Source organism: Nesterenkonia halobia (assembly GCF_039536005.1).
Taxonomy (GTDB): domain Bacteria; phylum Actinomycetota; class Actinomycetes; order Actinomycetales; family Micrococcaceae; genus Nesterenkonia; species Nesterenkonia halobia.
Map to the genome: position 1 here is coordinate 462,923 of NZ_BAAAYG010000005.1, position 54,789 is coordinate 517,711.

At 70.9% G+C, this 54,789-nt stretch carries 57 protein-coding genes and 4 pseudogenes (2 of these 61 only partly in view); 35 read left to right on the forward strand and 26 right to left on the reverse strand.

What is annotated here, in order from left to right; all coding sequences use genetic code 11:
- From ABD652_RS08655 to ABD652_RS08670, 4 genes are all read right to left on the reverse strand, one after another.
- Positions 1-543: the 5' portion of a response regulator transcription factor gene (locus ABD652_RS08655; RefSeq protein WP_344720287.1), read on the reverse strand. Its footprint begins 111 nt before the window's first position; only the first 543 of its 654 coding nucleotides appear in the window; it begins with the start codon at positions 541-543; the stop codon falls past the left edge of the window.
- Positions 540-1,715 (reverse strand): sensor histidine kinase, encoded by a 1,176-nt coding sequence (locus ABD652_RS08660; RefSeq protein WP_344720289.1) that lies wholly within the window; start codon positions 1,713-1,715, stop codon positions 540-542. The genes ABD652_RS08655 and ABD652_RS08660 overlap by 4 nt, the downstream gene beginning before the upstream one ends.
- Before the next feature lie 65 nt (positions 1,716-1,780).
- Complete coding sequence (locus ABD652_RS08665; RefSeq protein ID WP_344720292.1) at positions 1,781-2,542, reverse strand: ABC transporter permease; 762 nt, start codon at positions 2,540-2,542, stop codon at positions 1,781-1,783.
- Positions 2,539-3,522 (reverse strand): ABC transporter ATP-binding protein, encoded by a 984-nt coding sequence (locus tag ABD652_RS08670; protein WP_344720294.1) that lies wholly within the window; start codon positions 3,520-3,522, stop codon positions 2,539-2,541. Before ABD652_RS08670 ends, ABD652_RS08665 begins: the two co-directional genes overlap by 4 nt.
- A 167-nt stretch (positions 3,523-3,689) precedes the next feature.
- Between ABD652_RS08670 and ABD652_RS08675 the strand changes: the two genes are divergently transcribed.
- Positions 3,690-4,100 carry a hypothetical protein gene (locus ABD652_RS08675; RefSeq protein ID WP_344720297.1) on the forward strand — a complete coding sequence of 137 codons (411 nt, stop codon included), beginning with the start codon at positions 3,690-3,692 and terminating at the stop codon, positions 4,098-4,100.
- Between the two features lie 411 nt (positions 4,101-4,511).
- Here the strand turns inward: ABD652_RS08675 and ABD652_RS08680 are convergent, their stop codons facing one another.
- The 3 genes from ABD652_RS08680 to betT are packed head-to-tail and all read right to left on the reverse strand — an operon-like array spanning position 4,512 to position 9,773.
- Positions 4,512-6,086: a GMC family oxidoreductase gene (locus ABD652_RS08680; protein ID WP_344720300.1), complete on the reverse strand. Its 1,575-nt coding sequence runs from the start codon at positions 6,084-6,086 to the stop codon at positions 4,512-4,514.
- 14 nt (positions 6,087-6,100) lie between these two features.
- Positions 6,101-7,582 (reverse strand): aldehyde dehydrogenase family protein, encoded by a 1,482-nt coding sequence (locus ABD652_RS08685; protein ID WP_344720302.1) that lies wholly within the window; start codon positions 7,580-7,582, stop codon positions 6,101-6,103.
- 34 nt (positions 7,583-7,616) lie between these two features.
- The gene (gene betT, locus ABD652_RS08690; RefSeq protein WP_344720304.1) at positions 7,617-9,773 is read right to left on the reverse strand and encodes a choline BCCT transporter BetT; all 2,157 of its coding nucleotides are present in this window, start codon (positions 9,771-9,773) and stop codon (positions 7,617-7,619) included.
- A gap of 211 nt (positions 9,774-9,984) precedes the next feature.
- Between betT and ychF the strand changes: the two genes are divergently transcribed.
- The gene (gene ychF / locus ABD652_RS08695; protein WP_344720306.1) at positions 9,985-11,070 is read left to right on the forward strand and encodes a redox-regulated ATPase YchF; all 1,086 of its coding nucleotides are present in this window, start codon (positions 9,985-9,987) and stop codon (positions 11,068-11,070) included.
- 208 nt (positions 11,071-11,278) lie between these two features.
- Entirely contained in the window at positions 11,279-11,953 is a 675-nt protein-coding gene (locus ABD652_RS08700; RefSeq protein WP_344720308.1) for an SDR family NAD(P)-dependent oxidoreductase, read from the forward strand.
- Between the two features lie 498 nt (positions 11,954-12,451).
- Here the strand turns inward: ABD652_RS08700 and ABD652_RS08705 are convergent.
- Positions 12,452-13,462: pseudogene (locus tag ABD652_RS08705) on the reverse strand (IS256 family transposase); the annotation flags it as partial.
- A 239-nt stretch (positions 13,463-13,701) separates the two neighbouring features.
- Between ABD652_RS08705 and ABD652_RS08710 the strand changes: the two are divergent.
- The 3 genes and pseudogenes from ABD652_RS08710 to ABD652_RS13965 form a co-directional block, all read left to right on the forward strand.
- A complete protein-coding gene (locus ABD652_RS08710; RefSeq protein WP_344720310.1) occupies positions 13,702-14,793 on the forward strand; it encodes a lysophospholipid acyltransferase family protein in 1,092 nt (363 codons plus the stop codon).
- Positions 14,794-14,848: 55 nt separating this feature from the next.
- On the forward strand, positions 14,849-17,347 hold the full coding sequence (locus ABD652_RS08715) for a PEP/pyruvate-binding domain-containing protein (protein WP_344720312.1): 2,499 nt from the start codon (positions 14,849-14,851) through the stop codon (positions 17,345-17,347).
- Between the two features lie 226 nt (positions 17,348-17,573).
- Positions 17,574-17,765 (forward strand): annotated as a pseudogene (locus tag ABD652_RS13965) (transposase); the annotation flags it as partial.
- Positions 17,766-17,947: 182 nt separating this feature from the next.
- Here the strand turns inward: ABD652_RS13965 and ABD652_RS08720 are convergent.
- Complete coding sequence (locus ABD652_RS08720; RefSeq protein ID WP_344720314.1) at positions 17,948-18,397, reverse strand: VOC family protein; 450 nt, start codon at positions 18,395-18,397, stop codon at positions 17,948-17,950.
- Positions 18,398-18,507: 110 nt separating this feature from the next.
- On the opposite strand from ABD652_RS08720, the gene ABD652_RS08725 reads away from it, so the two are divergent.
- On the forward strand, positions 18,508-19,509 hold the full coding sequence (locus ABD652_RS08725; protein WP_344720316.1) for a helix-turn-helix transcriptional regulator: 1,002 nt from the start codon (positions 18,508-18,510) through the stop codon (positions 19,507-19,509).
- A gap of 48 nt (positions 19,510-19,557) precedes the next feature.
- Positions 19,558-19,704: pseudogene (locus ABD652_RS08730) on the forward strand (DUF933 domain-containing protein); the annotation flags it as partial.
- A gap of 112 nt (positions 19,705-19,816) precedes the next feature.
- Here the strand turns inward: ABD652_RS08730 and ABD652_RS08735 are convergent.
- A complete protein-coding gene (locus ABD652_RS08735; protein ID WP_344720318.1) occupies positions 19,817-20,671 on the reverse strand; it encodes an NAD(P)H-binding protein in 855 nt (284 codons plus the stop codon).
- Between the two features lie 203 nt (positions 20,672-20,874).
- On the opposite strand from ABD652_RS08735, the pseudogene ABD652_RS08740 reads away from it, so the two are divergent.
- A pseudogene (locus ABD652_RS08740) lies at positions 20,875-20,937 on the forward strand (hypothetical protein); the annotation flags it as partial.
- Positions 20,938-21,393: a TetR/AcrR family transcriptional regulator gene (locus ABD652_RS08745; RefSeq protein ID WP_344720479.1), complete on the forward strand. Its 456-nt coding sequence runs from the start codon at positions 20,938-20,940 to the stop codon at positions 21,391-21,393. It begins immediately after the preceding pseudogene.
- 96 nt (positions 21,394-21,489) lie between these two features.
- Here the strand turns inward: ABD652_RS08745 and ABD652_RS08750 are convergent, their stop codons facing one another.
- Both ABD652_RS08750 and ABD652_RS08755 read right to left on the reverse strand, forming a co-directional pair.
- Entirely contained in the window at positions 21,490-21,741 is a 252-nt protein-coding gene (locus ABD652_RS08750) for a PspC domain-containing protein (RefSeq protein ID WP_344720320.1), read from the reverse strand.
- Between the two features lie 185 nt (positions 21,742-21,926).
- Positions 21,927-22,367, reverse strand: a complete 441-nt coding sequence (locus ABD652_RS08755; RefSeq protein WP_344720322.1) for a hypothetical protein — start codon at positions 22,365-22,367, stop codon at positions 21,927-21,929.
- A 164-nt stretch (positions 22,368-22,531) separates the two neighbouring features.
- On the opposite strand from ABD652_RS08755, the gene ABD652_RS08760 reads away from it, so the two are divergent.
- From ABD652_RS08760 to ABD652_RS08775, 4 genes are all read left to right on the forward strand, one after another.
- Positions 22,532-25,384, forward strand: a complete 2,853-nt coding sequence (locus ABD652_RS08760) for an AfsR/SARP family transcriptional regulator (RefSeq protein WP_344720324.1) — start codon at positions 22,532-22,534, stop codon at positions 25,382-25,384.
- 113 nt (positions 25,385-25,497) lie between these two features.
- On the forward strand, positions 25,498-26,532 hold the full coding sequence (locus ABD652_RS08765; RefSeq protein WP_344720327.1) for a YncE family protein: 1,035 nt from the start codon (positions 25,498-25,500) through the stop codon (positions 26,530-26,532).
- 68 nt (positions 26,533-26,600) lie between these two features.
- The gene (locus ABD652_RS08770; protein ID WP_344720329.1) at positions 26,601-28,133 is read left to right on the forward strand and encodes a BCCT family transporter; all 1,533 of its coding nucleotides are present in this window, start codon (positions 26,601-26,603) and stop codon (positions 28,131-28,133) included.
- An 84-nt stretch (positions 28,134-28,217) separates the two neighbouring features.
- Positions 28,218-28,775, forward strand: coding sequence for a dihydrofolate reductase family protein (locus tag ABD652_RS08775; RefSeq protein ID WP_344720331.1), 558 nt, complete (start codon positions 28,218-28,220; stop codon positions 28,773-28,775).
- A gap of 28 nt (positions 28,776-28,803) precedes the next feature.
- Here ABD652_RS08775 and arfB read toward each other — a convergent pair whose 3' ends face one another.
- Positions 28,804-29,244 (reverse strand): alternative ribosome rescue aminoacyl-tRNA hydrolase ArfB, encoded by a 441-nt coding sequence (gene arfB, locus ABD652_RS08780; RefSeq protein WP_344720333.1) that lies wholly within the window; start codon positions 29,242-29,244, stop codon positions 28,804-28,806.
- Positions 29,245-29,316: 72 nt separating this feature from the next.
- On the opposite strand from arfB, the gene ABD652_RS08785 reads away from it, so the two are divergent.
- The 7 genes from ABD652_RS08785 to ABD652_RS08815 all read left to right on the forward strand — a co-directional run bounded on the left by ABD652_RS08785 (position 29,317) and on the right by ABD652_RS08815 (position 34,564).
- Positions 29,317-29,982: a winged helix-turn-helix transcriptional regulator gene (locus ABD652_RS08785; RefSeq protein ID WP_344720335.1), complete on the forward strand. Its 666-nt coding sequence runs from the start codon at positions 29,317-29,319 to the stop codon at positions 29,980-29,982.
- A gap of 31 nt (positions 29,983-30,013) precedes the next feature.
- Positions 30,014-30,661 (forward strand): dihydrofolate reductase family protein, encoded by a 648-nt coding sequence (locus ABD652_RS08790; RefSeq protein ID WP_344720337.1) that lies wholly within the window; start codon positions 30,014-30,016, stop codon positions 30,659-30,661.
- 50 nt (positions 30,662-30,711) lie between these two features.
- Positions 30,712-31,314: a dihydrofolate reductase family protein gene (locus ABD652_RS08795; RefSeq protein ID WP_344720339.1), complete on the forward strand. Its 603-nt coding sequence runs from the start codon at positions 30,712-30,714 to the stop codon at positions 31,312-31,314.
- 96 nt (positions 31,315-31,410) lie between these two features.
- Positions 31,411-32,016 (forward strand): class I SAM-dependent methyltransferase, encoded by a 606-nt coding sequence (locus ABD652_RS08800; RefSeq protein WP_344720341.1) that lies wholly within the window; start codon positions 31,411-31,413, stop codon positions 32,014-32,016.
- Positions 32,017-32,025: 9 nt separating this feature from the next.
- Positions 32,026-33,213 carry a low temperature requirement protein A gene (locus ABD652_RS08805; RefSeq protein WP_344720343.1) on the forward strand — a complete coding sequence of 396 codons (1,188 nt, stop codon included), beginning with the start codon at positions 32,026-32,028 and terminating at the stop codon, positions 33,211-33,213.
- A gap of 9 nt (positions 33,214-33,222) precedes the next feature.
- Entirely contained in the window at positions 33,223-34,029 is an 807-nt protein-coding gene (locus ABD652_RS08810) for an alpha/beta fold hydrolase (RefSeq protein WP_344720345.1), read from the forward strand.
- Positions 34,030-34,156: 127 nt separating this feature from the next.
- Complete coding sequence (locus tag ABD652_RS08815) at positions 34,157-34,564, forward strand: hypothetical protein (protein ID WP_344720347.1); 408 nt, start codon at positions 34,157-34,159, stop codon at positions 34,562-34,564.
- A gap of 25 nt (positions 34,565-34,589) precedes the next feature.
- Here the strand turns inward: ABD652_RS08815 and ABD652_RS08820 are convergent, their stop codons facing one another.
- The 4 genes from ABD652_RS08820 to ABD652_RS08835 all read right to left on the reverse strand — a co-directional run bounded on the left by ABD652_RS08820 (position 34,590) and on the right by ABD652_RS08835 (position 37,379).
- A complete protein-coding gene (locus ABD652_RS08820) occupies positions 34,590-35,510 on the reverse strand; it encodes a CHAD domain-containing protein (RefSeq protein ID WP_344720349.1) in 921 nt (306 codons plus the stop codon).
- Between the two features lie 53 nt (positions 35,511-35,563).
- Positions 35,564-35,686 (reverse strand): hypothetical protein, encoded by a 123-nt coding sequence (locus tag ABD652_RS08825; RefSeq protein WP_344720351.1) that lies wholly within the window; start codon positions 35,684-35,686, stop codon positions 35,564-35,566.
- A gap of 116 nt (positions 35,687-35,802) precedes the next feature.
- Positions 35,803-36,630, reverse strand: coding sequence for an aldo/keto reductase (locus ABD652_RS08830; protein WP_344720352.1), 828 nt, complete (start codon positions 36,628-36,630; stop codon positions 35,803-35,805).
- Between the two features lie 41 nt (positions 36,631-36,671).
- Positions 36,672-37,379 carry a maleylpyruvate isomerase family mycothiol-dependent enzyme gene (locus ABD652_RS08835; protein WP_344720354.1) on the reverse strand — a complete coding sequence of 236 codons (708 nt, stop codon included), beginning with the start codon at positions 37,377-37,379 and terminating at the stop codon, positions 36,672-36,674.
- 213 nt (positions 37,380-37,592) lie between these two features.
- On the opposite strand from ABD652_RS08835, the gene ABD652_RS08840 reads away from it, so the two are divergent.
- Positions 37,593-38,477: a phosphatase PAP2 family protein gene (locus ABD652_RS08840; protein ID WP_344720356.1), complete on the forward strand. Its 885-nt coding sequence runs from the start codon at positions 37,593-37,595 to the stop codon at positions 38,475-38,477.
- A 68-nt stretch (positions 38,478-38,545) separates the two neighbouring features.
- On the opposite strand, the gene ABD652_RS08845 is transcribed toward ABD652_RS08840, so the two are convergent.
- Both ABD652_RS08845 and ABD652_RS08850 read right to left on the reverse strand, forming a co-directional pair.
- Positions 38,546-40,051 (reverse strand): MDR family MFS transporter, encoded by a 1,506-nt coding sequence (locus tag ABD652_RS08845; protein WP_344720358.1) that lies wholly within the window; start codon positions 40,049-40,051, stop codon positions 38,546-38,548.
- 64 nt (positions 40,052-40,115) lie between these two features.
- A complete protein-coding gene (locus tag ABD652_RS08850) occupies positions 40,116-40,754 on the reverse strand; it encodes an acyl-CoA-like ligand-binding transcription factor (RefSeq protein WP_344720360.1) in 639 nt (212 codons plus the stop codon).
- 217 nt (positions 40,755-40,971) lie between these two features.
- On the opposite strand from ABD652_RS08850, the gene ABD652_RS08855 reads away from it, so the two are divergent.
- The gene (locus tag ABD652_RS08855) at positions 40,972-41,238 is read left to right on the forward strand and encodes a hypothetical protein (RefSeq protein ID WP_344720362.1); all 267 of its coding nucleotides are present in this window, start codon (positions 40,972-40,974) and stop codon (positions 41,236-41,238) included.
- Between the two features lie 60 nt (positions 41,239-41,298).
- Positions 41,299-41,685: a peptidoglycan recognition protein family protein gene (locus ABD652_RS08860; RefSeq protein WP_344720473.1), complete on the forward strand. Its 387-nt coding sequence runs from the start codon at positions 41,299-41,301 to the stop codon at positions 41,683-41,685.
- An 81-nt stretch (positions 41,686-41,766) separates the two neighbouring features.
- Here the strand turns inward: ABD652_RS08860 and ABD652_RS08865 are convergent, their stop codons facing one another.
- Complete coding sequence (locus ABD652_RS08865; protein WP_344720364.1) at positions 41,767-42,111, reverse strand: VOC family protein; 345 nt, start codon at positions 42,109-42,111, stop codon at positions 41,767-41,769.
- A 68-nt stretch (positions 42,112-42,179) separates the two neighbouring features.
- Between ABD652_RS08865 and ABD652_RS08870 the strand changes: the two genes are divergently transcribed.
- The 6 genes from ABD652_RS08870 to ABD652_RS08895 all read left to right on the forward strand — a co-directional run bounded on the left by ABD652_RS08870 (position 42,180) and on the right by ABD652_RS08895 (position 47,583).
- Positions 42,180-42,911, forward strand: a complete 732-nt coding sequence (locus ABD652_RS08870; protein ID WP_425574564.1) for a sulfite exporter TauE/SafE family protein — start codon at positions 42,180-42,182, stop codon at positions 42,909-42,911.
- A 137-nt stretch (positions 42,912-43,048) separates the two neighbouring features.
- The gene (locus ABD652_RS08875; RefSeq protein WP_344720366.1) at positions 43,049-43,690 is read left to right on the forward strand and encodes an ABC transporter permease; all 642 of its coding nucleotides are present in this window, start codon (positions 43,049-43,051) and stop codon (positions 43,688-43,690) included.
- Positions 43,687-44,826 (forward strand): ABC transporter ATP-binding protein, encoded by a 1,140-nt coding sequence (locus ABD652_RS08880; RefSeq protein ID WP_344720368.1) that lies wholly within the window; start codon positions 43,687-43,689, stop codon positions 44,824-44,826. Before ABD652_RS08875 ends, ABD652_RS08880 begins: the two co-directional genes overlap by 4 nt.
- Positions 44,826-45,572, forward strand: coding sequence for an ABC transporter permease (locus tag ABD652_RS08885; protein ID WP_344720370.1), 747 nt, complete (start codon positions 44,826-44,828; stop codon positions 45,570-45,572). The genes ABD652_RS08880 and ABD652_RS08885 overlap by 1 nt, the downstream gene beginning before the upstream one ends.
- Positions 45,569-46,591, forward strand: coding sequence for a glycine betaine ABC transporter substrate-binding protein (locus tag ABD652_RS08890; RefSeq protein ID WP_344720372.1), 1,023 nt, complete (start codon positions 45,569-45,571; stop codon positions 46,589-46,591). The genes ABD652_RS08885 and ABD652_RS08890 overlap by 4 nt, the downstream gene beginning before the upstream one ends.
- Positions 46,592-46,668: 77 nt before the next feature.
- Positions 46,669-47,583 (forward strand): NADP-dependent oxidoreductase, encoded by a 915-nt coding sequence (locus tag ABD652_RS08895; protein ID WP_344720374.1) that lies wholly within the window; start codon positions 46,669-46,671, stop codon positions 47,581-47,583.
- Here the strand turns inward: ABD652_RS08895 and ABD652_RS08900 are convergent.
- The gene (locus ABD652_RS08900; RefSeq protein ID WP_344720376.1) at positions 47,564-48,526 is read right to left on the reverse strand and encodes an EamA family transporter; all 963 of its coding nucleotides are present in this window, start codon (positions 48,524-48,526) and stop codon (positions 47,564-47,566) included. The two genes, ABD652_RS08895 and ABD652_RS08900, sit on opposite strands and share 20 nt — an antisense overlap.
- A gap of 197 nt (positions 48,527-48,723) precedes the next feature.
- Here ABD652_RS08900 and ABD652_RS08905 point away from each other — a divergent pair, with 197 nt between their 5' ends.
- Complete coding sequence (locus tag ABD652_RS08905; RefSeq protein ID WP_344720378.1) at positions 48,724-49,671, forward strand: aldo/keto reductase; 948 nt, start codon at positions 48,724-48,726, stop codon at positions 49,669-49,671.
- 15 nt (positions 49,672-49,686) lie between these two features.
- Here ABD652_RS08905 and ABD652_RS08910 read toward each other — a convergent pair whose 3' ends face one another.
- Positions 49,687-50,037, reverse strand: coding sequence for a DUF202 domain-containing protein (locus tag ABD652_RS08910; RefSeq protein ID WP_153143244.1), 351 nt, complete (start codon positions 50,035-50,037; stop codon positions 49,687-49,689).
- Positions 50,038-50,041: 4 nt separating this feature from the next.
- Positions 50,042-50,407, reverse strand: coding sequence for a YidH family protein (locus tag ABD652_RS08915; protein WP_153143245.1), 366 nt, complete (start codon positions 50,405-50,407; stop codon positions 50,042-50,044).
- Positions 50,408-50,564: 157 nt separating this feature from the next.
- Between ABD652_RS08915 and ABD652_RS08920 the strand changes: the two genes are divergently transcribed.
- Positions 50,565-51,176 (forward strand): protein-L-isoaspartate O-methyltransferase family protein, encoded by a 612-nt coding sequence (locus ABD652_RS08920; protein WP_344720383.1) that lies wholly within the window; start codon positions 50,565-50,567, stop codon positions 51,174-51,176.
- Here the strand turns inward: ABD652_RS08920 and ABD652_RS08925 are convergent.
- Entirely contained in the window at positions 51,136-52,170 is a 1,035-nt protein-coding gene (locus tag ABD652_RS08925; RefSeq protein WP_344720385.1) for a helix-turn-helix transcriptional regulator, read from the reverse strand. The two genes, ABD652_RS08920 and ABD652_RS08925, sit on opposite strands and share 41 nt — an antisense overlap.
- Before the next feature lie 68 nt (positions 52,171-52,238).
- Between ABD652_RS08925 and ABD652_RS08930 the strand changes: the two genes are divergently transcribed.
- Positions 52,239-52,829, forward strand: a complete 591-nt coding sequence (locus ABD652_RS08930) for a mycothiol transferase (RefSeq protein ID WP_344720387.1) — start codon at positions 52,239-52,241, stop codon at positions 52,827-52,829.
- Between the two features lie 23 nt (positions 52,830-52,852).
- Here ABD652_RS08930 and ABD652_RS08935 read toward each other — a convergent pair whose 3' ends face one another.
- Entirely contained in the window at positions 52,853-53,392 is a 540-nt protein-coding gene (locus tag ABD652_RS08935; RefSeq protein ID WP_344720389.1) for an O-acetyl-ADP-ribose deacetylase, read from the reverse strand.
- Between the two features lie 213 nt (positions 53,393-53,605).
- On the opposite strand from ABD652_RS08935, the gene ABD652_RS08940 reads away from it, so the two are divergent.
- Positions 53,606-54,178, forward strand: a complete 573-nt coding sequence (locus ABD652_RS08940; protein ID WP_344720391.1) for an SRPBCC family protein — start codon at positions 53,606-53,608, stop codon at positions 54,176-54,178.
- The gene (locus tag ABD652_RS08945; RefSeq protein WP_344720393.1) at positions 54,168-54,686 is read left to right on the forward strand and encodes a (deoxy)nucleoside triphosphate pyrophosphohydrolase; all 519 of its coding nucleotides are present in this window, start codon (positions 54,168-54,170) and stop codon (positions 54,684-54,686) included. Before ABD652_RS08940 ends, ABD652_RS08945 begins: the two co-directional genes overlap by 11 nt.
- A gap of 101 nt (positions 54,687-54,787) precedes the next feature.
- Here the strand turns inward: ABD652_RS08945 and ABD652_RS08950 are convergent, their stop codons facing one another.
- Positions 54,788-54,789, reverse strand: partial view of an aldo/keto reductase gene (locus tag ABD652_RS08950; protein ID WP_344720395.1) — a 2-nt sliver only. 988 nt of this gene lie beyond the right edge of the window; only 2 of the gene's 990 nt are visible here; its start codon lies off the right edge, out of view — the gene reads right to left on this strand; only part of the stop codon is in view: it crosses the right edge, with 2 bases visible at positions 54,788-54,789.

The following is a 54,789-nucleotide window of genomic DNA, read 5'->3' on the forward strand; positions in this document are numbered from 1 at the left end:
GATCGTCTCGGCGATCGCCCGCACTGAGGCGCCGTCGGCCGCGGCGCGCAGCACCTCCTGCTCACGAGCGGTGAACGGGTTCTCCCCGCCGGCCAGCGAGGCCGCGGCCAGCTGCGGGTCGACGACGCGTTCCCCGGCGGCGACCCGGCGCACCGCCGCCGCGAGCTGCTCGGCCGGAGTGTCCTTGACGATGAATCCGGCCGCGCCGGCGTCCATGGCGCGGCGCAGATATCCGGGCCGGCCGAAGGTGGTCACGATCAGGCACCGGCAGTCCGGAGCCTCGCGGGTCAGCTGGGCGGCGACGGCGAGTCCGTCGGCGCCGGGCATCTCGATGTCGACCAGGGCGACGTCGGGACGGCGGGCCTGCACGGCGGCGAGCACTTCGTCGCCGCGGCCGACGGCGGCGACGACGGTCAGATCCGGCTCCAGCTCGAGCAGCGCGGCGAGCCCGCCGCGGACCAGGTCCTGGTCGTCGGCCAGCAGCAGACGGATCGGGGCGTTCTCCGCGGTGCTCTCCGGGCCGCAGTCCTCCGACGAGCTCATGCCGCGATCACCTCCACGCGTGTGCCGGTCCCCGTCGCCTCGTCGCCCGGGCCGAGCCGCACCGTCGCCCCCTGGGCGGCGGCGCGCTCCCGCAGGCCGCGCAGCCCGGTGCCGCCGGCGCCGCCGGAGGAGGCGGCGAGTCCGGGCGCCTCGACGTCGGGGGCCGGACAGCCGACGCCGTCGTCGACGATCTCCACCCGCTCCGACGTCACGGTGATCCGGCAGCGGTCGGCCTGGGCGTGGCGGACCACATTGGTCACCGCCTCGCGCAGCGCCCAGGCGAAGAGCCGCCGGCGCTCGGCCTCGTCCTCCTGCGGGCCGCCCGGCTCCGGCGGGTCCTCGAGCCGCAGCTCCTCGGCGACGTCGATCTGCGCGGTGATCCCGGCGGCGGCGAGCGTCCTGCGCGCTGTGGCCAGCTCGCCGGACAGTTCCGGGGTGCGCAGCCGGCTGACCGTGCTGCGCACCTGGTCCAGCGCCTCGCGGGAGAGCGCGTCGATGGTGTCCAGCTCGGCCCGGGCGCGCTCGGGATCGGTGTCGATGAGCCGACGGGCCAGCTGGGTGCGGATGGACAGCCCGGTCAGCGAATGGCCGAGCACGTCATGGACGTCGCGGGCGATGGCGTCACGCTCGGCGGCCGAGCGCAGCCGATCCTCGACCAGGCGCGTGCGCCGCTCGTTGTGCTCCACCAGCCGGGCGAAGACGATGATCAGCACGCCGAATCCCGGACCGGCCAGCACCCAGATCTCCTCGGCGACCAGCGCCCAGACGAGGCTGGGGATCAGCCAGAGCGCGACGCCGAGCGGCAGCCCGAGGCGCAGCGGCAGGGTGAAGATGAGCAGGGCGGCGAGGAACGGGGTGTAGGCCGTCGACCAGGAGCCGGCGCCCGGGGCGGCGAGGGCGATCAGCCCGATGAGCACGAACAGCCCGGCCAGCAGGATCCTGCGCTCGCGGGCGCCCACCAGGTGACTGTCCGGCAGGCGCCAGAACAGCCACAGGTAGGTGACGATGAACAGCAGCGTCGCCGCCACGGTCAGCGCCGTGAGGAGCGGCGGGACCGGTCGCAGGAAGGCCGAGCCGACCGGCAGCCCGAGCACGACCAGCCAGATGCCGGCATAGGCGACACCGTGGAACGACCCGGTGCCGTCGTGGCTGGACTGGCCGTCGGTCCTCATGCCGCCCATGCTACGCATCGGCTTCGTCGGCGCCGCGACAGGACGAGTCCGTTCACGCCCTGCGCTCACTGCCGACGCGTCCGCCGGCGCTGGGCGAGCAGGCACAGCGCTCCGAAGATCAGCGTCCAGGCGAGGACGTTGGCCAGCACCATCCACAGCGGATCAGTGCCGCCGGGCCCGGCCATGCCGACCAGCATCCCGTCGGTGAGCGGGTACCGGGCCAGCGCGACCAGACCGTACATCGGCGTGAACCGCCCGATGTCGAGCAGGATGCCGTCCAGCGGCATGAAGCCGTTGCCGAGGAAGCTGAAGATCACCAGGATGCCGCTGGCGGTGCCGACGGCGGCGTCGGAGCGGAAGGTCAGTCCGATCGCCAGCCCGTAGAGCGCGAAGGGCGCGGCGCCCAGGATGGTCAGCGCCGCGGCGGCCAGCCAGGTGCCCGGCGGCATGTCGGCGATGGTGAGCACGCCGGCGAGGTTGAGCACCACCACCGGCAGCGCGGCCATCGCCAGCGAGATCACCGTCTTCGCCCCGACGAAGGCTCCGGGCGGCATCGCAGTCAGCGCCAGCTGTCGTCCCCAGCCCTGCTGCAGCTCGACGGCGGCGGCCCCGGCCAGCGAGGCCGTCGCCATCGCCGCGCCGTAGCAGGCGATGCCGATCATGATCCAGGCGCTGACGTTGCCGTCCTTCACCGGCCCGTCGGACCAGTCCATCGAGGCGCCGAAGAACAGGAACAGCGCGGTGGGCAGCACGATCACGAAGAAGGAGTTGCCGGCGTTGCGCAGGTTCCGCCAGAAGTCCATGGCGATGTAGGTGGTCAGTCTCATCGGAGCAGCTCCTCGGCGTCGTCGGCGGTCTCGGCCGTCTCGTCCGTCCGGTCCGTCGCCGCGGAGGCGCCGTCGTCGGCGGTGAGCATCTGGAAGGCCTCCTCGAGGCTGGCCGGCCGGATGGTCAGGTCATGGGCCGCGGTGCGGGTGAGCAGGTGGACGGCGGCGGCGTCGGGGGCGTCGGTGCGCAGCGCCAGCCGGCTGCCGCGCTGCTCGACCTCGCGGACGTCGGGGACCGCCTCCTGCAGGGCGGCCAGCTCGGCCGGCGACGGCAACCAGGTCACCTGCAGATGCGCCGCCCCGGCCCGAGAGCGGACTTCGTCGGTGGCGCCGTCGGCGAGCACCCGTCCCCGGTCGAGCAGCACGGTGCGGCGGGCGAACTGCTCGGCCTCCTCCAGGTAGTGGGTGGCGAAGAGGACGGTGGCCCCGGCGTCGGCCTGGGCGCGCATCCGGTCCCAGAACTCGTGGCGGGCGGAGACGTCCATCCCGGCGGTGGGCTCGTCGAGGATCAGCACCTCGGGGCGGGGGAGCAGCGCCAGGGCGAAGCGCAGCCGCTGCTGCTGGCCGCCCGAGCACTTGCCGACCTTCCGGGAGGCGAAGGGGCGGACGCCGGCGATGTCGATGACCTCGTCGACGTCGGCAGGGTTCCGGTGAAGCGCGGCGATCATCCGCACCGTCTCCACGGCGGTGAGGTCCGGCAGCAGCCCGCCGGTCTGCAGCAGCGCGGAGATCCGGCCGTCGCGGACGGCATGGGCGGGGGCGGTGCCCAGCACCTCGACGCTGCCCTGCTCGGGCGCGGTCAGGCCGAGCACGACGTCGATCAGCGTGGTCTTTCCGGCGCCGTTCGGGCCCAGCAGCGCGGTGACCTCGCCGCGGGAGACGTCGAGGTCGACGCCGTCGACGGCGTGGACTCTGCCGCCGGCGCCGTCGGGGTAGGTCACGCGGACGTCGCGGGTGGTGATCACGGGTGTGCGGCTCATGTCTCCAGTCTCCGCCGCGCCCGCGGCCGCGCCCAGGGCCGGGCGTCATCGATCCGCCATGACGGATGTCATGGGCTCGTCGGTGCGGGACCAGCCGCTCTGGCGACGAGATCTCCGGGTCAGTAGTCTCGCGGATGGAGAGGGTGTCGAGTCCGGGAGGGGAGACGATGGAGCCGATCGATCTGCTGCTGCCCGGCGGGCTGCTCCACGCCGCGCTGCTGACCGTGGTGATCTGCTGGGCCGGGCGCACCGGCGAACGCAGCACGCTGATCGGCATCCGCCTGTGGTCCACCGACTCCTCGACCGCTGCGTGGCAGGCCGGCCACCGGGCCGCGCTCGGCTGGGCCCGGGCGATGCTCGGCGTCGCCGCGGTCTCCTTCGCCGTCGGCCTGGCGCTGCTGGAGGGCGTCGACGATCTGCCGGGGTCCGCCTCGGTCTGGCACGCGGTCGGAACCGTCGCGGCCTTTCTGGCCTGCGGCGCACTCATGGTCCGCCGGGCCGATCAGGCGGCGAAGCAGACGCTGCTCGCCGAATACGAGGAGACCGGCGAGGTCCCGGGCGCCCGGGCCGGCACCTGACCCTCGCCCTCGCCGCGCCGTCATGGCACCGCTCACCTGCGATCGAGAGCATCGGCCGGATATGTGGATCAGCCCGGTCCGTCCGGCGACGGCGTGTCAGTTCTGGACGCAGTTCGGCCCGCGGGCGCGCCGGATGCGTCCAGAACTGACACGCCGATGCTCTCGCGGGCCTCTACTACGGCCGTGGGGCCTGTGGAGGCACGGGGCGGGTCGTCCCGGGCGGGGATCGGTTCCCCGATCCGGCCGGTCGGGCGCGGAGGTGTGCTGCACACAGTCGATCCGACGACGCGTGATCGCCCCTCGACGCACGAACGCCCCGGGCGGCGGGGCGACATCGTCGATGCCGTCCCGCGCCCGGGGCGTCCGCGGGGTCGCCTGTCGGCGGTCAGCGACCGTCGGAGGCGGGGAGCCTCAGCGCGAGGCCTTGATCAGGTCCGCGCAGCGCTCGCCGATCATCATCGTGGTGATGTTCGGGTTCACCGTCGTCAGCTCCGGCATCGCCGAGGCGTCGGCGACGCGCAGACCCTTCACGCCCTTGACCCGCAGCTCCGGGTCCAGCGGGGACATGTCGTCGTCGACCGCGCCCATCCGGACGGTGCCGGCCGGGTGGTAGACGGTGTTGTGGGTGCGGGAGACGTAGTCGGCGATCTCCTCGTCCGTCTGCACGTCCTTGCCCGGGTAGAGCTCCTCGCCGGCCCACTCGGCCATCGCCGGCTGCGAGACGATCTCGCGGGCCAGCTTGATGCCCTCGACGGCCACGCGCATGTCGTGGCCCTCGGCGTCGGTGAAGTACTTCGGGTCCACGTGCGGCTTGTCCCGGTAGTCCCGCGACCGCAGCCGCACGGTGCCGCGCGACTTGGCGTGGGTGATGTTCGGGGTCAGGCAGAACGTGTTCTCACTGGTGGGGTAGCCCTGACGCAGCGTGTGCATGTCGAACGGCACCGCGCCGTAGTGCATCATCAGGTCCGGACGGCCCGGCTTGTCGGACTCGCCGGTGCCCTCCTTGGTGTCGGCGAAGATGCCGATCTCCCACCACTGGTAGCCCTCCTCGATCATCGGCTTCTTGGCGTCCCAGCCGATGACCGCCTCCGGGTGGTCCTGCAGGTGCTCGCCGACGCCGCGGGAGTCCACGCGGGAGGCGATGCCGTGCTCGGCCAGGTGCTCGGCCGGGCCGATGCCGGAGAGCATCAGCAGCTTCGGCGAGTCGATCGCGCCGGCGGAGAGGACGACCTCTCGGTTCGCGGTGATCGTGTGGGCCTTGCCGAAGGCGCCGCCGACAGCCGAGAGCCCGACGGCCCGGTCGCCGTCGACGAGGATCTCCTTCACCCAGGTGTCGGTGAGGATGGTGAGGTTCTCCCGGTCCAGGATCGGGTGCAGGTAGGAGACCGACGACGACGAGCGCGTGCCGTCCTCCTTGCGGTTGACCTGGAAGAAGTTCGCGCCGGTGACCACGGTCTCACCCGAGTTGAACTGCACCCGGGGGATGCCGGCCTGCTCGCAGGCGTCCAGCAGCGAGACGCCGCAGGGGTCGTGCGGCGGGATGGTCATCAGGTTCACCGGGCCGGTGCGGCCGTGGTGGTCGCCGGCGGCGTCGTTGGTCTCCAGACGCTGGTAGATCGGGTAGGTGGACTCGGCGTTCCAGCCGGTCGCGCCCATCTCCTCCCACTCGTCCAGGTCCTCCTTCGGCGCCCAGAAGGCGATGCAGGAGTTATGCGAGGAGCAGCCGCCGAGGACTTTGGCGCGGGCGTGGCGCATGAAGGAGTTGCCGTTCTCCTGCGGCTCGATGGGGTAGTCCCAGTCGTAGCCGGACTCGAGCAGCTCCATCCAGCGGTTCAGTTGCAGGACGACGTCCTTGTCGGCGTCGGTCGGGCCGGCCTCCAGCAGCGCGACGCTGACGTCGGAGTCCTCGCTCAGCCGGGCGGCGACCGCCGCGCCGGCGGAGCCGCCGCCGACGACGACGTAGTCGAAGGTGGTGTTCTCAGTCATTCTCTCTCCTGTCCTCACTTCTCCGGCATCGAGAACCAGCCGCTGACCGCCGGCTCGGTGTTCTGGTAGATGTGCTTGGTCTCGCGGTACTCCTCCAGGCCGGCCAGGCCGAGCTCGCGGCCGACGCCGGACTGCTTGAAGCCGCCCCACTCCGCCTGCGGCAGGTAGGGGTGGTAGTCGTTGATCCAGATGGTGCCGTGGCGCAGCTTCGACGACACCCGGTGGGCGGTGCCGGCGTCGGAGGTCCACACCGCGCCGGCGAGGCCGTACTGGGTGTCGTTGGCCGTGGCGATCGCCTCCTCCTCTGTGGAGAAGGTCTCGACGGTGATCACCGGGCCGAAGCCCTCCTCGACGACGACGCTCATGCCGCGCTGCACCTGGTCGAGCACGGTCGGGGCGTAGAAGCAGCCGTCCTTGTGCTCCTCGCCGCCCCAGTGGCCGCCGGTGCGCAGCCGGGCGCCCTCGGCGACGCCCTGCTCGACGTAGCGGGTGACCTTGTCCCGGTGCTCGGCCGAGATCAGCGGGCCGGTCTCGGCGGTCTCGTCGAACGGGCCGCCCATGCGGATGTTCTCCGCGCGGCGGACCAGCTCGTCGACGAACTTCTCGGCGATGGTGTCCTGGACGATCAGCCGGCTGCCGGCGGAGCAGACCAGCCCGGAGTCCAGGAAGCCGGCGTTGAGGGCGTTGTCCACGGCGGCGTCGAAGTCTGCGTCGGTGAAGACCACGTTGGGGTTCTTCCCACCCAGCTCCAGGGCGATCTTCTTCACCGTCTGTGAGGCGGCCGCGGCGATCTTCCGGCCGGTGACCAGACCGCCGGTGAAGGAGATCAGGTCGACGTCAGGATGAGAGGACAGCGGGGCACCGGCGGTCGCACCGGCGCCGAGGACCAGGTTCGCCACCCCGGCCGGCAGACCCAGCTTGTCCAGGACGTCCATGATCAGGATCGCAGTATGCGGAGTCAGCTCGGCCGGTTTGAGCACCAGCGAGTTGCCGGCCGCCAGCGCCGGGGCGATCTTCCACGCCGCCTGCAGCAGCGGGAAGTTCCACGGGGTGATCATCCCGCAGACGCCCACCGGCTCGTGGACGACCTTGGAGACGACCGTCGGGTCGCCGGCATCGACGATGCGGCCGGCATCAGCATCGGCGAGCTTGCCGAAGTGGCGGAAGCAGCCGATGATGTCGTCCATGTCGATCTGGGCCTCGACGAACCGCTTGCCGGTGTCGAGGGCCTCGGCGCGGGCGAACTCGTCCTTGCGCTCGGCGATGGCCTCGGCGACCTTCATCACCAGCGCGCCGCGCTCGGCGGCCGGGGTCTCGACCCAGATCCGGGACTCGAAGGCCTGCTTCGCCGCGGCGATGGCCTTCAGGGTGTCGGCCTCGCCGGCCTCGGCGACGACGCCGACCTCGGAGCCGTCGGCCGGGCAGGTGATCGTGCGGGTCTCACCGGACTCGGCCGGCACCCACCGACCATCAATGTACAGAGTTTCTGCGCTCATGGGGATCTCCTCGTGATCTGTGGTGTCGGGGTGTTCACTCGGACGGACGGCTGCGGTCATGGTCCCAGTCGTCGGGCACGGCCTCGGTGCTCAGCGCCACGATCTGCCCGCCGTCCTGGTCGCTCATGTGCAGCACTGCGAGGTGGCGCTCGTAGGAGTCCAGCACATCGGCGATGACCTGCTCCTTGTTGCAGCCGAAGATGTCGCGGCCGGAGGATCCGGTCGTGGAGAAGATCTCCACGCGGAAGAAGTTCTCGTCGGCCGAGCGGAACCGCATCGCGAAGTGCGGCACCGCGTACTCCACCGGGTAGGCCTGGTACTTGAAGAGCGGATGGCCGTCGAACTCCACGTGGAGGTCGATCTGCGGCAGGTCCGTGTCCGGGACGGTGCCCCGGGCGCAGTAGACCTGCGCGCCCTGCTCCTCGAGCTCCGCGGCCACCTCCTCGATGGCCGGGGCGGCGGTGGACTCCATGAACTCCGTGACCTCGTCGCCGGTGGGGTAGTGCATGTCGCGGGCCAGCCGCCGGCGCCACCGGCCACCGGCCGAGCCGCCGTCCATGATCCGCTCGGAGAGGGCGGTGGGCAGGGCCGCACGCACCGAGTCGGCCGAGTACTTCTCCTGGCGCAGGGTGCGCCAGACGCTGGCCATGAGCATGTACAGCACGATGGACAGCGGCACGCCGATGATCACCGCGGCCATCTGCAGCGAGTAGACGCCGTCGAGGATGAGCATCACCAGCGTCAGCGCGCCGATGATCACGCTCCAGACGATGCGCAGCCACGGGGGCCCGTCGGAGTCTGCGGTCTTGGTGTTCGAGGTGAAGTTGGCCAGCACCAGCGCGCCGGAGTCGGCGGAGGTGACGTAGAACAGCAGCCCGACCACGACCGAGACGCCGATGACGAAGGTGGCCCCGGGGAACTGGTTGATCAGCTCGTAGAAGCCGGCGCCCTCAGCATCCTCGGCGGCGGCGGCGAAGTCGGTGTCGCCGCCCATGATCCGGAAGACGGTGGCGTTGCCGAAGATGGAGATCCAGAGCGCGTTGAAGGCGAACGGCACCAGCAGCACCCCGATGATGAACTGACGCAGCGTGCGGCCGCGGGAGATGCGGGCCAGGAACAGGCCGACGAACAGCGCCCAGGCCATCCACCAGGTCCAGAAGAAGATGGTCCACCACTCGAGCCAGCCCTCCTGGGCCCAGGCGTCGGTGGTGTTGTAGGCGAAGGTGTCCATCAGCATGCCCGGGGCCTGCACGAAGGAGTCGCCGATGTTCTTCACCAGGGCGTTGAGCAGCCGGGCGGTCTCGCCGGAGATCAGCACGTAGAACATCATGATGATGGCCACGACCACGTTCAGCTCGGCCAGCCGGCGGATGCCCTTGTCGACGCCGGAGACGGTGGAGAAGGTGACGACGACGGCGGCCAGCACGATCAGTGCGGCCTGCACGCCGGTGGTGGCCTCGATCCCGAACAGGTGATTCAACCCGTAGGAGAGGAAGACGACGCCGATGCCGAGGCTGGTCGCGATGCCGAAGATGGTGCCCAGCACCGCGGCGACCTGCACGCTGGTGCCGGCGGCTCCTTCGGCGCGCTTGCCGATGATCGGATAGAGCGCCGAGCGGATGCTCAGCGGGAGGTGATGGCGGTAGGCGAAGAGGCCGAAGGCCATGCCGGTCAGCGCATACATCGCCCAGCCCGGGAAGCCGTAGTGGAACATCGTCCAGATGGCCGCGTCGCCGGCGGCCTCCATGGACTCGGGGCTCGTGCCGGGTCCGACGCGGTAGTTGGCGGCCGGCCCGATGACCGAGAAGTACATCAGGTCGACGCCGATGCCGGCGGCGAAGAGCATCGAGGCCCAAGTGAACAGGTTGAACTTCGGCTTCGCGTGGTCCGGGCCGAGCTTGGTGTTGCCGACGCGGGAGAACGCGACGATCAGCACGAAGACCAGGATGATCGCGGCGGTCAGGATGAAGTACCAGCCGAGATTTCCACTGAGCCAGGTGAAGGCGCTCTCGAGGGTGTTGTAGGCCGTGGTCGGCGCGAGGGCGGCCCACAGGGTGAAGGCGACGATGATCGCCGCTGAGATGATGAAGACGGGCCAGTTGACACTGGCCGACTTGGGACTCTCGCGACGTCGACCGCCGCCTGCGGTCTGCGCAGCCGACGGCTGCGGATGATCCGTGGCGGATGGCATGTGAAGTTGTCCTTCCTCCGGTGCGATGACCTCATCGGTGCGTGAAGTACTCAGGAGTTCCGTGATCGATGTCTCACCCTGCCCATACTGCAGGGTGAACCTGGTGGATCCTAGCCAATCCGGCCGAGCGGCCGACACGGAGTGACGCTCATCGCGGTGAACCCGAGGCGGAGTCGCTTCCCCCGCGCAGAGCGCGATAGGTTGGGTGACCGTGGCACTGACTATCGGAATCGTGGGACTCCCCAACGTGGGCAAGTCCACACTCTTCAACGCGCTGACCCGCCAGACCATCCTCGCGGCGAACTACCCGTTCGCCACGATCGAGCCCAATGTCGGGATCGTCGACCTGCCCGACCAGCGGCTGGGTACGCTCGCCGAGATGTACGACTCGGAGCGGACCCTGCCGGCGACCGTCTCGTTCGTCGACATCGCCGGCATCGTCAAGGGAGCCTCCGAGGGGGAAGGGCTGGGCAACCAGTTCCTGGCCAACATCCGCGAGGCCCATGCGATCGCCCAGGTGGTGCGCGCCTTCGAGGACGACAACGTCGTCCACGTCGACGGCGACGTGGACCCGACCTCAGATATGGAGACGATCAACACCGAGCTGGTGCTGGCGGATCTGCAGACGCTGGAGAACGCGATCCCCAAGCTGGAGAAGCAGGTCAAGGGCAAGAAGGCCGACCAGGCGCAGCTCGACGCCTACCTCGCCGCCCAGACGGTCGCCGAGCGCGGCGAGACCATCTTCTCCGCGCTGGCCTCCGGAGAGCTCGACGCCGAGCACCTCGGCCAGCTGAACCTGCTGACGGCCAAGCCCTTCATCTACGTGTTCAACTGCGACGAGACGGTGCTGGGCTCCGCGGAGAAGCAGCAGGAGCTGGCCGACTTGGTGGCGCCGGCCCAGGCGGTGTTCCTCGACGCGAAGCTCGAGGCCGACCTGGTGGAGCTCTCCGAGGAGGAGGCCCGCGAGATGCTCGAGATGAACGGCCAGGACGAGTCCGGCCTGTCACAGCTGGCCCGCGTCGGATTCGACACTCTCGGGCTGCAGACGTATCTGACCGCCGGGCCGAAGGAGGCTCGGGCCTGGACGATCAACAAGGGCGACACCGCCCCGCAGGCCGCCGGCGTGATCCACACCGACTTCCAGCGCGGCTTTATCAAGGCTGAGATCGTCTCCTACGCAGATCTCATCGCCGCCGGTTCGATGGCCACGGCCAAGTCCAACGGCAAGGTGCGCCTGGAGGGCAAGGACTACGTCATGAAGGACGGCGACGTGGTCGACTTCAAGTTCAACGTGTGAACCACTGAATCGTGCAGGGCAGAGGCCTCTGTCCGGCGACCAGTCCGCATGCTGAGCGGAGAGGGGAGCCGTCGCGCCCCTGGAGCGGCCATGCGAGCACACGGCGTCGCGTCGGACGGCCGGGAATACTCCGCCCCTCGTCACAGCTGAGCATCGACAGGGGCCTGTGACCGGGCGCCGCCACGATCTTCGACGTGAGGAGCAGCTCATGACGACTGTCGCCATCATCGGCGCCGGCAGGAATCTCGGCGAGGCGCTGGCCCGCCGCTTCGGGCGGGAAGGGTTCAGCCTGGCGCTGATCTCCCGGAACCAGGAGCGGCTCGACGCACTGGCCGCCGACCTGGAGGCCGACGGCTTCACGGCCAGGGGATACGCCGCCAACGTCCGGGACCCGGAGTCCCTGATCGCCGCCCTCGACCGAGCCGGCCAGGAGCTGGGACACATCGAAGTCCTCAGCTACAACCCGCTGCCGCAGAAGGAGTTCCTGCGGCCGCTGCTGGAGTCCACGGTCACCGACGTCAAGGCCGCCGTGGAGTTCTCCGTCTACGGCCCGGTGGCCGCAGTGCATCAGGTGCTGCAGGGAATGCGATTCCTCAAGCGCGGCACCGTGCTGTTCGTCAACGGCGGCTCCGCCGTCCAGCCCGTGCAGCACTTCGCCGGCACCTCCATCGGCTTCGCCGGCGAGACCGCCTACGCGGAGATGCTCAACCAGGCGATGGCCGACGAGCCGATCTACGTCGGCCAGCTGATCATCCCCGGCGCCATCGTCCCCGGCGACGAGCAGAAGGACCCGGAGGTGCTGGCCGAGAAGCTCTGGCAGATGCATTCCCAGCGCAGCGAGTTCCGCGTCTACGCCACGGAGCTCGAGCAGCAGCCGTACTGAGCTGATCGGGATGCTGGAGGAGGCGAGGCGCCGTCGGCGGTGCGTCGGTGAGGGCCGCGGAGCACGCGGTGGCCCGTCATCTGCAACGGGTCTGTGCCACAGCCGCGCCGTGTGTGAAGCCAGGTCGGATGGGCCCATGACCCTCCCTTCATCATGACGACGGCGGGATCAGGGGAGGGTACGTCGACGAGAGTGCCGGTGACTTCCGACTCGTCGACGCCGATCGAGGTGACTCGTTCTCCGAACGAGCGGTGCACCTGCGGAGCGAACATGGTTCGCGTCCCGATGGTTCCATCGAACAGCAGGTCGCGAATCAGGCGACGGAGCGCGATGACGTCGTGCCGGACGGCCCGACCTCGGACCCGCTGGTCAAGTCCCGTGGAGTGGTGTATGAGGCGTGATCCTGCGAGTCGGTACATCTGAGGGCCAGACTGCCAGCGGATCGACAGTGCGGGACTCCACCTCCTTGAGGGACTCTCCGGCGTCAGTGCCGGGTTCGGTGTCACCCATGGTCCGGGCCTGCGCGAGAGTCTCGAGGTTCATATACCTACGCCCTTCGGCCCACTCGTCATGCTGCTCGGCCAGTACCGCCCCGACCAGGCGGATCATTGCTTCACGGTCGGGGAAGATCCCGACCACGTCAGTGCGCCGACGGATCTGACCGTTCAACCGCTCATCGGGGTTGTTCGACCAGATCGTGACCCACAGCTGCTTGGGAAGCTGGTGAAGGCCAGAATCTCCTCCCGAGCCTGTGCGAGGTGGTCGGCGACCTTCGGCAGCTTGGCCTCCAGCACCTCGACGACCCGGTCGAACTGGACATCGACTCCTGTCGGGCCGGGCTGGTCATAGGTATAGATGCCGTGATGCTGTGCAGCAGCGCCTTCACCCACGGCCAGGAGGCCTTCGGCGTCTGACTCATCAGATTCTCCGCGAAGTGGATCCGGCACGCTGTCATGAGGCGCCGGACCGGGGGCGATCTCGGCCTTCAGTCCGGGGTGAGCGCCGGAAGTGACCAGCTCGACTCCGGTGAGTCCGCGGGCGACGAGGTCGCCGAAGGTTCCCCGCAACCGGCGCCGTCCTCGTTGGAGGTGACCTGCAGTCCCAGAATGTCGCAACGCCCGTCAGAGTTGATTCCGGTGGCGACCAGCGCGTGGACCGGGACCACCCGGCCGGCTTCGCGGACTGTCAGCACCGGCGCGTCGGCGGCGACGAAGGTGCAGGGCCCGGTATCCAGCGGGCGGGCTCGGAAGGCGGCTGCCTGTTCATCGAGCTCGCCGGCCATCTGGTTGATTCGGGATTCGGAGAGGTTCTCGATGCCCGACGAGTCCACGAGCTTGGGGGCCTCCCGCTGCGATCGTGGCGCGAAGCGCCGCAGACCGCGTAGGCCTCGGCAGAGAGCAGAGTGTTGATGAAGGTCTGCAACAGTTCGCGCAGCAGGTCCGGGCTCGCCTGGTGGATCTGTTCCTCGAGCAGGCGCGTGGGGTCGATGTTGGAGGGCGTGACGCTCACCGAGTGCTGTACACCACACTGCCGGACGCAACTCAGGGCGGCAGGTCAGTCTGGCACTGCATTCTGCATCTGCCCTCCGCCGCGCGGCATGCACGGTCTGTTGCCCGGCACACACACTCTGTGCCAATCTGTCCGGCATGAGTCCTGTGGGCCCGCCGGAGCACGATAGGGCGGCGATCGTGCCCGCAGCAGGGGAGCGTCCGCCGCGCCGCGCGTCCCTGAGCCCGTGGCATCGCGCTGTGGCGACGGCCATGCGGCGAGCCGTATTCGGTCCTGTTCGTCGGGGTGGCACGGATCCCGGTCCGCGGCGTCGCCCGCGCCTCATCATCGCCAGCCATCGCAACGGGGCGGTTGACGGCAGCGTCGTCCTGTCCGCATTCCCGTACGCGCAGCACCTGGTCTCGAAACAGCTGATGCGTGGGCCCCTGCGTGCCCTCTTCACCGGTATTCCGGTCATCCGCTCGAAGGACATGGAGCGCTATGGCATGGATCCGTCGGGAGTCTCCGACCCCGTCACCGCGGGGGCCGACCACCTGACCGCAGGCGGGGACCTCGTGATCTTCCCCGAGGGCACCAGCGAATGGCGCTATGCTCCCGGTTCCTACCGGCGGGGTGCGGCGAAGATCTGGTGCCGTCTGCGCGAGGCGGGCGTCGAGGTCGACGTGATCCCCGTGGGCCACTTCTACGCGGCTCCGGAACGGTACGGCTCGATCGCTGAACTGTGGCTGGGACCGGCCGTCGACCTCCCGGACACCCTTGAAGGACCGCACCTGGAGCGGGAGAACCAGGTGCACGCGCTATTGTCCGAGGCGCTCGACGCCGTGTCCGTGAACTGTCCGGACCCGTCGACATTCGACGACGTCCAGTTCCGCGCCGCGGCCCGAGCGCGCGCCGGCGAATCCTTCGCCGCCGCGTTCCTGGACGAGCAGCGCGCGGCGACCTCCCCGCCGAGTCCGGCGGTCGCAGAGGAGACGCCTGCCGGGCCGGGGCATCGGGCGCGGACCTCCGTCGCCGCGGAGCCCGTCAGTCCGTGGCCCCGTCGCGCCGGTCTGGTGCTCCACTGGCCGGTGGCCCCCGTGCTGTGGGTCGCCGGGCGGGTGGGACGGAAGGCGGATGCGCGCAACACGGTGACATTCTTCCGGATGCTCGGCGGCAGCGGCGCCGGAGTCCTCTGGGCACTGATCCTCGCCGTCGCGGCGGCATGGGCGACGTCGGCCGGTTCTGGAACCGCTGTCGCGGCCCTCGCCGGCGCGGGGCTGCTGAGCCTCGTGGCCGGGCGTGCACTTGTGCGGGCCCGCCGCTGGCAGCCGAACACGGCACCGCTGGCCTGAGACCCCATCCTTCTCTCCCTCGTCCGAACCATCACCAGCAGCAGAAGAGGTCCGCATGTCCCGCATCATCGATTTCACCCACGACGACGCCACGCGACTGGACGTCTCCGGAGGCAAGGGAGCGAGCCTTGCGAAGTCCGCACGTGAGCTCCCGGTCCCGCCCGGCGTCATCGTGACGGCAGAGACCTACGCGGCCATTCTCGAGCCGGTTCGCCGGAAGATCCGCGGGATCCTGCAGGAGAACACGACGGAAGCTGCGGCGGAGAAGGTCCAGGAACTCCTCCTGGGCATGGAGCTGGAGGACAGCTGGGTCAAGGAGGTCGACGCCGCACTCGAGCAGGTGGGACTCGCGGATCGCGCCGTCGCGGTTCGCTCGTCCGGGACGATGGAGGACCTCCCGGGCGCGGCCTTCGCCGGCCAGCACGACACGTTCCTGGGGGAGCGGGGTGCGACCTCGGTCGCCCGCGCCGTACTGCGCTGCTATGCATCCCTGTGGAACATCCACGCCATGAAGTACCGCGATCGGCTGGGGCTCGACCACCTCCAGGCGTCCATGGCCGTCGTCGTCCAGCAGATGGTCGAGGTGACGGATGAAGAGGCCGCGGGCGTCGCATTCTCGATCGACCCGGTGCGGGGCGATCTGACCACTGTGCTCGTGAATGCCTCCTACGGGCTCGGCGAAACAGTGGTGGGCGGTGAAGCGGAGGTCGACGAATACCTGCTCAGCCGGGACGGGGCGGAGGAGAGGGGGATCCGCGTCGCATCGAAGCCTGCGGCTCTCGTCGTCGACGCCGATGGTGGGACGCGGGAGGTCGACATCGCGCCGGAACGGGCCGAGGCGGAGGCGATCGACGCGGACATGCGCGCAGAGGTCGCCCGACTGGCTGTGCAAGCCGAAGACCACTACGGATTCCCCCAGGACATCGAGTGGGCGGTGAGCGGCGGCGACCTCTTCCTGCTGCAGTCGCGTCCGATCACCCGGGTGGCGGCGCGCTGGACCCGCGACGAGTCCGCCGAGAGGTACCCGAACCCCGTCACCCCGCTCACCTGGGACCTCGTCGAGACGGGCTTCCACGCATCGCTGCGCCACAGCTTCCAGCTCATGGGGCTGCCGCCCTTCGGCGACAAGTGGTTCGCGATGCGGGACTTCTACATCTACGGGAATCAGACGGCCGTGGAGCTCTACAGCGGCCGCTTCCCCACAGCCATGTTCCGCGACATCGACAGCATCCGTCAGTCATTGCCGGATATCGCCCGTCAGTACGGGTGGGTCCAAGATCTGCCCGTGCAGTGGATGCGCGACCTCGACACCTACCTGCTGGGGATCGGCAGGCTCTCCCACACGTCGCTCGAGGACAAGGACCTCGAGGGCCTCTGGGATCATGTGCGTGAGATCAGCGACCTCGGTTCCTGGTACTTCCTGCCCAACATCGCGATCTCGCTCACGCAGTCCATGCTGTACAAGGGGCTCTTGACGCTGCTGTCGATGAAGCTGCCCGACGAGCAGGCGCAGTCGGTCTTCGACCAGCTGGTGGCCCAGACGGATACGAAGACCGGACAAGTCAACGACGAGCTCTGGCAGCTGTCGCGGGCGATCAGGGCCACACCGGACCTGCTGGGGTGGCTGGACTCCGCACCCAGCGCGGAAGGACGGATGGATGAGCTGCGCGCGCAGTTCCCCGCGTTCGCGAGCGAGCTGGACGTCTTCCTCGAGCGCCACGGCCATCGTGAACTCGACTTCGACGCGTACCACCCCACGTGGGTGGGCGCACCGCACATCGTGGTGAACCAGCTGCGGGTGCTCGCTCACCGAGAAGCGGGCGCACAGGTCTCGTCCAATCAGCTGCGGGCGCAGCAGGCGGAGGCCGAACGGCAGGTGCTGGACGCGGTGCCGGACGATCTGCGCTACTTCCTGCAGGAGGTCATCCGGCTGGCGCGGACCTACACGGCATTGGATGACCTCGAGCACTACCAGACGACCCGGCTGAATCTGCCGATGCGCAGGGCGCTCTCCGCGCTGGGGCAGCGACTGGTCGAGGCGGAAGCGCTCGACGAGCCGGACGATGTCTACTTCCTGCACGTCGACACACTCGAGGGAGCGCTGCGCGAAGGGTCCGCCGACGCCCTGGCCTCGCTGCGGCCGGAGGCGCAGGAGCTGCGGGCCGGCTACCGGGCGGCGCTCGAATCCGACCCGGACTGGGTGCACGGTGAAGCCGACGCGGACCTCTCCGAGGAAGCGGACATGTGTGGCACGGCCGGCAGCACCGGACAGGTGGAGGCGGAGGTCTTCGTGGTGCACAGCCCCGACGACTTCCCGCAGTTCCCGGTCGGAGCGATCCTCATCGCCCGGACGACGAACCCCGCCTGGACAGCGCTGTTCTACCAAGCCGCAGGTGTCATCACCGAAAGCGGCGGAGCTCTCTCCCACGGCGCGGTGACAGCCCGTGAACTGGGCATCCCGGCAGTCATGGGAATCCGTGATGCGACCCGCCGATTCACGAACGGCCAGCGGGTGAGGATGGACGGAGGACAGGGAACTGTGGCCCTCGTATGACAGTCGCAGTCATAGACCGCGGTGGCGCTGCCGGGGCGACGCGAGACCCCTGAAGGCCACGGGCCGGCGCCCGCGCGATGATCGATCCGACGGCGGTGTGCCTCCACAGCGCCGTAGTGGGCCGGCATCGCCCCGGGGCTGGTGGAGGCGCTGATTCCCCGGAAGGATGAAGTGCCTGACAGCGCCGAGGAAGGACCCCGACGAACTTCGGGGCCGAGCTGCCAGGATGGCGATAGAAGCACGACGCGATCCTGCTGCCAGGCCGCGGCGTTCGCGCCCGTGGCCGGATCACCGCCTCGCGAGCGAGGGCATAGTCTGGACATGCCACACCGGGGCTCCGTGGAGAGATGTCTCCGAACGCTTCGGCAGATGGAACTCGATCTATAAGCGATTCATCCGCTGGGCGAACGACGGCACATGGGAGACGCTGCTGGTCGATGTGCAGAAGCAGTCCGACGCCGCCGAGTCGCTCGACTGGGCGACCCCGATCGATTCGACGATCACCTGGGTGCATCACCACGGTGAATCGCCCTGGGCTTCGTCCCTATCCGTTTCCCCGTCCGGCGATCGCCGAGCGGAGTCGGCCCGGAGCGCGCCAGGTCATGGGATCTCGTCGTGGTGTTCGACGATCATCTGGTGGGCAGCGGGGTCATCGTCCGTGAAACGAGATGCGGCAGACGCGCCGACCGGCGTGAAGAAGTTGACCAGATTGCCGTCGGGGTCCCTGACGAGCAGCGAACGATTGCCCCATGGCATGTCCGTCGGGGTGTTCACGAACACGTCGACGACGCTCTGAAGCGTCTGATAGGTCGCGTCGACGTCGTCGACGAGGAAGTCCAGCGCGATGGTGCGATTTGCGCGCGCCTCGGCAGCGCCGTCGCCCAGCAGCGGCACCGTGGTCGTGCTGGCGAGGGCCAGCCTGCCGGAGGACGTGCGAATCTCGGCGAACTTCGGGTGGAGGCGATCGGCGGCGATTCCGGTGGCCGCCTCGTAGAAGTCGACGAGTGCGTCGACGTCGTCGGTGAAGATACGAGTGGATGCCAGCTGCATGGTGGTCTCCTCCTGTGGTGAATGTGTGTGGCCGAGGCTCCGACCACACAGATGACGTTACGAGTGATACCGGGCGAAGACTGACCGGTATATGAGCGACGATGGGATCCATGGCTGACACCACCGCGCGAGCCTTGCAGATGCTCGAGCTTCTGCAGTCCGCGCAGCTGCGTACCGTCGCCGAGTTGGCCGAGCGTCTTGGCGTCGATGAACGGACGGTTCGCAGAGACGTCGAGCGACTGAGCGAGCTGGGGCTGCCGGTGGAGACGGTGCGTGGGCGCTACGGCGGATATCGGCTCGCGTCCGGCCGTCGCGTTCTCCCGCTCATGTTCAGCAAGGAGGAAGTGATCGCAGTCTTCCTCGGGCTCACGAGGTCGCAGGCAGCCTCGCAAGCCCGGGACAGTGCCGCCCGGACCGCATTGGGAAAGATCAGGCGGGCCATGTCGACGGCGGACGTGAAGCGGATGGAAGCTCTGTTGGGGACCATGACGAGCACGTCCCATGACGGCGACGCCGCCCCCGAGTCCTCGGTCATGCTGACCCTGGCGGAGGCGGTGGACCGCCGACAGGTGGTCGACCTGCGTTACTTGAGCGGACGGGGATCAGCGTCACGGCGCACCATCCATCCGTACGCATTGGTCACGCACGCCGAGCGTTGGTATCTCCTCGCGTTCGACGTGGACAAGCAGGATGAACGGACATTCCGGGCAGACCGGATCCGAACGGCCCGGCTCGTCCCCGGGACGTTCTCTCCGCCTCTCCAGTCCGAGGTGGAAGACCGGCTCCTCGAGCGATTCGCAACGGCGGACTACCGGTGGCAAGTCGTGCTGCGGATTCGGCAGACTCAGGAGCACATTCGCTCTCACCTTCCACGGAGCGTGGCGCGACTCGAGATGGCCGAATGCGCCGCGAGCCCGACGCGAGACGAGACCCTGCCCTGGCACCGAGCCGAGATCCACGCCGAGAGTCTCGACTGGCTGCCATCGGTCATCGCTGCTCTCGACTGCGACGTCATCATCGAGCGTCCCGACGCACTCCGAGACCGTGTGCGCGCCGCCGCGACGCTGATGCTGGACGCGGCTGCTGATCACCGAGGGCGAGTCGGGCCATGATTCGGCGAGCTCTGCATATCGCGCTGCGCGGAAGGAGCCGCCTCCGGTGTGATCCGCGCGGACGTCCCGCGCGCTCTCATCGAGGCCGGGGTCGTCTTGTGCGAGGATCTGACGGCCGCGGGATCGTTGGTTGAGGCGACGTCGGACGGCAAGGTGCGTGGGGAGGGCGAGGACTGTGTCATGAAGGACGGTGACGTGGTCGACGTCCAGAGTCAACGTGTTGCTGCGTGCTGCCCGGCGCCCTGCACCCCGTCGCCGTCTCTGCGAGCGTCCGGGCCGGCCGGCGACCGAAGACGGGTTCGGGGAATCACCCGATGTTCTGGTCCGCCAGCTGATCGGCGATGCTGCGCGGCTCCCGCCCGAGGAGTTGAACGAGCGTGGGGTCGGCATGTGCGAAATGGCCGCCGCGTGTCGCCTGGAACATCGAGAGCGTGAATCGTGCCGCACCCTCTGGGGTGCCGTTCGCCATCTCGCCGGCGACCCAATCCTCATCGTCGACGACTACACGTTCGATGTGACGGCCGGAGAGCTCAGAAGCGGCCGCGGCGAAGTCGGCGAGTGTGACGGGGGAGGACGGGACCAGGTCCACCGGGCCGTCGAATGCAGCGTCGCCGGCGAGGATCGCCGCCGCGGCCTCGGCCGCATCGCGCCGATCCACCCAGGAGAACGGCCCGTCGGCCGGCTTGGCGATCGTCCCGGTCTCCTGCCACGGCCCGAGCAGCTGTCCGAGGTCTCCGTAGAACCCGTTGCGCAGTGCGGTCCACGCGACGCCTGACGCAGCGAGGTGCTGCTCCGTGGCGGCATGGATCGCCAGCGGCGGATACGGCGTCTCGAAGCCGGCCCCGCACGTGCTGGTGTACAGGATCCGTCGGGCGCCCACCGCGGCCGCGGCGTCGATCGCCGTTCGGTGCTGCGCGACGACATCTGCTCCGATGTCACTGGAGGAGACCAGGAGCACCTGTTCTGCGTCGGCGAACGAGCGGCGCAGGGCCACGGGGTCCTCGTAGCTTCCTCGGCGCACGCGCACGCCTCGGTCGGCCAGATGCCTCGCGCGTGCGGGGTCGCGGACGCTGGCACCGAGGCGGGCAGCAGGGACTCGCTGCAGAAGATGGTCGACGGTGGCGCCGTTGAGGGTGCCTGTCGCTCCGGTCGCGATGATCATGACGAAGTCCTTTCATCGAGGCGGCTACGAGTCGCGCGACGGAGAGCAGCGAAGGCCGGGCCGAGGCGTGCTCTCGAATAACTTGACCAGGTGAGTCAACTTGCCTCGGCGCGGAAGGAGAGCAGCGATGTCCAGCACCGGCTCCTCGCCGGGGGCTTCGCTCCGACGCTCGACGCAACGTCGACCGGATCTGCGCCGCTGCGGTGACGGCGTTCCGCGAGCAGGGCCTTTCGGCGCCCCTCGAGGAGATCGCCGCGGCCGCCCACGTGAGCAAGGCGACCATCTTCAACAGGCTGGGAGGACGGGTCGGCCTGATCGACGCCGTCATCGACGACGTCGTCGCCGGCGAGCTGAGGGCCGTCATCGATGATGCTTGGTCCGTCACGGGTGCCTGGGAACGTATCTGCTTCTATGTCGGCGCGATGCGCGATCTCCAGTACCGGCTGCCGGCCGTCAACGACGTCCTGCTGCAGGAGTTCCCCGACTCCGAGCAGCTCATGGCGCTATGCCGCATCGGGGGAGACTTCCACGACGCGTTGGTCGAGGATGGTCATGCCGCCGGCGTCCTGGCCGACGAGTTCACCCCCGATGACTTTCATGCGCTCACCCTCGACAACGCCCTGGTTCTCAAGCACGGCCGCAGGCCGTCCCGGGAGGACTATGACCGTCGAACGGAGTTCGTCCTCGGCGGGATCTGTCGGGCGACTCGGCCGCCGGCATGACCCTGTCGGGGCGCAGGCGTCTCCCGCGGCGGCGTCACAGTCGTCACGGCGCAGGTGGAGCTCCATGCGAGACGCCGGTCCAGGCATGTGATCGGGTCAGCGCCGCTGCGATCCTCCGAGGATCTGCTCCAGCGGGATGCGGCCGTCCTGCCACGGGGTGAGCACCCAGATCACCAGGTAGGCGCCGATCCCCACCACAGGGAGCAGGGAGAGGGCGACGAGCAGGAGGCGGACCAGCCAGACGTTCATTCCCAGCTTCTCGGCGAGGCTGCCGCCGATGCCGGCGACGAGGCGCTTCGGGCCGCGGCGGAATCCGATCCGGCGGATCGCGTCGAAGAAGTGTTCCATGCCCCGATGATACGTCGGGTCCCTGATGAGCACAGCCCCTGACCGCAGGTGGACTGGAGGGCAGGCGTCCGGACCGCAAGGGCTCATGCTGCGACGCCGACCTGCCCGTCACGCGGACGGCCCCCGTCGCTGCGCGCAGCGACGGGGGCCGTCTCCGTGTCGGGGCGGCCCGAGCTCGTCCCGGGTCAGCAGAGCGGAACGCCGGGGATCCGCTCGTAGTTTCCACCGCCGCTGACGTTGACGGCGTTGACCCAGACATGCTTGTTGCCCCAGTCGTCGTCCGTCAGCAGCCACCAGTTGTTGACGTACTTGCCTTCGGACGCCTGTCGGGTGACATCGGTCTTGGTCTGGCAATAGAAGTAGTTCGTTCCGCTGCCCAGCCTTCCCCACCAGGTGATGCCGCTGGACTTGCTGGGCGCGTCCCAGAGCCCGTTGTCCGTGAAGGAGTTGGACACCTTCCAGACGTTCTTGTAGTACTTCGCCTGCTGCGTGCTGACCGACGTCGTCTCGACGCCGCCGGGAGCGCCGGTGGTCGCCGACGCCGACGCGGCGCTGCCTGTGCCGAGGGCCAGTGTGGCCGCGGCGACGATGCCGAATGCGGCTCGTGCGGTGTGAGTGCGCAACATGTGCATACTGCCTCTCTGCTCGTCGGTGCCCGTCGAGTGCGGGCCGATGGAACCTCGCCCCTGTGGCAAGGCTCTCCGTACACTAGGGCCTGTCATTGTCAGTGCGATCACAGATGGATCACACGTCGTCGTCGCCGTATGGCGCTGCTGTCCAGGGGGAGTGAATGGACCTTCGGATCGGACTCCTCGGGCCGCTCCAGGTGGAGCTGGACGGGGCCGACGTCGCGCCGTCGTCGGATCGGCTCCGCAGCCTGCTGGCGGTGCTCGCCCTCGCTCCGGGTCGATCGGTCTCCGTGGGACGGCTGGCGTCCCAGGTGTGGGGAAGCAGTCCGCCGAGCAGCCCGAAGGGCGCCGTCGCGACCTACGTCGGCAGGCTGCGGCGTCATCTCGGCGACGGTGCGATCGTCACCGAGCCGCACGGGTATGCCCTGCGCATCGCCGTGGACGCCGTCGACGCCTCGAGACTGGAGCGGCTGGTCGCCGACGCCCGACGGGCCCGGGTGCGGGGCGAAGCCTCCGAGGAGGAGCGCCTTCTGCGCGAGGCGACGGCCCTGTGGCGCGGCGTGCCCCTCGCCGACGTCGACCTGCCCGAGGTCGCCTCCCAGGAAGTGGTGCGCCTGGAGGAGAAACATCTGGCCGCCTCCGAGCGCCTCGCCGACCTCGACATCTCGGCCGGCCGCTTCGACTCGACGATCGATCGACTCACCGGGCTGACGGCCTCGTGGCCGCTCCGCGAATCCCTCTGGACGCGCCTCCTGCGTGTGCTGCACCTGGTCGGCCGCCGCGCCGAGGCGCTCGACAGATACGAGCACGCGCGCAGTCTCATCGCCGAGCAGCTGGGGTCGGATCCGGGTGCCGAACTGCAGGCCGCCCATGCCGAGCTGCTGGCCGCGGCGGCACCGCCGGCAGCCGAGCGCGGGGAGGGGCAGGCGATGTCGGGACTCGCCTCGACCCCTCCGCCCCACCAGCTGCCGCGCGACATCCTGCAGTTCATCGGACGCGAGGAGGAGCTGGAACTCCTCGACGCCTGTGCTGACCGCGGCGGCCCGGTGGTGATCACCGGCCCGCCCGGGGTGGGCAAGTCCGCGCTCGCCGTCCACTGGTCTCATCGTCATGCGGAGCAGTTCCCGGACGGCCAGATCCACCTCGATCTGCGCGGCTTCGACCTCGACGAGCAGGTGATGACGTGTGAGACGGCCCTGCGCACGCTGATCGCGGCGTTCGCGCCGGGGGAGGACCTGCCGTCCGCCGAGGAGGCGCTCGCCGCCCGATGGCGGACGCTGACGACGGGCCAGGAGCTGCTGATCGTGCTGGACAATGCCCGGGACAGCGACCAGGTCCGGATGCTGATGCCGGCCGAGTCGCGCTGCATGATCCTGGTGACCAGTCGTTCGAGCATGAACGGGCTGCTGGCCGCCGGGTACGCCACGGCCCTGCCGCTGGAACCCGTGGGCCCCCGCGACGCCGCGCGCCTGCTGGCCGCACGCATCGGATGTTCCCGCGTGGACCGCGAGCCCGAGGCCGCCGAGCGCCTCATCCTCGGGTGCTCAGGGCTTCCGCTCGCCGTCGCGCTGGCCGCGGCGCGCATCGCCGGCCAGCCGCAGCTGCCGCTGGAGTCTCTGCTCGAAGAGGCCGACGCCGTGCCGGGCGCTCTGGACATCTTCAGCGGCGACGTCGAGGGAGCAGACCTGCGCACTGTCTTCTCCTGGTCCTGGCGCGCCCTCTCGCCGGCGGCCGCCCGGTGCTTCCGACTGCTGGGGCTGCACCCCGGCTCGGACATCTCCTTGACGGCGGCGGCCAGTCTGGTCGGGCGGCCGGTCGGGGAATTCCGCGCCCTGCTGGGGGAGCTCGCCTGCGCCCACCTGGTCCGAGAGCACAGCGCTGGCCGCTACGTGATGCATGACCTGCTGCGCGCCTACGCCGCGGAGCTGGCCGCCACGACTGCCGCCGAGGAGCGCGAGGAGGCGGTGCTGCGGCTGGTGGACCACTTCCTGCACACCGGTCGCCGCGGCACTGTGCACCTGCGGGGGTCCGAAGATGTTCTGCTCGCGGTCCCGGAAGCCCGGCCGGGGAGCGTCGAGACGGCGCTGACCGGCCGGCAGGACACTCTGGCCTGGTTCCGGAAGGAATGGGGCGTCGTCGTGCAGCTGATCGAGACGACGGCCGCCGAGCCGCTGTTCGAATCCCGCTGCCCCGGGCTCGTGCAGTCGCTCAGCGCGTACCTCGAGCTGGACCGGCACTGGGGCCCCTGGGAACATGTCGCGGCTATCGGGCTCGCGGCGACGGCGAGGATCGGCGACGACGTCGGCGAGGCCGACCTGCGCGTCTCGGCGGCAGGGGCCGCGATGTATCAGGAACGGACCGACGAGGCTCTCGAACACCTCCATGCTCGCCGCCGTATCCTCGAACGCCGCGGCGACGAGGAGGACCTGGCGCGCGTGACCTACCAGCTCGGCCTCGTGCTGGCGCACCACGGCGACCTGCCCCAGGCGCTTGAGATGACGCTGGACGCGGCCGCCCGGTGCCGCCGAGCGGGGAACGCGATCACCGAGGCGATGGCCTATTCGAACGCCGCCGAGATGCTGATGAACCTCGAACGCCATGACGAGGCGCTCGAGATGTGCGAGGTGGCGAGGACGGCGTGGGGCGAGAGCCGCAGCCACAACACCGTCGCGCTGTGGATGACCGAAGGGAGGCTCCGGTTGCTCCGCGGCGAGCCGGAGCTGGCGCTCCAGCCGCTGGCCCGAGCCGTGGAGGCGCATCGTGCGGACGGCTTCGAGGCGTCGACGGTCCGGGCGCTGACCATCCGCGGCGAGGCACGTCGCCGAACCGGCGACCACGCCGGCGCCGCCGCCGACTGGCATGAGGCTCTCGAGGCGGTCGACGATCCCTCCGACGAGGCGGCGGTCGAGCTGCGAGGACGGCTCGCGGACATCGGCGGAGGAACAGGCTCCGGAACGGGGGTCGGGCTCCGGCACCCGCTTGCCGAGGGACGGTCGACGTCGTCGGAGCATTGACGTCGTGCGTCAGGTCTCTCTAGCGTGCTGCGCAGCGTGTGCGGCCGCCGACACCTCGTGGACGCGGGCGCCGACGGGACGGATGGGGACGCACGACGGAAGGGGCGGGCGGCATGGTGACCCGACGGGCAGTGATCGGCGCGATGGGCGGGGGACTGGTCTCCGCCGGAGCGGTCCCGGATCTGGCGGCGGCCGCCGGGGCGTCGCGCGGCAGCGGAGGAGCCGTCGAGGGGACGCTGGTCCTCGTGGAGAAGAGCGGCCACGCCGTCGCCTTCCACGACGTCGCCGACGGCACCCGGCTGGCCCGCATCCCGCTCGACGAGCACCCGCATGAGATGGTCGTCGACAGCGCGCGGCGGTACGCCTACATCGGGCACTACGGCGTGCGGATGTCCGGCGACGTCGGTCCCGGCGGGTCGAGCGTCTTCGTCGTCGACCTCGCCGCCCGCGAGCTCGTCCGCACGATCGAGCTCAGCCCGTTCAACCGCCTGCACGGCATCGCCATCGACGACCAGGACCGCGTCTATGTGCTCAGCGAGGAGCAGGGCGTCCTGCTGCGCATCGACGACGCGGCCGAGGCCGATGGGGCTTCGGCGGCGGTGCACACCGGCGGGATCAAGACCCACATGGTGGTCACCAATCGCGAGGGCACCCGCGCCTACGTCACCGGCCTGCTGTCGCACACGGTCAGCCTCGTCGACCCGCACGACGCCTCGGCGGCGCCGACCGTCGCCTCGCCGGGGCGCCTGCCGGAGAGCTGCGCGCTCAGCGAGGACGAGAAGTACCTGTACGTCGGCGCCCGTCAGGACGGTGCGCTGGTCCGACTGGATGCTCGGACGCTGAAGGAGAAGGACCGCGCCGAGGTGCCCGGCGACCCGCTGCGGGTCTACGTGGAGCCGGGGCGCGGCACGCTGCTGACCACCGACATCGAGAACCGGGCCGTCACCCGCTACGACGACGACCTGCAGAAGATGCAGTCGATCTCCTTCGACGGCACCCCGGCCGGGATCTCCTTCCACCCGACCGAACCGACGGCATTCATCACGCTGCTCGACATCGACACCGTCGCGATCCTGGACTTGGAGTCCTTCACCACGGTGGGCACGCTGGCCACCGGCGCCGAGCCCGATGTCACCGCGCTGATCTGAGACGGGAGGGTCGTGCCGGTCCGACGAACCCTTGGGCCGGTCGACGCCCCGGCATAGACTCTGGCGCCATGGACGTACCAGCGCCGGATCCGCAGACCCGGGGACGCCTCGGGCCGGTCTTCTACGCCTCGCTGGCGCTGTCGATCACGTTCGTCGTCTTCGGCCTGGTATTCCCGGAGGCGCTCACCGAGTCCCTCACCGCGATCCGCGAGGTCGTCGTCGGGACCTTCGGCCTCGTCTATCCGATCACCGTGTCGCTGCTGCTGGTCTTCATCGTCGTGCTCGCGCTCTCTCCGGCGGGGAAGAAACGCCTGGGCGGGCAGGACGCGGCGCCGGAGTTCGGCGTCGTCTCCTGGGTGGCGATGCTGGTGAGCGCCGGCGTCGGGCTGAGCTTCCTGTTCTGGGGCACGGCCGAGCCGCTCATCCACCTCGCCGATCCGCCCTACGGCGCCGCGGATCCAGGATCTGCGGAGGCCGCCCGCGCCGGCATGCGGTACTCCTTCCTGTTCTGGGGTCCGCATGCCTGGGGGATCTACGCAGTGGTCGCGATCGCGATCGGTTATGCGGCCTTCACCCGCGGCGGCGGCATGCTGGTGAGCTCGGCGCTGCGCCCGCTGCTCGGGCGCCTGGCCGACGGGTGGGTCGGCGCCGTCGTCGACACTCTGGCGGTGCTGGCGATCCTCTTCGGCGTGGCCACCTCGCTCGGACTCGGCACCGGCGAGCTCAACGCCGGGCTCGCCGACCAGTTCGCCGTGGCCGACTCCTACGGCGTGAAGATCACCATCATCATCGGACTGATGACCTTCGCCACGATCTCCTCGATGACAGGGCTGGGACGCGGCATCCGGGCCCTGAGCCTGGCCAACGGCGCCCTCTGCGGCCTGCTGCTCGTGCTCGTGCTGAGCCTGGGACCCACCGGGTCGATCGTCGCGAGGCTCGGCACCGGCGTCGCCGACTACGTCTCCACCTTCGTGCCGATGAGCCTCGCGACGGAGGGCGCGGCCGGCGACTCCTGGACGGCGGACTGGATCTACTTCTTCTGGGCCTGGTGGATCGGCTGGGCGCCGTTCGTCGGCACCTTCATCGCCCGCATCTCCCGCGGTCGCACGATCCGCGGCATCGTCACCGGCGTGGTGCTGGTGCCGAGCCTGGTCAGCATCGTCTGGTTCTCCGTATTCGGCGGCACGGCGCTGGCGCGCGAGCTGGCCGGGGAAGTGTCGGTCTCCAGGATCGCCTCGGAGGCGAAGTCGATCGCCACCCTCGCCGTCTTCGACACTCTGCCGCTGACGGAGATCGCGCTGGTGGTGCTGGTGCCGGTGCTGGCGCTGCTGTTCATCACCTCCGCCGACTCGGCGTCGTTCATGCTCGGCAGCACGACGACGGGCGGGGCCATGAAGCCCCCGCGTCCGGTGCGGCTGATGTGGTCCTTCGCGGCCGCCTTCGCCGCCGTGCTGCTGCTCAGCGGGGGCCCGGAGGATCTGCGCAGCGCGGCGGTGATCGCCGCGGCGCCGTTCACCGTGATCCTCCTGGGGCTGGCGGTCTCCCTGGTGATCATGCTGCGACGCGACCGTGCCGGGGCCCTGCGGAGGGAGCCGGGCTGATCATCGGCGAACCATTGTGGTGCCGCGCCCGGCGCACTAGGGTCTGTGCCATCCGCACCGGACGGCACTCCAGGGAGGATCGTCGTGGGTCAGCTCATCGTCTGGAACGTCATCTCGATCGACGGCTTCTTCGAAGGAGACCAGCCGTGGGATCTGCGACTCCATGAGTACATCTGGGGCGAGGACCTGCGGCGGCTCAGCCTGCAGTTCGGCGAGGAGGCCGAACTCCTCGTCTTCGGCCGGAACACCTATGAGGGCATGGCGGCCCACTGGCCGGCCGACACGGACGAGCCCGAGATCGCCGCGTACATGAACGCCGTCCCGAAGCTCGTGGCCTCCCGCACGCTCACCGCGCCGGAATGGAACAACACCGAGGCCACCGCCGATCCCGTCGGGGAGCTGGCGCGGCGGAAGCAGCTCGGCGAGCGCCCGATCTACGTCTTCGGCAGCGCGGACCTGGTGGACAGCCTGCTCGAGGCCGACCTCGTCGACGAGCTGCTGCTCGGCATCGCCCCGGTGATCCTGGGCTCCGGCACGCCGTTCTTCACGACGAGCGAGGCCGCACGGTCGCTCGAACTCCTCGAGTCCCGCGCCGTGGACACCGGCGGCGTCCTGCTCCGCTACCGTCCCTTGCGCGGATGAGCGACGCCGGCCCGTGCCGGCGTGCGGATCAATCCGTCGTCGGGCGCCGACGGAAGCTCTTGGTCTCGGAACGCCGGCGTTTCGCGTCCAGCCGCCGACGTCGCGACCCTCTCGTGGGGCGGGTCGGCCGCCGGACTGGGTCGGGAGCCGCCGCCTCGCGGAGGAGTGCGGCGAGTCGTCGTCTCGCCGCCGTCCGATTGCGCCGCTGAGATCTGTGCTCGGAGGCGCTGATGGTCAGGACGGTGCCCGAGAGCCTCGTGGCGAGCCGGCCGAGGACATGCTGCCGCTGCGGCTCGCTGAGCGCCGTCGTCGTGCCCAGGTCCAGGCTGAGCTGCACCTTCGAGTCCGTGGTGTCGACACCCTGACCGCCCGGGCCCGACGCACGGGAGAACTGCTCGACCAGCTCTCCCTCCGGCACGCGCAGGCCGCGGGGGATCCCGGGGCCCGGGACTATGTGCAGATCATCCATAGTGCGAGTGTGTCGCACCCCGGCATCCGGCATATGCTTGCTTTTCCACAGGTTACTTCGTAATCTGAAGTTATGAGCAAGGATTACCGCCAATTCTGCGGCCTGGCCCGGGCGGCCGGCGTGCTGGGGGAGCGATGGGCGCTCCTCGTCGTGCGTGACCTGACGCTGGGGCCCCGGCGATTCAAGGACCTCGGGGAGGGCCTCCCGGGAGTTCCGACGAGCGTGCTCACCGCCCGGCTGCGGGAGCTGGAGCAGATGGGCATCGTGGAGCGTCGGGCCGCGCGGCAGCCGGGAGGAGGCGTGGTGTATGCGCTCACCCCGTACGGGGCCGAGCTCACGCCCATCCTCGATCGCCTCGGACGGTGGGGCGCGCAGCGCATGAGCGCGCCGGCGCCGGAAGAGATCATCACGAGCTCCTCGTTGGCCGCGGCACTGCGCGCGGCGTATCGGCCCGGGGCCGTCACCGCCGCCACGACCTGTTCGATCCATGTCGGACCGGCGAGCGCGTGGGCGGCCATGGACGGGGCCGAGGTCACCGTCGACGTCGGCGTGCCGGAGGCGACGCCGGATCTGATCATCCACGGCGGACCGCAGTTCAGGCTGCTGCTGGCCGGTCGGCTCTCGCCCGCGGAGGCGATCACGTCCGGCGCTGTCGAGATCGAAGGCCCGCATGCGGTGCTGGAGGACTTCGTGCGGGCATTCCACGTGCCGCTGGACGACGTCATCGGCACGCCATGAATCGACCATCAGGACGGACGGAGATCGCACCATGAGGCTCAGCATCAATCTCTTCACCACCTTCGACGGGGTCAGCCAGGGCCCCGGCAGCGCCGCAGAGGATCCGCGGGGAGGCTTCACCCGCGGGGGATGGCTGATGCCGTACTTCGACGACGGCTGCGGTCAGGCGGTCGACGGGTGGTTTCGGCGCTGCGGCGCCCTCCTCCTCGGGCGTCGAACGTTCGAGACCTTCGCGTCCCACTGGCCGCAGGTGACGGATCCGGCGGATGCCGTGGCCGACCAGATCAACAACCGACGCAAGTATGTGGTCACCTCCTCGCCGCTGGGCGAGATCTGGGCCGATTCCAGCACGGCGCTCGGCGACGGTTTCCTCGAGGATGTCGCGCGGCTCAAGAGGGTCGACGACGATCGGGAGCTGCAGGTCCACGGCAGCGTCCGGCTGGCGCGCACGCTGCACCAGGCAGGGCTGGTGGACATCTACCGCTTCCTCGTGGCGCCGGTCGTGGTCGGGGGCGGTTCTCGCCTCTTCGACGCGGACGGGCCGGCCTGCGGCATGCACGTCGCGCAGAGCACGGTGACGGAGAGCGGCGTCCTCTCCACCGAGATGACGCCCGGCGCCTTCGAGAACTCGCTGGCGCCGGCCGTCCGAGACGGTCAGGACGTCGTCATCGACTCGTGAGCCCATCGATCGATCACCTGCAGCAGCCCCTCACCTGTGGAAGGACCGCAATGTGCACTGTCAGCGCCGACATCAGCATGTCCCTGGACGGATACGTGACCGGGCCCGGCCCGAACTCCGAGAACGGCCTCGGTGCCGGGGGCGAGGCCATCCAGCAGTGGGTGTTCCGCTCGAAGGAGTCGCCCGAGGACCGAAAGATCCTCGAGCGAGGAGGGGAGAGCGCCGGGGCGGTGATCATGGGGCGTCGCACCTTCGACTTCGTGGACGGCCCGAACGGCTGGGACGACACGATCAGCTATGCGTACGATCATGAGGTTCCGCAGTCGCCTCCGGTGTTCGTCCTGACGCATTCGGCGCCGCAGAAGCCGCGTCATACCGAAGGATTCACCTTCGTCACCGACGGAGTCGAGGCGGCCGTCAGCGCCGCGCGCGACGCGGCAGGAGGCCGCGAGGTCGTCATCATGGGCGGAGCCGAGGTCATCGACAGTGCCCTCTCCGCCGGGTTGGTGGACCAGCTGCGGATCCACCTCTCGCCCATCATCATGGGGTCGGGCACGCGACTGTTCGATCTGGTGGACGCGCCGCTGCCGCTGAGGCAGGCCGATGTCGTCGCCTCTCCGTACGCCACGCACCTGAGCTTCGACATGCGCTGAGACGGTGTCCGGGGCCGGCAGCGGGTCCAGCGGGCGACCAGCTCGCCGACCATGAGCGATTCCGGCCTCGTCTCCATCCGCCCGTAGTCTGGTGGCATGGCAGAGCCGACGCGCTGGGCGACAGAGACGAGACACGGCCACTCGCAGTGGTACATCGAGCGGTTCCGGACCATGGCCGCCGAGGGGCAGGACCTCGTCGGCGAGGCGCGTCTGCTCGACGCGATGGTGCCGCGACAGGCGCGGGTCCTCGACGCCGGCTGCGGGCCGGGCCGGCACGCCGGGGAGCTCCACGCCCGCGGACACGCCGTCGTCGGCGTCGACGCCGATGCCGAACTGATCGCCGCGGCCGAGGAGGACCATCCGGGCCCGCGGTACCTCGTCGCCGACCTGGCCGAGCTGGACCTGCAGATGCTGGGGGAGTCGGCTCCGCTCGACGCCGTCCTGCTGGCCGGCAACGTCATGGTCTTCCTCGCCCCCGGCACCGAGACGCAGGTGCTGCGTCGGCTCGCCGCCTGCGTGGCCGCCGACGGGTTCCTGCTCGTCGGCTTCCACACCGACCGCCATCTGCGCCTGGAGGACTTCGACGCGTTCGTCGCCGAGGCCGGGCTGCGGGTCGAGCATCGCTTCTCCAGCTGGCAGCTCCACGCCTGGCACGACGACGCCGACTTCGCCGTCACCGTGCTCCGCCACGCCGCCGGATAGCTCGGGGCCGTGACCGTGGCACCGAGCATCACCTCCCGCGCCTCCCTGGCCCGGCCGGCCGCGCGCCGCTCCCGCGTGACCCCTGTGGAGCTGTTCTTCGACCTCGTCTACGTTTTCGCCGCCGTCCAGCTCGCGCAGATCCTGCTCGGCGACCTCAGCTGGACCGGAGTGCTGCAGACCCTCATCCTCTTCGCCGCGGTGTGGTGGGGATGGAACTACACCGCGTGGGCGATGAACTGGCTCGATCCGCTCCGCACGCGCGTCCAGCTGCTGTCGGTGGTCCTGATGCTCGCCGCCCTGGGCATGGCCGTCGCGATCCCGACGGCCTTCGACGAGCGCGTCTGGCTCTTCGTCGGGTGCTACCTGTTCATGGGGATCCTCCGGCCGGCGGTCATGATGCTCGCCTTCTCCGGACGGCAGCTGGCCCGCAACTACCGGATGCTGCTGCTGTGGACGCTGTTCGCCGGCGTCTTCTGGATCCTCGGCGCCGCGGCCCCGGACCCGTGGCGGATCCCGCTCTGGCTCGCCGCCGTCGTCGTCGACTACGCCGCCCCGCTGGCCCGCTTCCGGGTGCCCTTCGTCGGGTCGGCGCCGATGCATCTCTGGGACGCCGACGCCGAGCATCTGGCCCGGAGGAACCGGCTGGTCTTCGTCATCGCCCTCGGCCAGTCCATCCTGCTGATGGGCGGCGCCGTCGCCGACCGGACGCCCCTCGACCTGCCGCTGGTGGGAAGCCTGAGCGTGGGCTTCGCCTCGCTCTTCGTCCTCTGGTGGAACTACTTCGCCCTGGCGGGCTCCGGGGCCGAGCACGGCGACACCTCGACCGGCGCGCTGCGCACGGCGTTCGCCTACGCCCATGCGCTCATGGTCCTCGGCGCCGTCCTTGTGGCGGTCTCGATCGAGCTGCGGCTGACCCACGGGACCCTGACCCCGGCGATCGTGCTGGTGACGACGGCGGGGCCGCTGGTCTATCTGGCCGGGAACCTGATGTTCCTGCGCTCGCGCTTCGGGCGCCTCGCCCGCTCCCGGGTCATCGCCGCGGCAGTGCTGGTGCTGCTCACCGGTACCGCCGTCGCCCTGCGCGAGGTGCTTCCGGTCGCGGCCCTGAGCCTGGCCGTGCTGTCGGTGACGACGACGCTGGCGGTGTTCACCGCCGTCCAGCGGCGATCCGCCGCGCACGCGGGACGAGCCACGTAGGCTGGAGCGGTGAGCGACGCATCCGACTTCACCCTGCACACCACCACAGTCGACGGTGACGGCTCGACAGTCGTCTTCCTCCACGGCCTCTTCGGCCAGGGCAAGAACTTCACCCAGATCGCCAAGGGCCTGGCCGAGGAGCATGCGAGCCTGCTGGTCGACCTGCCCAACCACGGGCGCTCCGCGTGGACCGAGCACCTCGACTACGAGCAGATGGCCGACCTCATCGCCGCCGAGCTGCGCGCCGGCGTCGCGAGCGAGGGCCCGGTCCATCTGGTGGGCCACTCGATGGGCGGCAAAGTCGCCATGGTGCTCGCGCTGCGGCATCCGGAGCTGATCGAGCGGCTCGTCGTCGTCGACATCTCCCCGGTGGCCTCCGGCGGATCCAGGGGCGAGTTCGAGCACCTGCTCGACAGCCTCGCCCAACTGGACCCGCGCGCGCTGGCGTCGCGCCGCGAGGCCGATGAGCAGCTGCAGGAGCCGATCCGGTCGTCGATGATCCGCGGGTTCCTGCTGCAGAGCCTGGTCCGCGACGGCGACGGCTTCCGCTGGCTGTCGAACCTGGAGCTGCTGCGCTCCGAGCTCGACGTGATCGGCGGATTCCCGGATCAGGGTGATCGCGAGTTCACCGGCCCGGTGCTCTGGATCGCCGGCGCGGAGTCGGACTACGTCGCCGAGGAGCACCGGCCGGCCATGCGCGAGCACTTCCCCCAGGCGCATCTGGTGCGGATCAAGGGGGCCGGCCACTGGGTCCACGCCGAGCAGCCGGAGGTCTTCACCTCCGTGCTGCGGCGCTTCCTCGCCGCCGAGGGCTGAGGACCGCGGGGCGGGAGCGGGCCGAGCTCGGCCCGCGCTGTCAAGGCCTCGGCGCAGCTGTGGACGCTCCGTCCACATCGGCCCGGATCCGCTGGCGGGCGGCTCCGCGCTCGCCGAGGATCGAGTCATGGCATTCGATGATCTTCCACCCGACTGGACCGACCGCCCGCTCTCGACCCCGCACCTGGCCGGCGACGTCGTCGACCTGGTCGTCAAAGAATCCGATCGCGCGCAGAACACCTTCGCCGTGCTGCCCTGCGACGAGAACGACGTCGGCTACCCGACGCCGGTGCTCATCGACCAGACCGACTGGCTCGTCGACGACGAGGAGCGCCGCGAGATGCTGACCGCGCTCGCCGCGATCGGGCTGCCGGCGGTGGTCCTGGCCTTCTCCTCCTCCCGGCGCCTGCCCGACGGCATTCTGGACCGTTGGCGTGCCGACGCCGAGACGGCGTTCGGCGCGGCCGGCACGCGGGTGATCGGCGTCTTCACCGCCTGGGCGCACCACGTGGAGCCGGTGTCCGCGTCGGCGTGAAAGCCCGGCCGGGGACGGGTACCGCTCAGCCGGTGGGCAGGGCCGCCGACCGCAGCTTCGTCATCGCCTGCGGCAGGTCCGCCAGCGCGGAGGAGGCTCGGGCCTCGGCGACGGCGGCGAAGGCCCGGAAATCGTCTGCGGCGCCCGGCGTCGACGCCTCGACCGCCAGGCGCCGGGCACGCCCGCCGAGCAGCAGCGCGTCGCGGTGGTCGCCCAGCACTGTCTGGAGCCGCGATCCGCGCTTGCCGGCGCGACGGGCCTTCTTCCCCAGGACTTCCGCCGGAGGCTGGGTGAAGGCCTCGGCGATGTAGCGCAGGCGCCGTCCCGCCTTGCGCAGCCGGTGGGCGTCGGCGAGCGTCCGGTCGTCCGGCCCCTCCAGCAGCCCGACTTCGAGCCGGTCGGCCATGGTCCGAGCGCGTGCGACCTCGGAGCGGACCGCGTCCTTCAGGAACGGCTTCGCCGCCTCCTCGGTCAGGGCCGGATCGACAGGGGCGTCCTCGGTCCAGCCCTCCAACACCCTCGTCAGCTCCTCGCCGTGGTCCTCCCACCACGCGACGAAGGTCGCGTGGGCCGTCGCCCGGTCCTCGAGCACCGCGTCGATCAGCGTCGCCGAGACCTCCGCGACGGGCTCGTCGTCGCGGCCGGCGCGCAGCTCCTCCAGCACCGAGCCGGCCAGCTCCGCGGCGACCTCGAGATCGCGAGGCTCGCCGAGGACGTCGCCGAGGGTGGAGAGCCGGTGCCGCAGGTCGGTCACCTCCTCGGCCAGAAAGTGCGAGCGGAAGATCGCCAGCAGCGATCGCAGTCGACGTACGGCGGTGCGCAGCTGATGGACGGCGTCGTGCTGGTCCTCCACGGCGGCCGGCACCCGGTCGAGGACGACCTGTGCCCGCAGTCCGACGGCGGCGGTCAGCGTCTCCTCGGCGGTGCTGTGCTCAGGACGCGACATGGACTCCCTCCTGCGAAGCTCGTAGTGTGACGGAACAGTGATCGCCCGGCCGCTCAGGCGCGCGGCGGGGCGATCGCCGCAGTTCCCGCGGCCGCGGTCGGGGCTCCGACGGCGAGATCTGCCTGGAAGACGGTCATGGGCACCAGGAAGGAGGCGGCGAGGCGCGAGGCGGACATGGCACCCATTCAACTCGACTCCGGCCGCCGCGGCCAGAGCTGTTCGGGCGGTGGAGCGAATCGGTCTGCCGTCTGCGCCGGTGCTGCTCGTCCAAGGCCTTCAGCGGAGGCCACGGTCAGCCGCGCAGCTCGATCTCGTCCGGATGCGCAGTGCGTCGCCCGGCCTCGCCGCGGTCCAGCGCCTCCAGCGCGGCGACGTCCTCCGCCTCGAGCCGCCAGTCGAGGATGTCAAGGTTCGCCGCCATGCCCTCGGGGCGGGAGGACTTCGGGATGATCACGTCGCCGCGCTGCAGATGCCAGCGCAGGATCACCTGCGCCGGGCTGCGCCCCAGCCGCTCGGCGAGGGCGACGACGGCGGGCTCGGCCAGGTCGTCGCCCTTGCCCAGCGGGCTCCAGGCGGTGACGACGATGCCGTGCTCACGGCAGAAGGCCCGCAGCTGGTCGTTCGCGAAGGTCGGATGGATCTCGATCTGGTCGACGGCGGGCACCTCTCCGGTGGCCTCGATGATCCGCTCCAGATGATCCTGCTGGAAGTTGGAGACGCCGACGGCGCGGGCCCGTCCGGAGTCGCGGGCGGCGAGCATCGCCCGCCAGGTGTCGATGAAGGAGACCTCCAGCCGCGGCATCGGCCAGTGGACGAGGAACAGGTCGACGGCGTCGAGGCCGAGCCGCGCCAGCGACTCGTCGAGGGTGCGGTCGACGTCGGCCGGGGCATGATGGAAATCGTCGAGCTTGGTGGTGACGAAGAGGTCCTCGCGCGGCACGCCGGAGGCCCGGATCCCCGCGCCCACGCCGGACTCGTTGCCGTAGCGCTGGGCGGTGTCGAGGTGGCGGTACCCGGCCTGCAGGGCGGCGGCGACGCGTTCGGCGGCCTCCGGGGTGCCGCCGGTGCCGAAGCCGATCTGCGGAATGGACGGTCCGGAGTTCAGCGGAAGATGGTCCATGGCACGAGCCTACGTCGTCGCGGCCGGGCCGCGGGCGCGGCTCAGGGCGTCACCGGGGCGTCGAGCTCCCGGCGGGCGGCGTCGGCATCGCCGGAGACCACGACGTCGGCGGCGTCGAGGTCGAGGCGCCGCCAGAGCACCAGCGCCAGCTGCTGCGCCGTACCGGTCACCGTCGCCGCCGGTGTCGTCGTCCCGGCCGGAAGAGTCCAGGCCGTGCCGCCCGGCGCGCCGACATCCTCGGCGACGAGTCGCAGCGAATCCTGCGGAGGCTTCGCCCGGTCGAGGCGCACCTGGCGCGGGTGGAGGACATGGACCACCTCGTCCACTGCGTCGGCCCAGACCTCGACGGCCGTCTCGGGCGGGGCGGTTCCCCGCGCCAGCGACAGGTCGTGGAGGTGGATGAGCGTCTCATGCGTCTGCCGGCGGTGCCAGAACGCCGCAGGGCCGCGCCCGTCGAACGTCGGGACGAGCGCCTCGGGATCGAGCTGGGCGAGCGTGCGGTGCAGTTCGTCGGCGCGTCCGGCGTAATGGTCGGCGATGGTCCCGCGGCGGGCCGGAGGCCGGACGCTGCGCTGGTCGCTCGCCATCATGGCCGCCCAGGCGTGGACGTCGGCCAGGTGGTCCGCCAGATCCGTGACGGTCCAGCCCGCGCAGGTCGGCACGGGCGCGGCGGGCGGAGCTTCGCGCAGACCGGCGTGGAAGCGGCGCTGCAGGGCGGTCAGCTCGGCGAGCAGCTCTGGCGTGTCCATCGTTCCAGCCTAGACCGCGCCGTCGTCGTCGACGGCGGCGTGACGCCGCGCTCGGGCATGACCGGTGATCGGCGCCTCGATGGGGCCCGCGCGGCTCCGATCCTCGATAGCATCGGGGCGGAGGAGCGTGACCGTCCCGCGGCGGCCGCGTTCCTCGACAGCATGCTGTCAGAGCGGGGGACGTCATCGGAGCCCCGGGAACGGAGGGCGCAGGTGACGAACAGAGGGATCGGGGAGGGCAGCCTCCCGCAGACCGAGGAGGATGTCCTCGGAGGGGCGACTGCGGCCGTCCCGGCGACGTCGTCGCCGCGCCTGCCGCAGATGCCGAGCATGCCGCGCATCACTCCGACGACAGGTGTGACGCCCGGCAGCCGTGCTGAGTCCGCCGTCGCCGGGCTCACCTCCATCCCCATGCTGGCGGCGATCCTGGCGGCGGTCACGGCGCTGGCCCTCGGGCCGGCCTCCGCGCTCGACGTCCGTCTCCACGGCCACTGGGCCGAGGAGCTCACTCCGGAGCTGCTGCCGCTCTTCCGCGATGTGCTCGACAAGATCGCCGGACAGTCGGTCTGTCTTCCGGTGCTGGCCCTGGTGGCCGGGGCGCTGGCCTGGAAGCACCGCTCCTGGCGGCCGCTGGCGTGCGCGGCGCTGGCCGAGGCCGCCTTCTTCCTCGGCATCGGCGGGATGAAGATCCTCTTCGCCCGTCCGGCCCCGAAGCTGGGGAACCCGGAGTTCTTCGCCGGCGGACTGCTGCGGGAGGGTTGGTACGGCATCAGCTTCCCGTCGGGTCATGCCGCCGAGAGCGTGCTCATCTACGGGATGGTGGTCTATCTGCTGGTCCACTGGACCCGGCGCGGGGCTCGTGCGGCCCGCTGGCTGACCCTCGCCGTCGCGGCGATCGCCTGCCATGCCAGCGTGGTCTCGTTCTGGCTGGGGTGGCACTGGGTCACCGATCTGGTCGCCGGCGCCGTGGCCGGGACGCTGCTGCTGCGCCTGGTCATCGAGGCCGACCGGCGCGGCTGGCTGCCCGGGCGCGCCCCGCGCGCGGCCGAGGTGCCCGAGGCGCGGGACGTCGAGACCACGCCGGAGGCCTCGCCCTGACCGGCCGCCGTCGTCGCCTCCGCGACGACCAGGCCGGCAGGAGCGAGGTGCCGCGCGGCGGGCCTGGATCAGGCCGGCTCGTTCTCCCGGGCCTCGCCGGCGGGCACCTCGCCGGCCGCGGCGCGTGAGGCCGTGCCCTTCGAGTCCTTGCTGAAGAAAGCGCCGATGATGCCCAGCACGCCGACGGAGCCGGCGACGAGGAAGGCCACATTGGCGCCGTGGATGGGCCCTTCGACGCCGTAGACCTGCGGGTCGCGCGCCGTGGCGGACATGATGGTGACCAATCCGGCGGTGCCCACGGAGGCGGCGATCTGGCGCAGCGTGTTGTTCAGCGCGGTGCCGTGCGGCACCAGGTGGCGGGGGAGCTGGTTCAGCGCCGCCGTGGTCACCGGCATGATGACCATCGCCGTGCCGACCATCCGCACGGTGTTGACCCCGGCGATGTAGGCGAAGGTGGTCTGGGCGTCCAGATCGGCCAGGAAGAAGGTCGAGCCGGTCACCAGAGTGAATCCGAGGACGGCGAGCCAGCGCGCTCCGACGGCGTCGAAGATCCGTCCGGTGATCGGCGACATCAGACCCATGAGCGCCGCGCCGGGCAGCAGTGCCAGCCCGGACTCCACCGCGGTGTGGCCGGTCATGTTCTGCATGTACAGCGGGATGATGAGCATGCCGCCGATCATCACGATGAACACGCACATGCCCAGGGCGGTGTTCAGCGTGAACATCGGGTAGCGCAGCACCCGGAACTCGAGGATCGGCTGGGGGAGCTTCAGCTGGCGCAGGATGAAGATCACCAGCACCACTGCGCCGAGGACCAGCGGCAGGAAGACCTGAGGGCTGGACCAGCCGGCGTCGCCGGCGGTGCCGAAGCCGAAGAGCAGACCGCCGAAGCCCAGCGAGGACAGGATGATCGAGAGCACGTCGAGGCGCGGGAAGGTGCGCTCGGTGACGTTCTTCAGGATGAACAGCCCGATGATCAGGTCGACGATCGCGATCGGCAGCATCATCAGGAACAGCACCTGCCACGGCAGGTGGTCGACGATCCAGCCCGAGAGGCTCGGGCCGATCGCCGGGGCGAAGCCGATCACGAGTCCGAAGGTGCCCATGGCGCTGCCGCGCTTCTCCACCGGGAAGATGGCGAAGAGGATCGTCTGCATCAGCGGGATGATGATGCCGCCGCTGGCGGCCTGCACCACGCGGCCGGCGAGCAGCATCGGATAGACCGGAGCGGCCGCGCAGATGGCGGTGCCGACGATGAACAGGATCATCGCGGTGAAGAACAGCGCCCGCGTGGTGAACTTCTGGATCAGGAACGCGGTGACCGGGATCATGATGCCGTTGACCAGCATGAAGATCGTCGTCATCCACTGGGCGGCGCTCGCCGAGATGCCGAAGTCCGCCATGAACGCCGGCAGGGCGGTGTTCAGCAGCGTCTGGTTCAGGATGATGACGAAGGCGCCCGAGACCAGCACCGCCATCACCACGCGGCGATTGATCGGCTCCGGCGGCGAGTCCGCGGCGCGACGGCCGGCGGCCTCCCCGGCGACGTCGGGGGATCGGTGTTCAGTCGACAAGGGGCGACCTTCCTTCATCTGTCATGCCTGGTCCCCGACGGATCGGCGCCGGGGTGCGTCGCGGTCAGCGGTGGTGTGCGTCGGCGGCGGTCGTGCCGCCCTGCTCCAGCAGGTCGAAGGCCGAGCCGATGAGCTCGTCCAGCGACGCCGTCTCGTCAGTCGTCCAGCGCCGCACGGCGATGCGGATCGCGCTGACCGCGGCACCGGCGATCAGCGCCGGCTGCAGGTCCTCGTCGACGTCGGCGTCGAGCCGCCGGGCCACCGCCGCGGCGAAGGACTGTTCGAGCTGGGCGTATTTGCCCAGCTGCCGTGCCATCAGCGCCGGGTGCTCCTGGACCAGCTGCTGGCGGGTCCGGGCGCGCGTTCGGCTGGCCTGCACCAGTGAGGCGGGGTCGTTCTCCGTCATCGCCATGCGGATCGCGCGCAGCGGCGCCTCCTCCGCGGGCCGCGCCTCGACGAGCGTGCGCAGCAGCTCGGCGACCGCCCCGGCGTCGGTGACGAGGGCGTCCTCCTTGCAGGAGAAGTAGTTGAAGAACGTCCGGGGCGAGATCTCGGCGGCCTCGGCGATCATCTCCACTGTCAGGTGCGAGAGGCCGACGTCGACGGCGAGATCCAGCGCGACGCTGCGGATCGAGCGGCGGGTCAGGACCTTCTTATGCTCCCTCCGGCCCATGGCGCCGACCGACTGCTCCGCGTCCTCCATGACTGCGACGGTATCCAAAAACTTGCACAGTCTGCAAAAATATGGGCTGTGATCCTGCTCGCGGGGCCGGAGCAGACCCCGGGCCGGCCGACGGTCGAGGGCCTGCTCACCGGGCCTCGACCGATGTGCGGGGCGACTGAGGGGTCGGAGCGGGGGAGCGGCGGCACGGCGGGGTCGGACGCTTGAACCGCTCCTCAAGCCCGGATACCTTCGTCCCATGGACTCTTCGAGACGCAGCCTCCTCTCCGGCGGGGCGGCCGGGCTGGTCGCCGGAGCCGGGGTGGCCGCCGCTGCCGCGGTCTCCGCTGCCCCCGCCCACGCGACCCCCGCCGCCGAACACGCCGCGGACGGTTCACGCGCCGCCTCGGGCGCCCCGGGCCGCAGCGGGCGGGTCCCCGGCCCGCCCCCGACGCGCTACGACCGGGCGGCCAAGCGCGCCAACCCCGCCAGCGATGTCGGCTGCCCGCTGGGCAAGGGGGACTGAGCCATCTCGCCGACCTGGGTCACCTCCCCCAACTACACCGAGGGTCGCGGCGGCACGCCGATCGACCGCATCGTCATCCACTACATCGTCGGGCGGCTCTCCGCGGCCGATGCGACCTTCCGGAATCCCGACTCCGGGGTCAGTGCCCACTACGGGATCGGGGAGGGACGCGTCCACCAGTACGTCAGCGTGTTCAACACCGCCTGGCACGCAGGCGACTGGGGGTTCAACCAGCGAAGCATCGGGATCGAGCACTCTGCGGACCAGTACCGAGCGCCCACCAGGGAGACGATCATGGCTTCGGTGGACCGCTGCACGATCCTCTGTCGACAGTTCGGGCTCGACCCGATGACCGCCATCGTGCCGCATGACTCCATCAGGGCCACCGCCTGCCCGGGCACGGTCGACTGGGAGGACATCCGGGACCGGACCGCCCAGCAGGTCTGAAGCCGGTCGCGACGGGGGTGCGCAACCCGGTTGCCGTCGGCTCGGCGTCGCGCAGCACCACGTGGTCTCCGGTGATCGCCGTCAGCGATGGGTGCCCACGTTGACCACCCGCCCGGAGGAGTCGCGGTAGAAGAATCGCCGCACGCCCCACTCCTCGTCGGAGAGCGGGTGGACGATCTCCGCGCCGGCCTGCACGGCGGCCCGGTGAGCGGCGTCGACGTCGTCGACGAAGACCGAGACGTCCGGGTTGACCGGCGCCGAGGCGTCGGCGGTCATCAGGCCCAGCTGATGGCCGGCGTCGTCGGCCAGGAAGGCGACCCAGCCCAGGTCCATGACGAGTTCCATCCCCAGCACGGCACCATGCTGACGGGCGGCGGCGTCGACGTCGTCGACGGTCAGCATCGGGGCGATCCTCTCGATGGGCATGAACACAGGGCACCAGATCCCGCGCCGACGGGGCCAGGGGTGCGGGCCGTCGCCTATAGGCTGGGCCGGTGATCGACCTCGACCTGATGACCTGGATCCTGCTGGCCTGCGGCGCATTGATCGTCGGCCTGTCGAAGACGGCGGTGCCCGGCGCGGGCGCGCTGGCGGTCGCAGTCTTCGCCGCCGCCCTGCCGGCGCGCGAGTCGACCGCCGCGCTGCTGGTCCTGCTCATCGTCGGCGACCTCTTCGCCGTCTGGATGTACCGCCGCGACGTCGACTGGGCCACGCTCCGGCGCCTGGTCCCGGCGGTGCTGGTCGGGCTGCTGGTCGGGGCGGCCTTCCTCGGGCTGGCCGACGACGCCGTCGTCCGCCGGGTGATCGGGGCGATCCTGCTGGCGCTGCTGGGGCTGACCCTGTGGCGCCGACGCACTGCCGCCCAGCCCTCCTCGGGGCGTGCCGCCGCGTTCGGCTACGGCTGGCTGGGCGGATTCACCACCATGGTCGCCAATGCCGGCGGTCCGGTGATGAGCATGTATCTGCTGGCCAAGCAGCTGCCGGTGCGCACCTTCCTGGGCACGGCCGCGTGGTTCTTCTTCGCGATCAATCTGACCAAGGTCCCCTTCCAGATCGGCCTGGGCCTGCTGGACGCCCGGGTGGCGCTGATCGCGGCGGTGCTGGTCCCCGGCGTCGTCCTCTCCGCCTTCGCCGGCCGCTGGCTGGCGGTGCGGATCTCCCAGCGGCTCTTCGACCGGCTGGTGCTGGTGCTCACCGCGGTCGGCGCGGTGAACCTGCTGCTCTGAGGCGGCCCATTCCAGCGCTCTCATCAGGAAGGACGGTCGGTGCGCCAGGAGCCTCCGCGAGCTGTCGACTGGAAAATCTCGACGGCGCGACTAAGATTGCTGTCGTTTGTGCCGCCCACAGGAGAGGAGCTGGATCCGTGATCGCTTTCATCGACTCACGGTGGGCGGACATCCTCTTCCGCGCCTATCAACACACCTCGCTGGTGGTGCAGTCGATGATCCTCGCCGCTGTGATCGCCGTCGGGCTCGCGGTGCTGGTGACCACGATCCGCCGGCTCATTCCGTTGGCCAACGCGGTCTCCGCGGTCGGACTGACCATCCCGTCCTTCGCGTTGCTCGGCCTGCTGCTGCCGGTGGTCGGCATCGGCACGGTCCCGTCGGTCGTGGTAGTGACCTTCTACGCCGCTCTGCCGATCCTCCGCAACGCTGTGGTGGGCCTGCAGGGCGTCGACGGCATGATCATCGAATCCGCACGGGGCCAGGGCATGAGCGGGCCGGCGGTGTTCTGGCGCGTGCGCCTGCCGCTGGCGTGGCCGGTGATCATGACCGGCATCAGGGTGTCCGCACAGATGTCCATGGGAGTCGCCGCGATCGCGGCCTATGCGCTCGGTCCCGGACTGGGCAGCTACATCTACACCGGACTGACGCAGGTCGGGGGAGCCAATGCGATGAACTACGCGGTGGTCGGCACCGTCGGCATCATCGTCCTGGCCCTCCTCCTCGACGCCCTGCTCGTGCTCCTGTCCCGCTTCACCACCTCCAGGGGGATCCGCGCATGACCCAGCAGACCACCACCGGTGCCGCGCTCGAGCTGGTCGACGTGACCAAGAGCTACCCGGGCCAGACGTCCCCGGCCGTCGACGGGCTCTCGCTCTCCGTCCCGGCCGGCGAGATGGTGATGTTCGTCGGCCCGTCCGGCTGCGGGAAGACCACCTCGCTGAAGATGATCAACCGGCTCATCGAGCCCACCTCCGGGCAGCTGCTGCTCGACGGCGACGACATCACCACCAAGGACCCGACGACGCTGCGCCGCTCGATCGGATACGTCATCCAGGGCGGCGGCCTCATGCCGCACATGACGGTGGCCGAGAACGTCGGCCTGGTCCCGAAGCTGCTGAACTGGGATCGCGGGCGCATCGTCTCGCGCGTCGACGAGCTGCTCGACCTCGTCGGCCTCGACCCGCGGATCTACCGCGACCGGCATCCGCGCGAGCTCTCCGGAGGCCAGCAGCAGCGCGTCGGCGTCGCCCGCGGGCTCGCCGCCGACCCGCCGGTGATCCTCATGGACGAGCCCTTCGGCGCCGTCGACCCGATCACCCGGCAACGCCTGCAGGACGAGCTGATGAGCATCCAGGACGAGCTGCAGAAGACCATCGTCTGCGTCACCCACGACATCGACGAGGCCATCAAGCTCGGCGACCGGATCCTGATCCTCGACGAGGGCGCGCGCATCGCCCAGTACGACACCCCCGAGCGGATCCTCGCCGCCCCCTCGGAGGATTTCGTCGCGGACTTCATCGGCTCCGGCTCCACGCTCAAGCAGCTCTCCCTGCTGCGCGTCGGAGACCTCGAGCTGACCGAACCTCAGACCTGCCGGATCGGCGAGGACGTCGCCGAGGTGACCGCTCGGGTCGAGGCCGCCGGCGAGTCCTCGGTGGTGATCCTCGACGAGCGCGATCGGCCGCGCGAGTGGCTCTTCCTGCGCACGCTGCGCCGGCACGCCGTCGTCTCCGAGCCGACCACCGAGCTGCAGACCGTCGTCGACCACCGCTCCACGCTCTCCGACGCGCTGGACTCGATGCTGGTCTCCAGCCACGGAGGTGCCATGGTCACCGAGCGTGACGCCTACATCGGCGTGATCAGCTACGACGCGGTCACCGAGCACATCCGCGGACTCCGCGAAGAGGCGGCCTGATGCGCACCACCACGCTCTCCCGCGAGGATCGGCTGCTGCTCTTCGGCCTGCCGGCTGTCGTGCTGGTGGTGCTGGCCGGCTGGTGTCTGTGGCGGGCCTCCGCGGACCTCGGCGACATCGAGGCCCGCGCGCTGGCCTGGGACGCCGTCGGGCAGCTGGCCGTGGAACACGTGCTGATCGTGCTGGTCTGCGCGGTGCTCGTCGTCGGCTGCGCGGTGCCACTGGGCATCCTGCTCACCCGCGCCCGGGCGGGCTTCCTGGCTCCGGCGGTGACCGCGGCGGCGAACGCCGGCCAGGCCGCCCCGGTCATCGGCGTGATCGTGCTGCTCGCGCTGGCGGTGGGCTTCGGCTTCTGGACCGCCGTGCTGGCGCTGACCGTCTACGCGTTCCTACCGGTGCTGGCCAACACCGTCGCCGGGCTGCGCGGCGTCGACTCGGCGGTGATCGAGGCCGCCCGGGGGATGGGCATGTCGCCGTTCCAGGTGCTGCGCCGCGTCGAGCTGCCGATGGCGCTGCCGGTGATCATGACCGGAGTGCGCACCGCCCTGGTGCTGCTGGTCGGCGCCGGCGCCTTCGCCACGTTCATCGACGCCGGGGGACTGGGGACGCTCATCCAGACCGGCATCATCATGTTCCGCCATTCGATCCTGGTCTCCGGCGCCCTCCTGGTGGCCCTGCTGGCGCTGCTCGTGGAGTGGACCGGCCGGGTGCTGGAGTTGTTCGCGACGCCGAAGGGGCTGGCATGACACGCATGATTCCGATCCGCAGCGCACCACGCCGCCTCCGGCCCGCCGGGCGCCGTCCGCGGCTCGTCCCGGCGCTGGCGACGGCGCTGGCCTCGATGCTTCTGCTCACCGGATGCGGGCTGGGCACCGCCGGCGGCTTCTCGCCGACGGGACGGCTGACCGGCGACGTCGCCGGCGTCGACCTCTCCGGAGCCAGCCTCGACGTCGGGTCGAAGAACTTCACCGAGCAGATCATCCTGGGCAAGATGGCGGTGATCCTGATGCAGTCGGCCGGCGCCGACGTCCAGGACCTGACCAATGTGCCCGGCTCCAACAGCGTCCGCCAGGCGATGCTGCAGGGACAGATGGACTTCCAGTGGGAGTACACCGGCACCGCCTGGATCACCTACATGGGGAACGACGATCCGATCATCGACGCGCGCGAGCAGTACGAGGCCGTCCGCGACGCGGACGCGGAGAACGGCCTGGCCTGGCTGGAGCCGGCCGAGCTGAACAACACCTACGGATTCGCCGTCACCCGCAAGACCTCCGAGGAGCATGGCATCACGCGACTCTCGCAGATCGACGAGCTGCCGCCGTCGGAGCAGACCTACTGCATCGACGCCGAGTTCGCCGCCCGCAACGACGGCTTCGAACCGCTGCTGAGCCACTACGGGCTGGAGGAGGCCCCGGAGGATCGTCGGCGCGTGATGGACCTCGGTGCGATCTACCAGGCGACCGCCGACGGCGCCTGCACCTTCGGCGAAGTCTTCACCACCGACGGGCGGATCCCCGCGCTGGACCTGGTGGTGCTCGAGGACGACGAGCAGTACTTCCCCAAGTACAACGTCGCGCCGGTGCTGGCCGAGGAGGTCCTGGACGAGCATCCGCAGCTGACCGACCTGCTGACGCCGCTGACCGAGCGCCTCGACAACGAGACGATGAGCGGCCTCAACGCCCGCGTCGACGTCGACGGTGAGGAGCCGGCGGCGGTCGCCTGGGACTACTTGCGCGAGGAGGGGCTCGTCGCCGAGGAGTGACCGTCGGGGCCGCGACCGCCGGTCCGCGGGCTCGGAATGCCTCGGCGCCGGGTCGTGTTGCCGTGGACATGCGTGCCATGACCTACTCCGCATACGGAGACCCGCAGAACCTGACCCTGACCGAGATGCCGGCGCCGAAGGTCGGGCCGGGCTGGGTGCTGATCGCCGTCGAGCGCGCGGCGGTCAACCCGGTGGACTGGAAGCTGATGGCCGGCGGGCTGGACGCCATGATGGACGTCGTCTTCCCGGTGACTCCCGGCTGGGACGTCTCCGGCGTGGTCGAGGCCGTCGGCCCGGACGTGCCCGAGTTCTCCGTCGGCGACCGCGTCGCCTCCTATGCGCGGAAGGACTACGTCCACGGCGGCACCTACGCCGAGCACGTGGCCGTGCCGGCGACGTCGGCGGCGAAGGTCCCCGAGGGCGTGGACCTGGCGACCTCCGCCGGGCTGCCTCTCGCCGGACTCACCGCGAAGCGTTCGCTGGAGATCCTCGAGCTGACCGCCGACGACACGCTGCTCATCCACGCCGCCTCCGGCGGCGTGGGCCACCTGGCCGCGCAGCTCGCCGTCGACGCCGGCGCCCGGGTGATCGGCACTGCCTCCGAGGCCAACCACCAGCGGCTGCGCGACCTGGGCGTCGAGCCGGTCGCCTACGGCGAAGGCCTGGTCGAGCGAGTCCGCGAGCTGGCGCCGCAGGGCGTGACGACAGTCGCCGACTTCGTCGGCGGCGTGCTCGAGCAGACCACTGCGGTGCTGGCCGAGGGCGGCCGGCACATCTCCATCGCCGACCCCTCCGTCGAACAGCGCGGCGGCCACTGGGTCTGGGTCCGTCCCGACGGGCCGCGGCTGGCCGAGCTGCTGGGCCGGCTCGCCGACGGCACGCTCGACGTCGTCGTCGACCGGACCGTCCCGCTGGCCGAGGCCGCCGAGGCCATGGAGGTCAGCCGCCGCGGCGAGGCGAACGGCAAGCTGCTCATCGACCCGACCCGCTGACTCCCTCGTTCGGCTCCGCCCCCTCGGCCCCGGCGCCGCGGTCGGTCTCCGGCCGCGGCGCCCGGGAGCGGGAGGTCGCAGTGAGCATGGTCAGCGCGCCGCCGCCGGCGACGGCCAGGATCCCCGCGCCGACGCCGAGGCTCAGCGCGTCGGCCAGGAAGATCACCCCGATGATCGCCCCGATGACCGGATCCAGGGCGAAGAGGGTGGCCACCGCCCGGGCGCCGAGCAGCCGCAGCGCCAGGAAGTCGCAGAGGAACGTCGCCGAGATCCCCACGACGCCGAGCACGACCAGCACCGCCCAGGCCGCCGGCGTGGGCTCGGCGGCGTGGGATGCCGCGATCGGGCTGAGCAGCAGCGCCGAGACGACCGAGGCCAGCGCCAGACTGTCCACGCCGCCGCGATCGCCCAGCCGGCCCGAGCAGATCGTGTAGACCGCCAGGGCCACGGCCGCCAGCGCGCCGAGGAGCAGTCCGGCGACGTCCACGGCGCCGCCGGGTCGGCTGATCAGCACCACGCCGAGCAGCGCCAGGAGCGGCCCGATCAGCTGACGCCCGCGCCGCGACGCCAGCGCCGCCAGGGCGAAGGGGCCCAGGAACATCATCGTCGCGGCCACGCCCAGCGGCAGCACGCGCACGGCGACGTAATAGCTGAGGTTCATCGCCGCCATCGCCGCGCCGAGGGCGAGGATCAGCCCCCACTCGCCGCGCGGGCGCCGGCGCAGCAGCGCCCCCGCCGCGCCGAGGCGCCGGGCGATCGCCGCGATGATCAGCAGCGTCGCCGCACCGAAGAGCTGACGCCAGGCGACGACTCCGGCAGGACTCACCACATCGAAGAGCGTGGAGGCCAGCGCCGCCGACCCCTGCACCGCCGCACAGGAGGCGACGACCAGCAGGACGCCGGAGAGCACGGTCAGCGGCACGGAGGATCGCAGCGAGAGCACCCTGCCAGCTTAGGCGCCGACGCCGCCGCGAGGCGTCCGTGACCTCGGCCGACGAGCGGCTGCGACGGTGCTGAGGCCAGGAATACCGTCGTCGTCGCGACGTTGCACCGGGACGGAACGGGCGACGGCGCCGTCGCCCCCTCGACCCCGGCGGCGCGGCCGTGCTGCCGGTCGACCCGGAGACGGAAGGACATCCCATGGCTGCTCTCGGACACACCGGCATCGACCTCTTCGAGCTCGCGCTCGGCGGCAACACCTTCGGCTGGACCAGCGACCGCGAGGCCTCCTTCGCGGTGATGGACGCCTATCTCGACGGCGGCGGGAACCTCATCGACACCGCCGACGTCTACTCCGCCTGGGCGGAGGGCCACTCCGGCGGCGAGTCGGAGACGATGATCGGCGAGTGGCTGGCCTCCCGCGGCCGTCGCGACGACGTCGTCATCGCCACCAAGGTCAGCCAGCACCCGGAGTTCTCCGGACTGTCGGCGCCGACGGTCAAGGCCGCCGCCGAAGCCTCGCTGCGGCGGCTGGGCACCGATCATATCGACCTCTACTACGCCCACTTCGACGACGCCGAGACGCCGCTGGAGGAGACTGTCGGCGCCTTCGAGGAGCTGGTCCGGGCCGGCACGATCCGTGCGGTGGGGATCTCGAACTACTCCGCCGACCGGGTCCGCGAGTGGTTCTCCATCGCCCGGCGCGAGGGATGGACTGTGCCGGCGGCGCTGCAGCCGCACTACAACCTGGTCCGCCGCGAGTCCTACGAGGCCGACCTGGCCGGCGTCGGCGCTCAGGAGAACCTGGCGGTGATGCCCTACTTCGCGCTGGCCAGCGGCTTCCTCACCGGCAAGTACCGCGGCGCCGAGGATCTCCGCGGCGCGGACCGTGAGCAGATGGCCTCCGGCTACGTCTCCGAGGAGGGGCTGCGCGTGGTCTCCACGCTGGAGGAGATCGCCGCCGGCCACGGCGTGACGATCCCGACCGTCGCGCTGGCCTGGCTGCGCAGCCGGCCCACTGTCGCCGCACCGATCGCCAGCGCCCGCACCACCGCGCAGCTGCCGGCGCTGATGGAGTCGGTGCGGCTGCAGCTGGGCGACGACGAGCTCGCCGCCCTCGACGACGTCTCGGCCCGCGTGCCGGCCTGAGGCCTCCCGCCCGACTCAGAACCGGGTGACGGCGAAGGACAGGCAGGCCGCGCCGAGTCCGAGGGTGACCACGGCCGTCAGCGCGGCCAGCCGACCGCCGGAGAAGGGCACCCGGTCACCCTCTCCGGCGGTCAGGCGCGCGTGGTGGGCCCGGTAGCGGCGGTGGGCCATCCAGGTGGCCGCCACGGCGGCGACGACGAGCCCGAGCAGCGGCACCAGAGTCCAGGCGCCCAGCAGCTGGGGCACAGTCCGCAGGGCGATCAGCGTGGCGGCGATCATCGACAGCCCGGTGCGCCGCCACGCCAGGGCGGTGCGCTCGGGCTGCAGACCGGGGTCGAAGAGCTGATCGTCGACGGCGCTGCTCATCGCCTCACCCCAGCAGCATCGCCAGGCCGACGAGCACGCCGACGACGACGGCGATGACGGTCAGCGGCAGGCCGATCGGCGGAGCGGGCAGCGGCTTCCGCAGCCGCAGGGTCCGTTCGGTCCGCTTCCAGCCGTACCAGGCCATCGCGGCGGTCATGATGCCGGCGAGGATCAGCACGAGCGCCGCGGCGAGGCGCAGCCCGGTGTGCATCCCCGTGCCCAGCGCCTCGAGGGCGACGCCGGCGGCCATCAGCGCCAGCGCAGTGCGGATCCAGGCCAGGAAGGTGCGCTCGTTGGCCAGCGTGAACCGGGCGTCGGGCTCGTCGCCGTGCCGGTAGACGGACTGCGGGAAGCGGCGTGCGGAGGTCATGGCACCACAGGAGGTCGGGGAGGCGGGGGACACTGTGCATCCTATGCCGTCGCCTCGGCCGATGCAGAGCCGACGACGATGTGTCGACGGCGGCCGGCCGCCGCCGACCGGCCGGGCCTCGTCCTCGCCCGCCGGTCGTGCCTATCCTGGAGGCATCATGGTTGCCATCCAACAGGGGCCTGACGGGCCGGCCGAGGACGCCGTCGCCCGGGCGATGGCCGAGGTGCCCCGCGCCGACTTCCTCCCGGACTCGGTGAGGTGCCACAGCGCCGCCGACGAGCCGCTGGCCATCGGCTGCGGACAGACCAACTCCCAGCCGACCACAGTGGCGCGGATGCTGCGTCTGCTCGACGTCCGGCCCGGTCAGCGGGCGCTGGACGTCGGCTCCGGGTCGGGCTGGACGGCCGCGCTGCTCGGGCTGCTGGTCGGCGAGGGCGGCGTGGTCCACGGCGTCGAGCTGGAGCCGGACCTGGCCGCCTCCGCGGCACAGGCCGTCGCCGCCCGGTGTCCGGGAACCGTGCAGGTGCATGCGGCCGACCCGGGCGTGCTCGGACTGCCCGAGCACGCCCCGTACGACCGGATCCTGGTCTCCGCCGACGCCCCGCGGATCCCGGAGGATCTCGTCGAGCAGCTCCTCGCACCCGACGGCGAGCAGGCCGGCGGGGTGATGGTGGTGCCGGTCCGTGGCGAGATGCACCGCATCCGACGCGACCCCGACGGTCTGGAGATCACTCGGCACGGGCAGTACCGCTTCGTCCCGCTGCGCTGACAGCAGCGGCCGAGCAGAGCGTCTCGCCGAGACGATGCAGCGTCTCGACCAGCTCGACGGGCTCGATCACCTCCAGCGGCAGCTCGAGCATCGCCAGATGCAGCGCCAGCCCGGTGAGGTCGTGGGCGCCGGCGGTGATCAGCGTGCGCGCGGAGTCGTCGGCGGGTTCGACGTCGGCGGCACGGGCGGGGATCCTCGCGCGGACCTCCTCGGCCGGGGCCTCGACCAGCACCCGGGCGAGCTGCGGATAGGGGGAGTGCAGCACGGCGCGTCGCACGGCGCCGGCGGCGTCCGGGGCGACGCGGACCCGCTGCCGCAGGGTGGTGACGTGCAGGTCGGCGAGACGGTCGATGCGGAAGGTGCGCCAGTCCCGGCGCAGGTGGCACCAGCCGAAGAGGTACCAGCGCCCGGCGAAGGCGACCACCCGGTGCGGGTCGATCCGCCGGTCGGTGGTCGCGCCGTCACGACGGCGGTGCGTCACCGTGATGATCCGTCCTTCGGCGGCGGCCTCGGCCAGGCGGGCGACCTGCTCGACGTCGGCGGTCTGGGCGCGCTCGCCGACGACGGCGGTGCCGCGGCGCAGCCGCTCGGCCCGGGCGGAGAGCGTCGGGGACATCGTGCGCGCGACTTTCGCCAGTGCGGAGAGCGCCGGATCCTCCAGCCCGGAGAGCCCCAGGTCGGTCAGGTGGGAGAGCCCGAGCACCACGGCCGAGGCCTCGTCGGCCTCGAGCACCAGCAGCGGCCGGTCCGATCCGCCGGCCAGCCGGTAGCCGCCGCCCTGTCCGGCCTCGCCGTCGACCCGGTAGCCCAGGTCGCGCAGGCGCTGCATGTCACGGCGGACGGTCCGCTCGGTGACGCGCAGGCGTGCGGCGAGCTCCGCGGCGGAGGCGGAGGAGCGTGCCTGCAGGATGCCGAGGATCTGCAGCGCCCGGCGGGTGGGGTCGGTCTCTCCGGCGTCGGCCATGTCCTCACCGTAGACGGAGGATGCGGACATGATCTGTCCTGGACGGCCGGGCATCCTGGATTCGTCCCGCAGACCGAACGATCCGCCAGGAGGCCACGATGCCGTTCATCACCCCCGCCGTCGCCGAGGAGCGCGACGCGCTGGCGACGTACCTGATCCAGCAGCTGGAGCAGCTGCGCATCGCCGCGATCGACCTCGACGACGCCTCGCTGCGCGCGACGCCGACGGTCAGCCCGCTGAGCCTGGCGGGCCTGCTCGCCCACGTGACCCAGGCCGTCGCCCGCTGGCTGGACCATGTGCAGAGCCGCGGCCTGCTCGCCGATCGGCATCCGGCGTCCCCGGAGGATCTCGCCGCCGGCTTCGAGGGATTCCACACCGGCCGGGAGGTCCCCGAGCTGACCGGCGAGCAGCTGCGGTCCCGCCTCGAGCACGTCCGGGACCTGGTGCGACCGATCCTCACCGCCGTCGACCTCGACGCGCGGGTCCCGGTGCCGGACGCCCCGTGGTTCCCGAAAGACCTGGAGTCCTGGAACGTGCGCTGGATCTGCCAGCACCTGATCGCCGAGGTGGCCCGACACGTCGGCCATGCCGACCTCCTCCGGGAGAGCCTGGACGGGCAGATCGCCTATGCGCTCAACGCCCGCGACGTGGGCGAGACCTTCGACTGGGCCGATTACCAGCGCGCCTGAGAGGCCCCCGGGATCCGACCCGGTCAGCGTGCCCCGCCGGCGAAGGCGGTGCGGAAGGCCTCGGCCGTCGCCCCGTCGAAGAGCACGAAGCGCACCTCCTCGAGCGCGTCGAAGCGTCCGGTGGTGTCGGCCGCGATCTCGTCGAGGGCGCTGCGCGCGGCCTCGGCTACGTCGGCGCCCGCCCAGCCGTAGACTCCTGCGCCGATCGCCGGGAACGCCACACGGACGGCGTCGATCTCCACGGCGACCTCGAGGCTGCGGCGGAAGCAGGACGTCAGCACGGCGGGGTCGGTCTCTCCGGCATGACGGTTCGGTCCGACTGTGTGGATCACATGGGTCGCCGGCAGCCGGCCGGCGGGCGTCGCGGCGGCTTCTCCGGGCGGCAGTCCGTCCGGCCAGGCCTCCTCGCGCAGTGCGCGGCAGTGGGACAGCAGCTCCGGGCCCGCGGCGGCATGGATGGCGCCGTCGACGCCTCCGCCGCCTGTCAGCGACGAGTTGGCCGCGTCGACGATCGCATCGATCTGCTGCTCGGTGATGTCGCCTTCGACGATCGTGATGTCCATGCGGTGCACCTCCGATCCACGAGTCTGGGGCCGACCCGGCGGCCCGGGCAATGCTCGGGCGCCCGGGGCCGATACCCGGGGCCGATACCCGGGGCCGATACCCGGGGGCGACGCCCGGCCGGGCCTCTCGACGCCGGCTCCTCGGCGGACGGTCGCCTCCTGCTGCGCCGCAGTTCCGAGATCAGGCGCCGACTGGTGACGTAGTCTGGCCCTATGGCTTCAGCATCCTCCGCGCCCGGCGGTGCCGACGCGCCGCGGGAGAGCGCCTCGTACGGAGACAACGGGGCGGAGGACGTCGCCTACGACCCCGGCCACTGCGCCTGTGTGGTCGCCGCGCGCGACGTCGTCTCCGCCGATCCGGCGACGCTCTTCGAGCACATCGCGGACCCGTCCCGCCAGATCGCCTGGGACGGGAACGACAATCTCGACCACGCCGCGGCCGAGCAGCGCGTCACGGCCGTCGGCGACGTGTTCCGCACCCGGCTGACCAACGGGCAGACGCGGGAGAACCACGTCGTGGAGTTCGTCGAGGGCGAGCTCATCGCCTGGATGCCCGCCGACGTCGGCGCCGAGCCGGCCGGGCACCTGTGGCGCTGGTCGATCGCATCGCGCGCCGAAGGGCGCGCCGAGGTCACCCATACCTACGACTGGTCCCGCCTGGCCGACGAGCGCCGGTTGGCGAAGGCCCGAGCCATGACGGCGGACCACCTGGCCGCCTCCGTCGCCCGGCTGAAGCAGCTCTGCGAGGCCCAGGACGGAACCGGAGCGCGTCCCGATGGCCGGTGAGCAGGACCGGGCGTCGCGGACGATCGTCGGCGCCGCGGCGCTGCTGCGCGAATCGGCCGACGGCGGTCCGCGCCGCCTGCTGATCGCTCGTCGGACGCGTCCTGCCGCGATCGCCGGGATGTGGGAGTTCCCCGGCGGCAAGATCGAGCCGGGCGAGACCGCGGAGGACGGAGTGCGTCGGGAGCTGCGTGAAGAGCTGGGCATCGAGGCGGTGCTCGGCGAGGAGCTCGTCGGCTCCTCTCCGGCAGGATTCGCCCCGGGGCTGGGATGGCCGCTCGTCGGCACAGCGGTGATGCGGCTGTTCGTCGGGACGGTCGTCGACGGCGAGCCGGCCCCGCTGCAGGATCATGATCAGCTCGTCTGGGCCCCGGTGGACGAATCGCTGCTCGAGCACGACTGGATCCCCGCCGATGTGCCGATCGTCGAGGAGCTGCTGCATCAGTTCGGCCGGGAGCGGCCCGGAGAGGCCCGCGCCGCCGAGGGTGCCGAGCACGTCGCGGACGGCTGAGCACATCCGCGGCTGAGCACACCGGCGGCGGAGCCCCGGGGAGTCCCGCGGGCCGGCCGGCGGAGCCCCGCCGAGCTCAACCAGCCGTGCCGCCGTGCTGCTC

Coding starts and splice junctions, on each gene's coding strand:
- ABD652_RS08855 (WP_344720362.1), top strand. CDS start 40,972: ATGGACTCTTCGAGACGCAGCCTCCTCTCCGGCGGGGCGGCCGGGCTG.
- ABD652_RS08750 (WP_344720320.1), bottom strand. CDS start 21,741: ATGGAACACTTCTTCGACGCGATCCGCCGGATCGGATTCCGCCGCGGC.
- ABD652_RS08935 (WP_344720389.1), bottom strand. CDS start 53,392: ATGGACATCACGATCGTCGAAGGCGACATCACCGAGCAGCAGATCGAT.
- ABD652_RS08725 (WP_344720316.1), top strand. CDS start 18,508: ATGGCTGACACCACCGCGCGAGCCTTGCAGATGCTCGAGCTTCTGCAG.
- ABD652_RS08915 (WP_153143245.1), bottom strand. CDS start 50,407: ATGACCTCCGCACGCCGCTTCCCGCAGTCCGTCTACCGGCACGGCGAC.
- ABD652_RS08880 (WP_344720368.1), top strand. CDS start 43,687: ATGACCCAGCAGACCACCACCGGTGCCGCGCTCGAGCTGGTCGACGTG.
- ABD652_RS08885 (WP_344720370.1), top strand. CDS start 44,826: ATGCGCACCACCACGCTCTCCCGCGAGGATCGGCTGCTGCTCTTCGGC.
- ABD652_RS08815 (WP_344720347.1), top strand. CDS start 34,157: ATGGCATTCGATGATCTTCCACCCGACTGGACCGACCGCCCGCTCTCG.
- ABD652_RS08700 (WP_344720308.1), top strand. CDS start 11,279: ATGACGACTGTCGCCATCATCGGCGCCGGCAGGAATCTCGGCGAGGCG.
- ABD652_RS08735 (WP_344720318.1), bottom strand. CDS start 20,671: ATGATCATCGCGACCGGAGCGACAGGCACCCTCAACGGCGCCACCGTC.
- ABD652_RS08795 (WP_344720339.1), top strand. CDS start 30,712: ATGTGCACTGTCAGCGCCGACATCAGCATGTCCCTGGACGGATACGTG.
- ABD652_RS08685 (WP_344720302.1), bottom strand. CDS start 7,582: ATGAGCGCAGAAACTCTGTACATTGATGGTCGGTGGGTGCCGGCCGAG.
- ABD652_RS08755 (WP_344720322.1), bottom strand. CDS start 22,367: ATGTTGCGCACTCACACCGCACGAGCCGCATTCGGCATCGTCGCCGCG.
- ABD652_RS08920 (WP_344720383.1), top strand. CDS start 50,565: ATGGTTGCCATCCAACAGGGGCCTGACGGGCCGGCCGAGGACGCCGTC.
- ABD652_RS08925 (WP_344720385.1), bottom strand. CDS start 52,170: ATGTCCGCATCCTCCGTCTACGGTGAGGACATGGCCGACGCCGGAGAG.
- ABD652_RS08675 (WP_344720297.1), top strand. CDS start 3,690: ATGGAGCCGATCGATCTGCTGCTGCCCGGCGGGCTGCTCCACGCCGCG.
- betT (WP_344720304.1), bottom strand. CDS start 9,773: ATGCCATCCGCCACGGATCATCCGCAGCCGTCGGCTGCGCAGACCGCA.
- ABD652_RS08910 (WP_153143244.1), bottom strand. CDS start 50,037: ATGAGCAGCGCCGTCGACGATCAGCTCTTCGACCCCGGTCTGCAGCCC.
- ABD652_RS08665 (WP_344720292.1), bottom strand. CDS start 2,542: ATGAGACTGACCACCTACATCGCCATGGACTTCTGGCGGAACCTGCGC.
- ABD652_RS08825 (WP_344720351.1), bottom strand. CDS start 35,686: ATGTCCGCCTCGCGCCTCGCCGCCTCCTTCCTGGTGCCCATGACCGTC.
- ABD652_RS08895 (WP_344720374.1), top strand. CDS start 46,669: ATGACCTACTCCGCATACGGAGACCCGCAGAACCTGACCCTGACCGAG.
- arfB (WP_344720333.1), bottom strand. CDS start 29,244: ATGGATGATCTGCACATAGTCCCGGGCCCCGGGATCCCCCGCGGCCTG.
- ABD652_RS08940 (WP_344720391.1), top strand. CDS start 53,606: ATGGCTTCAGCATCCTCCGCGCCCGGCGGTGCCGACGCGCCGCGGGAG.
- ABD652_RS08835 (WP_344720354.1), bottom strand. CDS start 37,379: ATGGACACGCCAGAGCTGCTCGCCGAGCTGACCGCCCTGCAGCGCCGC.
- ABD652_RS08660 (WP_344720289.1), bottom strand. CDS start 1,715: ATGAGGACCGACGGCCAGTCCAGCCACGACGGCACCGGGTCGTTCCAC.
- ABD652_RS08770 (WP_344720329.1), top strand. CDS start 26,601: ATGGACGTACCAGCGCCGGATCCGCAGACCCGGGGACGCCTCGGGCCG.
- ABD652_RS08830 (WP_344720352.1), bottom strand. CDS start 36,630: ATGGACCATCTTCCGCTGAACTCCGGACCGTCCATTCCGCAGATCGGC.
- ABD652_RS08720 (WP_344720314.1), bottom strand. CDS start 18,397: ATGCAGCTGGCATCCACTCGTATCTTCACCGACGACGTCGACGCACTC.
- ABD652_RS08715 (WP_344720312.1), top strand. CDS start 14,849: ATGTCCCGCATCATCGATTTCACCCACGACGACGCCACGCGACTGGAC.
- ABD652_RS08850 (WP_344720360.1), bottom strand. CDS start 40,754: ATGGAGGACGCGGAGCAGTCGGTCGGCGCCATGGGCCGGAGGGAGCAT.
- ABD652_RS08790 (WP_344720337.1), top strand. CDS start 30,014: ATGAGGCTCAGCATCAATCTCTTCACCACCTTCGACGGGGTCAGCCAG.
- ABD652_RS08765 (WP_344720327.1), top strand. CDS start 25,498: ATGGTGACCCGACGGGCAGTGATCGGCGCGATGGGCGGGGGACTGGTC.
- ABD652_RS08785 (WP_344720335.1), top strand. CDS start 29,317: ATGAGCAAGGATTACCGCCAATTCTGCGGCCTGGCCCGGGCGGCCGGC.
- ABD652_RS08760 (WP_344720324.1), top strand. CDS start 22,532: ATGGACCTTCGGATCGGACTCCTCGGGCCGCTCCAGGTGGAGCTGGAC.
- ABD652_RS08905 (WP_344720378.1), top strand. CDS start 48,724: ATGGCTGCTCTCGGACACACCGGCATCGACCTCTTCGAGCTCGCGCTC.
- ABD652_RS08820 (WP_344720349.1), bottom strand. CDS start 35,510: ATGTCGCGTCCTGAGCACAGCACCGCCGAGGAGACGCTGACCGCCGCC.
- ABD652_RS08800 (WP_344720341.1), top strand. CDS start 31,411: ATGGCAGAGCCGACGCGCTGGGCGACAGAGACGAGACACGGCCACTCG.
- ABD652_RS08890 (WP_344720372.1), top strand. CDS start 45,569: ATGACACGCATGATTCCGATCCGCAGCGCACCACGCCGCCTCCGGCCC.
- ABD652_RS08865 (WP_344720364.1), bottom strand. CDS start 42,111: ATGCCCATCGAGAGGATCGCCCCGATGCTGACCGTCGACGACGTCGAC.
- ABD652_RS08930 (WP_344720387.1), top strand. CDS start 52,239: ATGCCGTTCATCACCCCCGCCGTCGCCGAGGAGCGCGACGCGCTGGCG.
- ABD652_RS08670 (WP_344720294.1), bottom strand. CDS start 3,522: ATGAGCCGCACACCCGTGATCACCACCCGCGACGTCCGCGTGACCTAC.
- ABD652_RS08680 (WP_344720300.1), bottom strand. CDS start 6,086: ATGACTGAGAACACCACCTTCGACTACGTCGTCGTCGGCGGCGGCTCC.
- ABD652_RS08945 (WP_344720393.1), top strand. CDS start 54,168: ATGGCCGGTGAGCAGGACCGGGCGTCGCGGACGATCGTCGGCGCCGCG.